This window comes from Pseudophaeobacter sp. 1A09344 (assembly GCF_041008745.1).
Lineage (GTDB): Bacteria > Pseudomonadota > Alphaproteobacteria > Rhodobacterales > Rhodobacteraceae > Phycobacter > Phycobacter gallaeciensis_A.
This window is the reverse complement of sequence record NZ_JAXGFS010000002.1, coordinates 171,450-228,023: the sequence shown is the minus strand read 5'-3', so window position 1 is coordinate 228,023 and position 56,574 is coordinate 171,450. Positions and strand designations below refer to the sequence as shown.

The following is a 56,574-nucleotide window of genomic DNA, read 5'->3' as shown; positions in this document are numbered from 1 at the left end:
AGGGCACCTCTGATGGAGTTTTAGGAAAATGGAAGTCCAATGCTGCAGGAAAAAATCTGCAGAAAATCAGCATTTTCAGGGTATCCTATTTGCAACGATTCTTTTTGTTGTTCAATAGAGGGCCTGTTTCATGTTCCGTACCCCGATCAAGACCGCGCTTGCGGCGACCCTGTTTCTATCCGCCCCTTCTGGCCCCGTTGCTGCTGATAATCTTGGGGCCGCTCTTCTGGGCGGCATTGTCGGCGGCGCCATCGTCAATGAGGTGAACCGCAACAAGAAACGCCGCACCGTCAGCCAAGGCTATTCGGCCACGCGGGCGCACAACCGTGAAACGCAGGCTTCTCTCAACTACTTCGGCTTCCCGGCGGGTACGCCGGATGGCGTCATGGGGCGTCGGTCCCGGACTGCGATCAGCCAGTACCAGGTCCATATGGGTTTTCCGGCAACCGGTCAGCTGACCGCCTATGAACGGGATTTTCTGGTCTCATCTTATAATCGTGCCCAGATCGGTGGCCCGCAGGTAATCAAGGCGATGCAAGGCCCCAACGGCGTGCGCGGCTTGCTGCACACCTGGCGGGATGAGGCCGCAGGCGTGCGCAGCGCCAGCACCGGCTATGCCGGACTGCCGATCGAGGTCAGCGATGCTGTCGACGAAATCGCCGCCTCTGCCGAACCGAGCGCCGAACAACTGTTGCAGCGCTCCGGGTTCATGCAGCTGGCGGACATCAACGGCGACGGCAAGAACGATTATCTGATCGACACCTCCGTTTCGGGCAGCTCTTTCTGGTGCGGCGCCTCGCATTGTTCGGTCATGGTCTTTGCCTCGACCCCGCAAGGGTACCAGCGCAACGATTTCATGGCGCGCGGTGTCACGACGGCGAGCTTCTCCTGCCATCAGGGCGTGTGCCGCATGAATGATACGTTGCAGGCCTCGGGCCAGGGGGCAGGGCAGGCGGTACCCGCAGCCCCGGCGCCTGCAACACCTCCGGCTGCGTCGCAGCAGGGCGGCACGGTGATGGCATCGGCCGGCGGTCAGGCGCTCGGAGCGATCCCGACCTTCAACGCGCCTTCGCAGGCGGCACAGACGGCCTCTTTGGCCAGTCATTGCAGCAAGGTCAGCCTGCTGACCAATTCGAATGGCGGTTATATGACCGTGTCGACGATGACGGACCCTGACCTCGCGCTGGGCGAGCAGTTCTGCATCGCGCGCTCCTATGCGATGAATTCCGGCGAAGCCATCGTGGCGACCCTGACGAATGTGACTTCGGCGCAGGTCGACAGCCAGTGCGATTCCTTTGCCCCGGCGATCCAGCCTTTCCTGGCGCGACTGGACTCTGACAACAGTCAGGCCGTCATGGCAGATGTGCAAAAGTTCGTGCTGCAATCCAACATGTCGATTGATCAGCTGGCCAACACGGCGGCCGTCTGCATGTTCTCGGGCTATCGCCGGGACAAGCTGGATATCGCGATGGGATCGGCGCTGATCATGGTCGCCATCGGCAAACGCCCCTACGCCGAGCTGATCGGCCACCACATGTCGCAGGGGTTCGGTGCAGCCAAATCCGTTCCTGCGGCGCAGGATTGGTACGCCGTTGCTGTCACGGCTCTGGAAAATGGCGCCGAAGCGGTCTTCTCGCCCGGCCAGCCGGAGCGCGCTGGTCTGATCAAGGCGGCGGCTGCGCAACTTGGTGGTTCCGGCCAACTGCAACCCGTACCGGCCTCAGGCGCCGCGGCGGCCTTGCCAACATTCTCGAACAACTGATCTCCGATCCCATTGCGGAAAGGGGCAGTCAACCGGGCGATTGCGTACCAGTTGAAGTCTCGTTTCAGCGGTCACAAATTTTCGAAGAGGCAAGATGTCAATTTCGGCATTTTGCCTCTTCACATCACCAGGCGGCTCGTCTATACGCCCCTACACCAAGCCTAGGCAGTGCGGTCGTGGCGGAATTGGTAGACGCGCAGCGTTGAGGTCGCTGTTCCTTAACCGGAGTGGAAGTTCGAGTCTTCTCGACCGCACCAACTATCTTCCCTAAGTTGATTGATCTGAGCGTTCCCATGTCGAGGGACGTAATCGCAGCGGTTCGTTTCCTGCGTGCAAATCAACCGAGCGGGCTGTTCACCAAATGAGACGGGCGCGGGCGTTGGTTGGCATCTGTGCGCATGCATGGGGCTGGCAGCAATGCAGGCCATCTGATTGGCAGGGCCTTTGGGGTTGCGGAAATAAGCGCGCTGTCGGCTTTTCAGGCCTTCCGTCGGAATGTTGTTACACGGCACTGCTAGCCCGGTGAGCAATCGTAACCACTCTACGGAGACTCTCATGCGTTTCGCTCTTTCCGCGCTTGCCGCCGCCTTGTTGTCCACCTCTGCCATGGCCGCCGATGTGTCGGGCAAGCTGGTTGTCTATACCTCCCAGCCCAATGCCGACGCCCAGCAGACCGTCGATGCATTTCAGGCCAAGTACCCCGATGTCGAGGTCGAATGGATCCGCGACGGCACGACCAAGATCATGGCCAAACTGCGGGCCGAGTTCGCAGCCGATGCGCCGCAGCCCGATGTGCTGCTGATCGCAGATATGGTCACCATGGAAGGGCTGGAGGCTGAAGGACGCCTGATGGCCTACCCCGAGGCGGACACATCGGCCTATGACCCGGCGCTGATGGATCCCGAGGGGCATTATTTCTCGACCAAGCTGATCACCACCGGCATCGTCTACAACACCGGCGCCGAGATGGTGCCGACCTCCTATGCCGATCTTCTGAAGCCCGAAGCCAAGGACAAGCTGGCGATGCCCTCTCCGCTGACCAGCGGCGCGGCGACCATTCACATGGCCGCGATCACCAGCAACCCCGATCTTGGCTGGAACTTTTACGAAGGCCTCGCGGCACAGGGCGCCAACCCCAAGGGCGGCAATGGCGGCACCTACAAGGCCATCGCCGGTGGTGAGAAGCTTTATGGCTTCGTTGTCGATTTCCTGCCGATCCGCAACAAGCTGGCCGGTGCCCCGGTCGAGTTCGTCTTCCCCGAGGAGGGCGTGTCGGCCGTGACCGAACCGGCCGCGATCCTGTCGACTGCCAAGAACCCCGACGCGGCCAAGGCCTTTGTCGACTTCCTGATCTCCGAGGAAGGCCAGCAGATGGCATCGGACATGGGGTATCTGCCCGCGCATCCAGGCATCACCCCGCCGGAAGGGTTCCCGGCGCTGCCCGATATCAAGCTGCTCGAATTTGACCCGGCCAAGGCACTGGCTGAAGACACCGAGAGCAAGATGAAGTTCACCGAGATTTTCGGCGGCTAACCCTTGTCCCGATTGAATTATTTCCGCAGCGGAGAGGGGCTGGCCCTTGCCGCTGCGGTGCTTTTTGCCTTGTTGGTTCTGGTCTATCCCCTCAGCCTATTGGCGCGTGTCGGGATAACGCAGGACGGCATGCTCAGCCTTGCGCCGCTGCTGGAGGCCCTTGGGTCCCGCTCGGTCTTGCGCGCCTTCTTCCATTCTCTGGAAAGCGCCTTTTTGTCTTCTATCCTGTCATTGGTGGCTGGGGCGGGGATCGCGCTGGTCATGGGGCTGACCGATATCCGCTGGAAGGGGGCGTTCACCTTCCTGCTGCTTATCCCGATGATGGTGCCGCCGCATGTGACCGCGATTGCCTGGATACAAGCGATGGGGCCGTCCTCGCCGATCCTGCGCAGTCTGGGCATGGCGCCCGAACTGGGGGCGACCCATCCGCTTTATTCCAAGGGGGGGCTCGTCTTCCTTTTGGGCGTGCAGCATACGCCACTGGTTTTTTTGGTGGTGCTGGCGGCCCTGCGCAGCCTGCCGCGGGAAATGAGCGACGCCGCACGGATCGCCGGTGCCCGCGGTATGGGGCTGTTGCGGCGGATCATTCTGCCTTTGCTGGCGCCGACGCTGATCGCAGCCTTTGCGCTGGCTTTTGTGTCGTCGCTGGGCAATTTCGGCATTCAGGCGCTGCTGGGCATTCCGGCCCGCTATATCACACTGCCGGTGCTGATCTGGCAGAGGCTGGCCAGCTTCGGACCTTCGGTCCTGACCGATGTTGCGGTGATTGCTTCCCTTCTGGCGGTGCTGGCTGTGACGGTCATTCTCGTTCAGACGCTCTTGCTGCGCCGTACCCGCAACACGCTGATCGGGCCGCCGCAACCACCACTGCAGATTCGGCTCGGCCGGTTGCGGATCTGGACCGAAGGCGCGCTGGCGGGGCTGGTCTTTGCGACGCTGGTGCTGCCGGTTTCGGCGCTGCTGGCGACCGCTCTGGTGCGCACCTATGGGCTGCCGCTGAATGCAGAGACCATCACGCTGGACAATTTTATCGAGGTTCTGTTCCGGCAGGCCGTCACGGCGCGGGCGTTTCTGAATTCCTCCCTCAGCGCAGGTGTCGCCGCCGTTGTGATTTCCGTGGGCTGCATTTTCGTGGCGCGGTTCATGGCTTCCCGCAGGGGCGCCACGCGGCGTACCGGGATGGGCATCGCTACCCTGGCCGAGATGACCTATGCTATTCCGGGGTTAGTGATCTCGATCGCTTTCATCCTGGCCTTCCTGAAACCATTACCGGTTCTGAACATCGCGCTCTACAACACCCTCGGGATCATCTTTCTTGCGTATCTTTGCGCGTTCTTTTCCGTCGGGTTGAAGCCGGTCAGTGCCGCCTTCGTGCAGCTTGATCCGGCGCTGGAAGAGGCCGCCCGCATCGCTGGGGGCGGCTATATGTTCCGGATGCGCCGCATCTTTGTGCCGCTTATCGCACCGGCAGCGGCCTCAGGCGCGATCTTGGTGTTCCTGACGGCCTATAACGAAGTGACAGTCTCGGCTTTGCTGTGGTCCTCGGGCAATGAAACCATTGGCACCACGATCTACAATTACGAGGATGGCGGTTACACCACACTGGCGGCGGCTATGGCCAGCATCACGATTGTGGCCACGGTGCTTCTGATGGTGGCGCTGGACCGGCTCGGCAAGAACGCTCCGCGTGGCGTGGTGCCTTGGCGCATCTGACCGGACCCGGGGATCAATCGAGCAGCGGGGCGAATTCGGCGTCGATGGCTTCGAAAACCGGAAGGTAGGCTTCTGTAGTGTCCAGAATGGCCGCGTTGCCCGCGTGCCGGACCTGGATGTCGGCAATCCGCGCGGCAAGGCTGAGGCTTTCACCCCTTGGGCCGGAGCGGTTGTCGCAAAAGGTCAGCGCGCGGCTGAGCGCGGTTTCAGTCATGCGGCAGTCCGGGCCGTACATATGCATCAGACCTGGTCTGCTGCGGCTGGCCAGTCCGCGCGCGCCGGAATGATGCAGCACCGCGTCGACGATTTCGCCATCAAACCCGTCCTTGCGGCCAATCTCGGCGCCGTCGACGGGGTGGAACCCGGTTGTGGCCAGAGAGCGTGCATAACCGATGTCGTGATAGGCAGCAGCGGCGATCAGGCGACCGGCGAAGGAGCGCCGCGCCTCAATCGCCCGGGCTGTCCTGATCACCTGCTGGATATGGGCCAGCCGGTCGCTGTCCGGCGCGAAGTAATCTTCAGGCCGTCTCATCCAGCTCTCCACAGGTTTGCATTGGCGGCAGCACCCAGGCTTGATCGACGGCAAGTGACAGAGGCTGGCCGATCTGTAGCGCCGCGTTGTGTGTGAGCGACACCATCGCGCCCCCGGCGATCTCAACCTCCGCGTCCCAGATGCCGCCGCGGTAAAGGATGCTGCGGACCGTGCCGTGCACTCCACCCTCGGCCGCATCCGGCAGGATTCTGATGCCTTCGGGCCGCAACAAGGCCTGCGCCGGGCCACTGGGGTGGCAGGGCAGGGCGGTGGCAGGGAAGCGATGCCCGGCCAGTTCGGCAATCCCATCCTTGTAGGTGACGGGCACCACCGCGCCCTGACCGATGAAACGCGCCACCTCGGGGCAGGCCGGGCGGTCGTATATCTCTTGCGGTGTGCCGATCTGCAGGAAGCGCCCGTCCTGCATCACCGCCATCCTGTCGGCCAGCGCCATGGCTTCGCGCTGATCATGGGTGATGTAGATGGTGGTGGCCCCCGAAGAGCGGTGGAACCGCAGCAGTTCCTTCTCCATGGTGCCGCGCAGGTGCGGGTCCAGATTGGCAAGCGGTTCGTCCATAAGCACGGTTTTGGCGCCTCCGGCAAGGCAGCGCGCCAGCGCCACCCGCTGCCGTTGACCGCCGGACAGGGCTTCGGGTTTGCGATCTGCCAGCGCCTGCATGGAGACCGTTTCCAGGTGTGGTTCGGCCATCCGGGCCGCCTGTCTGCGGGACATGCCCGCGGCTTCCAGCGGAAAGGCAACATTGCCCCGCACCGTCATATGCGGCCAGAGCGCGTAGGACTGAAACACGAAACCCGTGCCGCGCTGTTCCGGTGGAACCATGGTCCCGTCCCCGGCAACTAGATCCCCGTGCAGCCGGATTTCGCCCTGATCCGGGGTTTCCAGTCCGGCGATCAGCCGCAGAAGCGTGCTTTTGCCGCAACCGGACTGCCCGACGATGACAAAGAATTCATGCTGGGCAATGTCGAAGGAGACGCCATCGACGGCGGGTTTGCCTGCATAGGTCTTGCCAATCGAATTGACCTGTATTCCGCCTGCCATCCGTCGCCTTTCGGGAATCAAGAGTTCACCTGTTCGGGCTACATGGTCGGCTGGGGTAACCGTTTTATGACAGGGCGCGTTTCCATGCCGGATGCGGGGCAGGGGCTCAGCCCTTCAGGATCTCTTTCAGGCTTCCGGTCGGCTTGGGCGTCTCGCTGAGGTCGAGCCCCGAAACGATATCCAGCAGATGGCTTTTCATCAGCTCTTCGGCGTCTTGACCGTCCCCCCGCCGGAAGGCATCGACCAACGCGTGATGGGCGTGCTTTTCACACAGGGCTCTTTGCCGTTTCCAGTAAAGCGCAATGATCAGCGAAGACCGCGCCACCAGCCGCTCGATAAAGCCCGCGATTGTGGATTGGTCGGCGATGCGCGAAATCTCGATATGGAAATGCCCCGACAGACGCAGGGCCTTGCCGACCTCGCCCTCGGCCAGGGCCTCGTGTTCGGCGGCGATATGCGCCTCCAGCCGGGCTACGTCCTCGGGCGTCATGCGCTCTGCAGCCGAATGGGCGGTGCGCGGTTCCAGAAGGGCGCGCGCCTCGAAAACTTCGCGCGCCTCGCGCACGGTTGGCTGCGAGACAAAGGCGCCGCGGTTGCGTTTCAATTCGACCAGTTCCACATGCGACAGCGCCTGAAGCGCGCTGCGCACCACGGTGCGCGAGACATTGTAGATCTCACTCAGCTCATCCTCGCCCAGTTTGGTGCCAGGCAGAAGGCGATGCTCATGTATCGCCTGGCTGAGAGAGGCCACGAGATGGGCCGAGGGGCCGTTCACAGCGGGTTGGATAAAATCGGGTTTGTCTACGAATCGCGTCATGGGGTGCTCCTGCCACAGACATGAGGGCTGGCGGATTCCATGACAAGATGAAGTCATATCGAATACGGCATATGAGATGATTGTATACAATATTGTGCGCAATATTTGACCAAAGCCCGCACAACAGCGGTCAGATTGCAGGCAATTGCGAGAATCGGCCCTTTCCGTGACCGGTAGGCTTTGCGCAATGCGTCCGGCTTCGGCCTTTCTGGCTGCAACTGAACGCTGGGGACGCAGATGACCGGACATGCTGATCTTGAACTTGTTGCGCTGACCAAACGCTACGGCGGAACCGTTGCGGTCGATGCCATCGCGCATCGTTTCAAGGCAGGGGTCTATGCCTGCCTTTTGGGGCCTTCGGGTTGTGGGAAATCCTCGACCCTGCGCATGATCGCCGGGCACGAAACGGTCAGCGATGGATCGATTGTGCTGGCGGGGCGGGATGTTTCACATCTGCCGCCGGCGCAGCGGGGCACGGCGATGATGTTCCAGAACTACGCCCTGTTTCCCCATCTCAGCGTGCGCGACAACGTTTCCTTCAGCCTGCGCATGGCTGGCATTGAGAAACCCACCCGGGACAAGCGCGCCGATGAAATGCTGGAGCTGGTCGAGATGACGGCGCTGGCAGACCGCAAGCCGGATCAGCTATCGGGCGGGCAACAGCAACGTGTCGCGCTGGCCCGTGCCCTGATCACCCGTCCACAGGTGCTGCTGCTGGACGAGCCACTCTCGGCACTGGATCCGTTCCTGCGCATCCGCATGCGGGCCGAGCTGAAGCGGCTGCAGCGTGAGCTGGGCATCAGTTTCATCCATGTCACCCACGGTCAGGACGAGGCGCTGGCGCTGGCCGATGAGATCATCGTGATGAACGATGCCCGTATCGAACAGGCAGGCCCGGCGCGCGATGTCTTCAACCGCCCCAAGACCGCCTTCGTGGCGCGCTTCATGGGCGGGCACAACGTGCTGAACCTGCCGCAGGGCAATATCGCGCTGCGCACGGATGAAATGACGGTCACCGCCGCGCAGGCAGGGCGCATCGACGGGCGGGTCACCGGGATCGAATACCAGGGAACCCATGTTGCGCTGACCGCCGAGGTCGCAGGCGGTCAGGATGTCACGGCGCTGATGCCGGACATGGATTTCCTGCAAACCCCAAAGGAACTGGGAGAGGTCATTGGCCTCGACTGGGAGGACCGGGTCGCGCACCCGCTCTCCGCATGAACACCACAACGCAAATAACGCAAAACGCATAACAGAGAGGGAAAGACCATGACGACGATTTCGAAAATTCGCTATAGCCGCCGGGCACTGCTGAAAACGGGTGGCGCGGCGCTCGCGGCCTCTGCGCTTCCGGCGCCGATGGTCTGGGGACAGGAGAGCAAGAACATCACCCTGCGCCAGTTCGGCACCGGCGTGTCCAACCTCAATGAAGTGGCGACCAAGGTCAAAGAGGACCTTGGCATCACACTGGAAATGACCGCGCTGGATACCGACAGCGTCACCCAGCGCGCTGCCACCCAGCCGGACAGTTTCGATATTGCCGATATCGAGTATTTCGTCTGCAAGAAAGTCTGGCCAACCGGCAACCTTCAAGCCATGGACGCCTCCAAGATCACCAATTACGACAAGATCGTTGGCATCTTCCGCGACGGCAAACTGACACCCGACAGCGAGATTGCGCAAGGCACCGCGCCGCATACTGTCGGTTTCGTTGATGGTCCGGGCGGCACCGATTTCGTCGATAGCGAATCCGGCTGGATGACGCTGATCCCAACGATCTACAACGCCGACACGCTGGGTATCCGTCCTGATCTGATCGGCCGTCCGATCGAAAGCTGGTCCGAGCTGCTGAACCCCGAGTTCAAGGGCAAGGCCTCGATCCTCGATATCTCCTCGATCGGCATCATGGATATGGCCATGGTCTGCGAGGCGATGGGCGAAATCAGCTATGGCGACAAGGGCAACATGACCCGCGAAGAGATCGACAAGACCATCGCGATCTTCACCGAAGCAAAGAAGAACGGCCAGTTCCGCGCCTTCTGGAAAACTTTCGACGAAAGCGTCAACCTGATGGCCTCGGGTGAGGTAGTGATCCAGTCGATGTGGTCGCCGGCCATCACTGCGGTTCGTTCGCGCGGGATCGACTGCGTCTATCAGCCCCTGAAAGAAGGCTATCGCAGCTGGGGCGGTGGCATCGGCCTGTCGGCCTCCCTGTCCGGCATGGAGCTGGATGCGGCCTATGAATACATCAACTGGTATCTCAGCGGCTGGGTCGGCGGCTTCCTGATGCGTCAGGGCTATTATTCGGCGGTGCCAGAGACCTCCAAGAGCTTCATGTCCGAAAACGAATGGGGCTACTGGTTCGAAGGCAAGGAAAGCACCGACATCATCACTTCGCCCTTCGGAGACAAGCTGGCCGGAGCAGGCGAAGTGCGCGACGGCGGCTCCTTCTATGACCGTATGGGCGCAGTGGCCTGCTGGAACTCCGTCATGGAGGAAAACCAGTACATGGTCCGCAAGTGGAACGAATTCATCGCCGCCTGACACAACACCTGCGGGGGCATCTCTGCCCCCGCAACCTCTTCCCGTATTTCATCAAGGACCGGACCCCGGATATGAGCAGACAGATCATCGCATGGATTCAGGCTGCGCCGATGGCGTTGGTACTGCTTGGGTTTCTGGTGGCGCCCATCATCATGATCGTGATCGTCAGCTTCTGGGGCGCGACGGAATATTCGATCTACCCGGCGTTCCAGTTCGACAATTACGAATTCCTGTTCGGATCGCCGGTCACCTACACGGTGTTTTTCAACACCTTCAAATACGCGTTTCTCACCTGGGCGCTGACGCTGTTGATCGGCTTTACCGTTGCCTATTTCCTCGCCTTCGAGGTGCGCAGCCTGAAATGGCAGATCGGGCTGTTCCTGCTCTGCACAATTCCGTTCTGGACCTCGAACATCATCCGGATGATCAGCTGGATTCCCTTCCTGGGCCGCAACGGGCTGGCCAACTCGGCGCTGATCAGCTGGGGCGTCATAGACGAGCCGTTGGAGTGGTTGCTGTTCAGTGATTTCAGCGTCGTTCTGGCCTTTGTGCACCTTTACACCCTGTTCATGGTGGTGCCGATCTTCAATTCGATGATGCGCATCGACCGCTCCCTGCTGGAGGCCGCCCGCGATTGCGGTGCCAGCGGTCTGCAGACCCTGTGGACGGTGATCGTGCCGCTGTGCAAACCCGGGATCATGATCGGGACGATCTTTGTCTCAACCCTGGTGATGGGAGACTTCATCACCGTGCGGTTCATGTCCGGATCGCAACGCGCCAACGTCGGGCGGCTGATCTCAAATGACATCAGCCTGCTGCAATACCCTTCGGCCTCGGCCACGGCGGTGGTGCTGCTGTGCACCGTTCTGATCGTGATCGCGCTGCTCTTGCGGCTGGTCGATATTCGCAAGGAGCTTTGATCGATGGAAACGCGCAGCCGGTCCTTTTACATCCTCGCCGCCTTTTTCAGTCTCTTCGTACTCTTCCTCTACGGGCCGATCCTGACCATCGGCATCCTCAGCTTTCAAGGGCCGCAGGGCGGGCTGACATTCCCGATGAACGGGGTGTCGCTCTATTGGTTCCGCGATCTGTTTCAGGAACAGGCCGTGGGTGATATCTGGGGCAGCTTCCGCCGTTCCTTTGCGCTGGGGCTGATGGTCATGGTGACAACCGTGGTGGTCTCGGTCCTGGGCGGCCTTGCCTTCCGCAAGCGTTTTGCAGGCTCCGGGCTGCTGTTCTACCTCGCCGTCACCTCGCTGGTGATCCCGTCGATCCTGGTATCCCTTGGGGTCGGGTTGATCTTCAACCAGTTGGGGCTGCCAGTGCATTGGGCGAGTTCTGGCTATGGCAGCCAGCTGACCTGGACGCTGCCCTTTGGCCTGTTGATCATGTTCGCCGTCTTCAACCGTTTTGACAAAAGCTATGAGGAAGCTGCCCGCGATCTCGGCGCCACTGCCTGGCAGACCTTTGCGCATGTGGTCCTGCCGATCATCGCGCCGTCCTTGCTGGGGGTGGCCTTGTTCGGCTTCACGCTCAGCTATGACGAGTTTGCCCGCACCCTGATGACGGCGGGCAGCTATAACACTCTGCCGCTGGAAATCTTCGGCATGACCACCAATGTGACCACGCCAGTGATCTTTGCCCTTGGCACCTTGACCACTGGGTTTTCGCTGGTGGTGATCGGGGTCTTTTTTCTGACCGTCTGGCTGATGGCACGCAAAAAGGATCGCGGATCCGATGCGGGCAAGGGGATGGTCTGAGCAATGCCGGTGATCGTGATCAATCCCAACAGCACCGAAGCCATGACCACCAGCATCCTGGCCGCCGCCCGCCGCACCGCGCCGGACATCCGGTTCGAAGGTTGGACCTCGGTCGATGGGCCGCCCGCCATCGAGGGGCCTGAGGATGGCGCGCGGGCAGTGCCGCCGCTGCTGGAGTTGGTCCGCAAGGCCTCGGATACGGGCGCGCGGGCCATCGTGATCGCCTGTTTCGATGATACCGGACTGGACGAAGCCCGGCAGCTTGCCACCTGTCCGGTGCTCGGGATCGGGCAGGCCAGCTATGTCATGGCCGAGCTGATCGGCGGGCCGACAGCGGTGATCACCACGGTGCAGGCTGCCGTGCCGGTGATCGAGGCCAATATCGGCGCGCAGGGGCATGCCTCGCATATCGACACGATCCGAGCCGCGAATGTTCCGGTGCTGCTGCTAGAAGATAGCCCCGCTGAAGCCGCAGCAGCTTTCACCGCTGCCGCCCATCAGCTTCCGCCCGACACCGTAAATGTAATCATCGGATGCGCCGGCGCGGTGTCGGTTACCGGCCATCTGGGCGATCTCCCGGGACTGACCGTTATTGACGGCGTGACTGCGGCAGCGAAGCTCAGCCGCGCGTTGGTCGGTTGAGCTGTGCGGTGCGGGCGGCTAGCCTTGAAAATCTATATAGCTTTCGCAGATGAGTTCAGTCGGTACATGGTTTGCCGCCTTTCTCTCTAAGCTCTGTATTCTGTCATCTGACCTGGGCCCCCAATTTCCTCCACCTCACGGAAAGCCATTGGGGTCGGTTTGATGGCCTCGTGCGGCCAGTGTATCTATCGTTCTTTTCTCAGAAAAACTCACACGGGGCGTACTGGACGCAATACTAACGGTAACCTATGAGCGCCAATATGTTCCATCATGTGGTGGGGGTGTGGAAGGAAACGTATTGAAAAACAGGCGCTTAGGTTAACTTCGAGTGACGATTGGTGCTATGCTGCGGCTATCTGCATTGGCAGGGCTGTGTTCGTTTCTGTTAATAGCTGGCGTGGTTGCCAAACTGAGATCTTGGCGAGTGGGGGGGCGCCCTAGCGCTCGGCATTATCGTGTGGTTTTCAGTTGCTTCGGTTCCTGTTTCAACATCCCTCGAGAAATTGCGATCTGAAGTTCTCAAAAAGGTAAGCAAGTCAGGAAAGATTCTGTCGCGTCTAAATTCCTCGGTACGCCGGGGGCTGGCCAACGGTTGACGCTCTCGCCTGGGCTGGAATTCACTGAAGTCGGCGGAGTTGATGCCTCGACTTTTTAAGGTCGGAAAGCTGCGGAAGATTTAGCGCGGAGGTTTCGTGTTCCGAACGGCTTTGTTGTTGGCATCACAGAAGGAGGGAGCATCCACCCCATCAACAAAATCCAGCGTCACTCTCAATCAGCTCGGACCATCGCTGGCTTCACAGCCCTTGATTTCAATTGGCATTCGCTTCGCGCAGTTCGCGATGCAACCGTGCCTCCTCCTCGGCCTTGGGGGTCGAGAACCGCGCCAGCAGCAAATAGGCCGCCGGGGTCAGAAAAAGCGTCGACAGGGTTGCGAGCCCCAAACCACCGACGATCACCCACCCCAAGGCTTCGCGCGCCTCGGCGCCCGCCCCGGTTGAAAAAATTAGCGGTATCCCCCCGAGAACCGTTGACGTCATGGTCATCATGACGGGACGCAGGCGTATAGTCGAGGCATCATAGATTGCTTGATGTACATCCGCACCGCGATCCCGCAACTGGTTCGCGAACTCGACGATCAGGATGCCGTTCTTGGCCATAATCCCGACCAACATGACAAGGCCGATCTGACTGTAAACGTTGAGGCTGAGCCCGGTCAGGGCAAGGGCAAAAGCAGCACAAGCCAGACCGAAGGGCACGGTCGACATGACGACGATGGCGGAAATGAAGCTTTCGAATTGCGCAGCAAGGACCAAAAGAACGACGATGATCGCAAAGCCGAAAATAATGCCAATCCCCGAGTTCGTCTGATCCAGCGTCGCGGCCTCGGCCAGCGGAACGACACTGTTGTTTTCGGTGATTAGATCCGCCGCCAGATCCTGCACCTGGACAAAGGCATCGCCCAGCGCAAGCTCCGGCGTCAGGCTGGCCGCGATCTCGACCGAGCGGTTCTTTCCTTCGCGGCTGAGTTCCGGAGCAACGGCGCGTTCCTCAAGCCGGACAAAGGACGACAGGGGAACCATCTGGCCATCGGACGCACGTACAAAGATGCTTTCGAGATCACCAGGATCATCAACCGGCATCGAGGTCGAGAGCATCTGGATATCATAGCTGGTGTCATCGATGAAAACCGACCCCACGCTTCGCCCGTCCAGAACGGCCCGCAAGGCATCCCCCAACCCGGAGATTTCGACGCCAAGGTCCGATGCCCGTGCGCGGTCGATTTCGATAAAGAGCTGTGGCTGCGTCGTTTCATACTCAAGCCGAACCCTGCCAAAGTCGGGATTTTGCTGCATCTGCTCGACCAGTTGCTCGGCCACGCCCGCCAGCTGGTCGTAGTTGTCGCCCGTGATCGCAAACGCCAAGCCGCGTCCGGCGCCGCGAATTCCCAAGGAATTGCGCTGGATTACGAAGACCCGAACTCCGATGATCGAAGACAGCCCCCGGTTAATATCGTTGACGATGTCCTGTTGACCGCGGCTGCGCGCCTCCCATGGTGCAAGCGTGGCAACCATGAACCCCCGATTGTCGGCGCTATAGCCCGTAATCGAGAAGACATTGCGCAGCTCGCCGGTTTCGCGAAGGGGAGACAGCGAGCGCTCGATCTCGTTCATTTTTGCCATGGTATAATCGAGCGACACCCCCTGAGGTGCCGTGATGGACATCAGCACAAGCGATCTGTCTTCAGGCGGGGTCAGCTCCTGTTTGATACCAGAGCCAACCATAAGCGCAGTTGCCGCGAACAGCAGCGACGCCAGAACCACAATGGCCGGAGCGCCCAAGGCCATCCGCAATGTGGCTCCGTAAAGCGCTGCAAGCCGGTTGCCCAGCCAGGTGATCGGTCCGCGCTCGCTGTTATTCAGCTGCACGCCATCCAGCAGGCGGCTGGCCATCACCGGGCACAGTGTCAGCGCCACAACGGATGACAGCGTCACGGACATCGCCAGTGTAAAGCCGAACTCGCGGAAAAGCCCCCCGGCCTGTCCGGGAAGGAACGACAGGGGCACGAAAACAGCCGCGAGGGTGGCCGTCGTGGTGATCACGGCAAAGAACACCTCCTGAACCCCCAGAACGGCAGCCGCGCGGGCGCCCATCCCCTCGGCGCGCCGCCGCACGATGTTTTCCAGAACCACGATGGCATCATCCACCACCATGCCCGTTGCCAGAACAAGCGCCAGAAGCGTCAGGATGTTGACTGAGAACCCGACCAGATAGATCCCGGCCAGCGTTCCGACCAATGCGACGGGAAGTGTCAGTGCAGGAATGAGGGTGGCACGGAAGCTGCGCAGGAAGAGAAAGATCACGGCAACAACAATTGCGATAGCCAGGCCCAGCGTCTTGAGCACCTCCTCGATCGAGCCATTGATGAACACCGCATCATCAGAGGTGATGAATATATCCACCCCTATCGGCAGGGTTTCATTCAATTCTGCAACCACCTGGTGCACGGCTGCCGAGATTTCCAGCGTATTGCTGGTTGCCTGACGGATCACCCCGATGCCAAGCCCTGTCTGGCCATTGGCGCGCAGGATGGTTTCATTCGGCGCGGGGCCAAGGGTAACGCGTGCCACATCCCCCAGTTTGACATTGTCGCGGATTTCCAAGGCTTCAAAGGCTTCAGGTGTCGAAACAGAAGCCGTTGTGCGGACATTGATCGACTGGCGCATACCGCTCAGATCGCCCGCCGGAGCATCATAGGCCACATCCGCAAGCGCACGGCGCAAATCCGCAAGGCTGAGCCCCCTGCTGGCAAGCTCCCACTGGTCGATATCAACCCGGAATATCGGATCACGATCCCCATAGATCTGCAAATCAGCAACGCCCGGTATCGAAATCAACCGGTCTTCCACCCGGTCATGCACGATTTGTGTCAGTTCCTGCGGCGAGCGGCTGTCCGAGGTCACCGCCACCCGGACCACAGGCTGCGCGTTGGCGTCGGCCTTTACGATGCCGGGGGTCTCGGCATCCTCTGGCAGGGTATTGGCGATCCGGCTGACCGCATCACGGGCATCCGTCGCGGCAACATCCAGATCTACACTATCCTCAAATTCCAGCGTGACCCGGCTGCGGCCATAGCGAGATTGCGACGAGATCGTCCTGATCCCCGAAACCCGCCCAACCGCGCCTTCAATCCGGCTTGTGACCTCCTGATCAACGGTTTCCGACGACGCGCCCGGGAAATAGGTGGTCACCGTCACGACAGGGCGGTCCACATCCGGCAATTCGCGGATCTCGGCCCCGAACAAGCCAGCCACACCGGCAATCACGATCAATGCGTTGAGCACAAAGGCCAGTACCGGCCGTTTGACGAACAAGACGGTGCCCGTCCCATGCTGCCCATGCAGAGTCTCGCCAAGTATACTCACGACGATACTCCCTTAACCGTTGGTCTCAGATGGTTCTGTGCCCTCGACAGCTTCAACCTCTGCCCCTGGCCGGATATTCTGAACGCCTTCGACGATGATGGCATCCCCGGCATTCAGCGCGCCTTCGACCAGGACAGAGCCACTGTTGCGCTGCAATATCTTCACAGCGACCCGTTGTGCCTTGCTGTCTTCGATCTTCCACAGGAAAGGCCCGTCCGAAGACCATTGCACCGATAGCGGATCCACTGCCAAGGCCATTTCGCCGGGAAACGAAAGCGCGACCGAGAACGCCATCCCAGCTCTGAGCGTATCGCCCTCGTTTTCAAGCTGCCCCTGAACCCGCAAGGTGCGGCTGTGCCGGTCGACGATATTGTCGATCGCGTTGATCTTCCCGACAAGCTGCTGATCTGGGTTCGCCAGGGGAACGACCTGCATCGGCATGCCAAGCGACAATTGGCTGATCGCCCGTTCAGGCACCCGGAAATCGATCAGGATATGCGAGCGGTCCGTGATCACCGTCAGGACATCCTGCACGGAAATGCGGTCGCCAACCTCGATCTCCGACAGACCAGCCCATCCCGAGATCGGCGCGACGATGGTTCGCTGTGCAAGGTCAAACCGGGCCTGCTCCAACGCCAGTTCCGCCGAGCGCAGTTCCAGTTCAGCCTCGCGGAAACGCACAGCTGTTACCGCGCCGGTTTTCTGCAACTGCTTGAGCCGGTCGACATCCTCCTTTGCAGCCTCCACCTGCAATCGCGCCCGTTCGACTGCGATCTTTTCGGCTGCGTCTTCAAGGTGGTAAAGCTCATCCCCCTTGCTCACATATCCGCCGGCCACAAACCCCGTCGACACGATGCGCCCCGTCGCTTCGGCGCGCACTGTAACGGATCGAATGGCCCGCCCGTCCCCAATCGCGCGCACCTGGTCATTCATCGGTTGTTGCGAAACCTCTCCCGCAACCACGCGAACCGGCCCGCGCGGACCACGTTTCGCAGCCGGTTCTGACGCTTCGTCCGAGGGAAGGGGCGCAACCTGTTCAATGATGTCCAGCACGCCCCAGCGTTCGAGCAAGGGGCGCGACGCAGGCACATAGGCAGCCCAGAAATACAACGCCCCGCATACAAGCAGCGCCGCCACAAAAAGTTGCTTGATGAGCTTCATGGAGTTTCCTGCGCTGGGTGAACCGGCGTGGTTGCCGCTGAAAATTGGGTTGTGTGTATCATTGTGAAAAACTGCCTACAAAAAACATGCAACCGCAAGCAAATTCTAGCCGTCCCGAAGCCTACCGGTGTCGAGATGTTGCTTGTTTTTGCACAACAAAATGCACACCTCAGTATCATACTGAAAATGCACAAACTATGCAGCTCATCAGGCTGAGTTCGTCGGTTCTGCTTCGAACAGACTTAGCGTGGAGAATTACTTTTCAAGAGCTAACGCGGATAGCGATCAAACACCGGGCCAGGGCGCGCTGAGGGGTTTGCCAGATCCGGCTCGAAGCGGTCATTTGCCAGGACCAGCATCAACATCGGCTATGAACGCTCATGCCTCCCTGTGTGCCCTGCAGGTCAAACTTTTTAAAGACGGTTTTTGCGCCTAACAAACCCGGGCGCAGTGAACACTTCCTTGAGTTGTGCCGTGCCCATTTCGTCACACTTTGCGCTTGGGGGTAATAGCTTTGCTCAGTCACACCGATCTCTCTGACCGCATCGATGCGTGGTATTCCTTGCCGAAACTTCACGAAAAATTCGTCAGGTTTCAGTTTCTTCGCACGTCTTGAAGTTGTTGGGCGATGGACTTGAGGGGGGGGGGGATCCAGTGCATTTTAAATTGGAGAACGGTGCCTTTCTCATTGCCACCTTCCTGTAACTGCCGTTTACAGCGATGGGCCAGAGCGAAGGATGAGGCCGTTACGTGAACGCCTTCCAAATTGAAGGAACCCCGGCCGGACATCGTGACTTTTTATGGGGCCTAGGCCGTGTTTTTCCAGACAAGGGGGGACTGGAGATCGCCGAGCGCAGATATCGGGCTTTGCCACGTCGGGTCCTGCAGAGAGTTAGGGCAGGAATGGCCGAACCAAACCGGCCACTTAGTTTCTCGCCTAATACTGCGTTGCAGCCCATCGGAGCTGCCATTCGTGCATCGTGCAGTATTTTCCTGGAGCGGGTGACGGTCGCGTGGTGTGTTTGCTGCGCGCCTTAGCCCAGTCCGCGCTCCAATAAAAATTGAAATTTCTGCGAAAAAATGGCACCATCGGCCATCATGCTCAGGTTCCTTACCGTTTTGCTGGTGGCAGGAGCAACATTCGCGTACCTCGCATCGGATCTCAGCGCTCCTTCTGCAAAGCCCACATATGTGACCGCCCCTGTGGAATTTGGACGGCTGGAGGAAACTGTGTCTTCGACCGGTACTGTGGATGCCCTTTTTACGGTGGATATCAGTTCTCAGGTGTCCGGGCGGATTACCAAAGTCACTGCAGATTTTAATGACAGCGTAGAGAGCGGCCAGCCGCTGGCGCAGATTGACCGTCAGGGATTCGAAGCGCGGGTCGCCGAGGCTGAAGCTGCTGTCAGCATTGCCTTGTCCGCAGTTGAGGTTCGCAAAGCGGCGTTGAGGCGGTCGAAAGTAGAAATCGACGCGATTGGATTGGAGCGGAGTGTTCATCAGGCTCGGGTGGATAAAGCCAAGGCAGAGTGGCTCTTGGCACAGTCCAATCTTGATCGAAAAGAAGGGTTGCACCGTTCTGGGACCGTTTCAGAGGCGGACATCGACAATGAACGCACATCAGTGCTGACTGCATCCGCAGCCCTGCGGGAGGCCGAAGCCCTGATGGCCGTCAACGAGCAGAGGATTGAGACCGCGCGCGCTGATTTTGCGAGAAACCAAGCCGAACTTGCGGGTGCGCGTGCAAATGTTCCACAGCGGCAGGCCGCGTTAAAGCTGGCTGAGGTTGAACTGGAGCGCACCACCATACGCGCGCCGATAGATGGGGTGATCATAAACCGCAGCATCGAGGAAGGGCAGACCGTTGCGGCGGCTCTGGAGGCGCCGACCCTGTTTACGATCGCCAAGGCTCTCCGGAATATGGTGGTCTATGTCAGCGTGGATGAAACCGATATTGGCCGTATCCGCATCGGACAGGCGGCTGGGTTCACTGTCGATGCTTTCCCGGATCGGATGTTTTCAGGTGTTGTGACCGAAATCAGAAAATCCGCCAAGGTGATCCAGAACATTGTGACCTATACCGTCGTCCTTGAGACTGAAAACCCCGAAGAATTGCTTCTTCCTGGGATGACAGCATTTGTCAAAATAACGATCAAAAGGTCTGAACCTGGGCTCAAAGTTCCGACCAACGTACTGAGTTACACCCCAAGCACCTATTCGGGAACACCCGAAACGACTGCGGTGATCTGGCGATTGGATGACCTCGGCAAGCCTGAGCCGATGGCGGTCGTGCCGTTGGACAGCGATGCAAGCCATACGCTTATTGCTTCGGAGGAGATCGAGGAAGGCGATCTTGTTATCGGGGCCGAAATTGAACAGCCGCATGAACGGTCGCTGTTTGGGAATTGGATCGGAGCGAGGCTGTGACCACGCTGATCAAAGCAGCGCATCTTGGGCGGAGCTATAGCAGCGGCGGAACATCTATCGATGCTTTGAAGAACTGTTCCATCTCGGTCACCGCGGGGGAATTCGTGGCCATCATGGGCCCGTCCGGATCCGGGAAAACCACCTTGATGAATCTGCTCGGTCTGCTTGACCGGCAAGACGCCGGGACGCTCGACATTCTGGGGCGCCGGGCCAGCGGTCTGACGGACGCACGCAGGGCTGAAATCAGGAACAGGATCTTTGGGTTTGTGTTTCAGTCGTACAACCTGCTGCCGCGTCATTCTGCGGTCGAGAATGTCGAACTGCCGATGATCTACGCCAGTATCCGGGCCGGGGAGCGCCGAAAGCGGGCAGTGAAGGCGCTGGAGGATGTGGGGTTGGCCAAACGGCAGGGCCACTATCCGCACCAGCTTTCTGGCGGAGAGCAGCAGCGCGTTGCCATTGCGCGGGCCCTGGTGAACCAACCGCGCCTGATCTTGGCTGATGAGCCAACGGGGGCCTTGGACAGTCAAAAGGGCCGACAGATCCTCGCCCTGTTCCAGACAATCAACCGTGCAGGTCACGCTGTTGTGGTTGTCACGCATGACGAACGGGTTGCCCGGCATGCGCAACGCATCCTGCGGATGGCAGATGGTGAGATCATCTCGGATGAAACCGTGCCAAACCGTCTTTGGGCTGCGGATGCTGCATCAGAGGTTCTGGTGCTGAGATGATCGTGCTGGAATGTTTCAAAGTGGCTCTGCGGGCGCTTCAGGCGAACCTGCTTCGCAGTTTCCTGACCATGCTTGGCGTCATTGTCGGTGTGGCTTCGGTTGTCTCTATGGTCGCATTTGCAGCCGGGGCGCAGCGACAGATTTCGGAGCAGATCAAAACGCTGGGCGCGAATGTTCTGATGATCGAACCGCCCAGAAACAGCCGTGGAGCGGGGCAGACCGGCCGCGGTGCGGTCTCGCGGCTGACAGAGGAGGACGCGGAGGCCATTGCGGCCAATATTGCACAGATCGCTTTGACCGCTCCTGCGCTTCGCGGCAACGTGCTTGCGGTTCATAAAAACCGGAACACCTGGACAACGGTGAACGGCACCACCTCCAGCTATTTCGCGATTCGTGAATGGCCCTTGAAACAGGGGCGCTATTTTTCCCAGCAAGAACAATCCGGAGCGGGAAAAGTTGCGGTGCTGGGGCAATTGACGGCCGAGCAGCTTTTTGGCGACACGGACCCGATAGGGCAGGTCATTCGCGTACTGTCGGTTCCCTTTGAAGTGATTGGTGTGCTGTCAGAAAAGGGCACCTCGGGTTGGGGGCGAGCGCAGGATCAGGTTGTTTTTGTACCTATCCGCACAGCAAAGCAAAGGCTGATCGGCAGCTCCAATGCGGTTCACCGGAATTCGGTTGAGTATATTCTCGCAAAAGCGGTCTCTTCCTCTGCGGTTCCGGTGGCAGAAAAGAGAATGACGGCTCTCCTGCGGCAAAGGCACAGGATTGGTTCGGGGGCGGCCAACGACTTTCTGGTTTCGGACCCGGCCTCAATGATGGCGGCTGAAAATGCCGTAAAGAGAGCGTTAGGCTGGCTGTTGTCGGGCATTGCATCGGTATCGCTGATCGTGGGGGGGATCGGCATCATGAATATCATGCTGGTGTCTGTGACAGAGCGCACCCGCGAAATCGGCTTGAGGATCGCAATAGGTGCCAGCCCAGGGCATGTGCAGCTGCAATTTCTGATGGAGGCTGTCTTGCTCTGTGTCTTCGGCGGGGCGATTGGATTGGCGATCGGTGCATCTGCTGCAGTATTGGTGGGGCAATTGGCTGGCTGGCCGGTCTTTTTGAGCCCTCTATCCGTCATTGGCGGGGTGGCGGTTTCAGCAGTGGTCGGTTTGATATTTGGTTATTTTCCGGCGCGCAAAGCATCCAAAATGGATCCGGTCGCAGCCTTGAAATTTGAGTAGGCACCAAACTACGCAGGGTGGGCGCGCTGCATGGAGCAACGGGAGCGGCCGAAGGCAACCCAGCCGCCGGATACAGCAAGAGCCCCCAAAGGGGCTCTTGTTCAAAAGGCTCAAACGTAAATGTCAGCTGGGTTGGCCCACATTGCACTGATCACCGACTTCGGTGCCTGGAGTTTTGCCGTTGCCAAACGGATCGTTGTTGGGACCCGGGTCTTTGGCTGTGGTCCGGAAAACGGATCCTGGCGGAACGCACAAAGCTTTACGGCCATTGGTTTTGGTTCCGTCAGGATAGGCGTTTGCATTGGGTTGGCCGCCGGTATCTGCAAATGCCATGCTTGAGGTGCCAAGTGCCAGTGCCCCGGCCGCAATAAGTGTGACAAGTTTCATGATAACCTCCCAGTTTTGTGAATACAGGCCGCAAGATTTGCATAATTCCGGGAGGCCAACATCGCTCACCCGAGTGAGTATCCGCGGCATTTTTCTAACTCGAATGGGGTATGCGTTCTCGTCAGACGCAGGCCGCGGTAGCCGCCGCAGTATCTGACTGGCAGGCACATCTGGGTTTCAAGGCTAGAGGTTACTGCTCTGCTCGGCCAAATTATTCCGGCGATCCGAACGCGTTAGTAATCGGCATGGGCTAACAATGCCACCAGTTCTGCCTGTCGGTGGGTGTTGGTTTTCTGGAAGATAGAGCGTAGATGGCTGCGTGCAGTCCAAATCGATATATTCAGCTGTTTGGATGCTGCTCTCAGGCTTGCACCCGCTGCAAGCCGGATTGTGACCGAGGCTTCGGCAGGCGTCAGGTGATACTCCTGCTGCAGGAACTCTTTGAAAAAGTCAGAGGCGTGCGCGACTTCCCGGATATAGAGCAACGCATGCGCCCCATTTAGCTGTTCGCGCAACTGAATGGGCACCGGCACAGCATCAATGTAAAGGACGCGGCCCGTCTCTGTTTCCAGCTTGACCGGGGGCGGCAAAGGGGTACTCCCCTGCTCACCGAAATCCAGGGAGGCTTGAACAAGCCGCGAGAGTTTTGCTTTCTGGTGTGGGTCACAGAGATGGATATTCCGCCAATTCAGCATCACTTGCCACAGCGGCTCTTCGGCGCAAGCCTCATCAAATGACACCGCGTCACCATTTTCATTCAGAAAAATGATACAGTGGCTTTTGTCACCCAAAAGCGTAATCCACTGGGATAACGAAATAAAACTCATGTCGCATGTCCCAAGCCTGGAGTGTTTCATCCAGCTCGACCCAGCCTCATCTCGAGCGTGCAATCTGGTTTTTACCCACTGCTCACAGTGTGATTGCATCAGGCCAGCCAGTATCCGCTACCGCCTGCGATTGGAGGCGGACGAGAAACGAGGGGGCCGAGATGTATTGTGATATCTTAACGATAAATCAAGCCGCGATTCGTGTAAACTGACCCAGCCTTCTGCCAAGTTTCCCTATGGCGGCACGAGTGGCGGACCCAAGGGGGCCGGGCAATAGGGGCAGGGCCGGAGCCGCCAGAGACATGTCGGCTGCGACCTTTGCTACTCGACGAGCTACCCATACGCTTTTTCAGAAGACGCAGCTCCGGTGCCTGCTCGGCAACGACCTCTTCCAGATCACCCGCCTCCCTTCGCAGATCCGTGGTCTCACTCTACATCGCCGCCCGCGCCGCGTCGCCCGCCAGGCGTTTCTTCCCAGCCTCGAGGAATTCATTGCACCAACTGTAGTAGAGGCTCAGAGCAATGCCCTCCGGGCAGCACATTTCAGCAATGCTGCGTGTAGACTTGTCGCGTTTCTGCGCCGCCCCAAGTGCTCGTTTTCCTCTCTGGACCTGTCGCGGACTGTGCCACTCCTTTGGGTGTCGGAACGTGGGGAGAATTCTACAATCGGATAGGCTGATGCCCGGCATCTTCCGCCGCGCGCGGAAGATTGATGAAACCGAGACACGTGCGAAGATTGTTGACCGAATGATGGAACAGGGCCGGAAGCTGTTCAGTCGTTCCGATTTGCCCCAGAAGGTCGAACAGGAGGAGCTCGATATTGAGAGAGCGCGGGAATGATAGAAAACTTCCGTTCCCCACAGGCCTGGATTTTACGCCCCCGAAACCTCGTGGCCTGCTCCCGGTACAGGGACAGCTGTAGGAAAGTTCAAGCTGACCGGCGCGCCAGGCTGATCAGGCGAAGAATCCGGCGGTGCTCAGTCGTTTTCGAAGAGCTTCTGAAGCGTAGGCTCGGTACTCGACCCGCTTTCAGGGAACCTCCCAAGATCATCTTGCGACGATGAGCCTGTAAGTCGGCGTGCAGCGAAAGCGAGGTAGGTGAAGAGCCAGAAATAGGGGCTTGTCGAGGGGCCGAATGAATCGCTCGACATGTTCGCCGCGATATAGACCAGGGTGCTGAGCGACAATCCGATGCAGATCATCCGGGCCGATGTCGTGCCCCGTGTCGCGCGTAGCATTCCGACGATTGACCACAGGCAGAGGGTCACCACCGCGCCGATCATGATCGCGACGCTCAGCAAGCCCGGCGCGCCAAGGGTGCGCATGTAGTCCAGAAACAGGTTGTGACTGTGGGAAACGTCGGCTTGACGGTAAAAAATATCGATGCGCTGGCTCGCTCCCTGGCCGAGGAACGGATCGGCGAGAAACTGGTCGATACTGTAGCGCCACAGGAACCCCCGGGTCATCAGGGATTCCAGCTCTTCCTGACTGTAGAGGAACTGGGACAGAAGCCCCAATGCGCGCGGGTTGAGAACGTTGAGCGCGAGAATGCCAAGCCCCGTCATCACAAGGGTGACGACAAGGTATAGAGCCATCATGCCGATCCGTCTGACGCCGGAATATGCAACGATGGCATAGGCCAAGAGCATCGTCAGGATCGACGCCCAGGCCAGCATCAGATTGGTCTTGGAGCCCGACGCCAGCAACCCAAGCAAAATCAAGAACAGGCAGAGTATCCGGAACGGGCGCCGCCGCCGCACGGACATAAGCAGCGCCATGAGGGCCGGGATCGTGGTGGAGATCGCCATGCCGAACTGATTTGGGTTCTTGAACATCCCTGCGGCGCGGTCGGTTCCCTTGAAAACCATCTGGTGCAGCGGCGCGATGTCATAAGCGATCAGGCTCAACAGCGCGGTCGCCGCCAGCGCAGCTGCAATGATGTCAATGTAACGCAGGATTTGCTGCCGGGTGACCGTGCTACGGACAAGGAGATAGATTGCAAAGCCGGAAACGAGGGTGGACAGATAACGGCTCGCCCGTAAGGGTTGGGTGGCCCCGAAGGTCGACAGCAGCGACCAGACGATGAGAAACCCGGCACAGGCAAGAACAATGGCAATGGTGCGCGTGGCCGCGACATCGAACGGCGTGCGCCGCGCCCGGGCGGCCTCGAACCAGACCGGTAGCCCGACCAGCATCACCCCAAGGGCCAGCGGCGCCCCGGCGGGAAGGCTGACAAGCGCCGGGGCGGCAAGCAGCGCGACATAAAGATACGCCACATAGGCAGGGAGAGGGGCTGCGCTCGATCGGCGCGCCAGTGCGAGGGGCCGCCCTGCCGGAAAGGGCCCTGCGCCGCTGCCTGACGGCCAATCAGACCCGCGCACGTTCATTGCGCTTCCATTCGGAAATCCCCGCGAGACCCACTCCCACGAAGATACTCAGGGTAAGAGAGATCGCCAGCACCACCATCTTGTTCGGCGAACTGGGCAGGGTTGGAGCTACGGCATCGGCGACGATGCGCAGGTCGGAATGACTCTGCGGGGCGTAGCGGGTGGTCTCGAGCTGGCTCAGGTATTCCTGATAGGCGCCGTCATAAAATATTTTGTCACGCCGCGCCGCCTGAAGCGCGGACCAGGTCTCGCTTGCGACATAGGCGTTCAGCTGACGGATCTGGTCGCTGACGCTTTCCTGTTCGGCCACCGTGGTTTCAAGCTCCACTTCAATCGCGCTGGCGGCGAGGCGAACCTCCTGTCTGAGACTGGCTTCGAGTGTCTTGATGCTGTCGGTGATGGCAGACACGGATTGCGGCTGGGAGCCGGGCTGCTGCTGAATCCCGGCAAGCCGGTCCCTGGCTTGTGCGAGCTCGGTAAGCAGCTGTCGGCTAGCCGGGCTGTCAAGGGTGATGACCGATGTATCGCCCGTGCGTTCGTAGGCCGCGATCAGCGACAGCTTGGTCTTCAGCGCTGCCGCCTTGGCCTCGAGCATCGAGAGTTGCTGGCGCAGGGCGAAGGTTTGCTGTTGGATCTGCTGTGGGTCGGCGGCCACCCTGCCGGTTCCGCGCAGGAGAGACCGGACATTGCCGTCGGCCTCGGCCGCCTTCTGCCGCGCGCGTGCCGCAAGGGTTTCCAGCTGGGCGATCCGTTGCGCCTTTGCCTCTTCGTCGCGGGCTAGTGCCCCGGCCAGGTGGGCGCGCGCAAACGCATTGGCGATATCCGCCGAAAGCGCCGACGAGACCGAGCTGTAACGCAGTTCGATGAGCCGCGTATTCCCCTTGCGAGAGACACTCAGACCCTTCCTGACCTTGCCGATTACCATCGGCATCGGATCAGCGGGTTCGTCTGGGCTGGCGCGTCCGGCCCATTGCCTCAGCGTGTCGACCACCGCCGCAAGGGTGCTGGCCTCAGGTGCGAATTCCGGCAGCGTCGCAAGATCGAGTTCGCGGATCACGGCAGCGGTGGTTTCGTCTGAGCGGATCAGTTCGGCGTTGGTGTCGAGGTCGATCGCCGTTCCCAATTCGGAGCGCAGATCGCCCCCGGTGGCGGACCCGAGATAGAGCGAAACACGCGCTGCATACATCGGCGTGGAGAAGACGATAATCGCCAGCGCCAGAAAAATACCGGCAGCGAGGCAGATCAACAGTGTCTTCGCTTGCCGTCGAACCGCCGCCAGAAAGGATGCGATGGTCGGCGGAGTTGCCTGCCATTCGAATTCGAGAGGATCGTCTGGTAAGTCGGAGCCATCCATTGCTTCCCTGCCTTCAGTTTTTTGTTCTCCGTCCCCGCGCACCCTTCGCACCAGCCTGATGAAAGATTCGGCGGTGGGCGCCTCGTAGAGCCAGTAGTTGTCGAGCGGATCTTCGGTTTGTTGTGACCCTTTCATTGCGTTTCTATCCCCTGCTTTCCGGGCTCCACGGCCATGCCGGGGGGCAGGACGTGAAGTTCGACGATATCCCCTGGCATCAGGGCCATCGCAGGCTTGGTCTGAGCCCGGGCGAGCGTCACGCCGTTTCGGGTCACCGTGGCCGTTGGTTTGATCCCGTAAAGCTGCCGCAGCGGGTCTCCGGCACTTGCCGTCAGGGTCGCCAGGTTGGCCTGCCGCTGTTGGGCGCTGGCCACGGCTTCGCCTAGGTCCTTCCAGGCGGTGATGCGCGCATCGCTGTCGATGGCGCTGATTTCAGCTGAGAGCTTCGCCGCCTCGGCGCGGGCTTCTTCCAGGGTGACGTCGATCTGCAACGCCCGGCTCGCCGTGACCAGAGCGGCGCGGCGCACCTCGGAAACGCGCGACATCGGCGCCAGTCCCTTTTCCTGCAGCGCGCGGATGTCTTCGAGATCCTTCTCGTCCATCGCCGCGCCGTTGTCCTCGTTCTGCTTTTGCTCACTCAGGACGCCGATGCGCTTGCGAACCCTTTCGATTTCGTCCTGCAAGTGTTGTTTCTGCGTCTCGATGGCCACGCGGGTTTCTTCGAGGATAGACCGCTCGACGCTGACGATGCTGTTGATCGCGGGGATATGGGCCACAAAGATGCGTTGGTAATCCTGAGGCGTGTCGGTCCCGAGGAAGGTTTTCAGGCGCCATATCCGGGCGTATTCATTGGCCAGCGCGGTCACGGCGGCCGCAATTTCGTCGCTGGAGGCCGGTCGCTGGGTATCGCGTGGCGGTCCGCTGCTTGCCAGCGTCATCACGTGGTGCAGGGTCATGCCGCCGCGGAACGGGATTTCATGCGCGCCACCGGCATCTCCCGAGACATAGATCGGCCGGTAAGAAGCCACAGTAACAAGAACCTGATTGGTTTCGATGATCTGGGGCAACCCGCCACCAGGAGCGACTCGTCGGGTCAGGCTCATCTCGGCATAGGCATCGGCGGTCTTACGGCGGACGTCGTCAAGCGTTCCCCCGCCTACAGCGATCGGTCCCACCAGCGGGAACCAGGCCGCGCCACTCATTTCGATCGGCACGTCGACATTCAGTTCCGGCGCTCCCACGACAAGCAGGCGCAGCACGTCACCCGGGGCCAGCCGATAGTCATCGGCCGCGATCGGGAGTGCCGTCAGCAACAGCGCCATGAGGGAGAGGACAGCTGCAAGCCATGTTCGGGTCTGGGGCTGCGACCGTGTTTCGGCAGGGCGGTTTGGTGCGGTATGCATCACAGGACCTTCCAGATCACGCGGCGGACGGATCGAACAACTTCGTCAAGAGGCTGGTCGGCATCGATTTCCGCCACCAGCGTTTCGTCGGGAAAACGAAGGGCGCGGACCACGTCGATCCGGTTTTCGATTTCCTCAGCGCTCATCTCGGGGCGGCGGGACAATGCCACCTCGGGCGAGGCGATGAGCTTGATCACGACGTCAGGTGGGTAAAGCCGAGCGTCGGCATAGGCGCGGGCTTCCCACCGTGCCAGCGCCTGGGCAAGGCGGGAGGACGAGCTTGCAAAGCGGCCAAGCAGGCAGCCATCGTTGAAGCCTTGGAACTGGTCTTGCGGGTAGCGATCGCAGATGACCACCAGACCACGGTTCCGGGCGCGGATCATCCGCCGCAGCTTCGCGCGTTTCTCAAGGCTGAGGCTGAGCGCCCAGGGGATCAGCGCGACGGCCCTGAGACGCCCACGCAAACCGCTGCGGCGCTGGCTTGGCGTGCCGCTCGCGGCGCGTCGGTCGACAAGGCGCCGGGCGATCTGCAGTGGCAGTCGCAGCAGCGAACCGGGACCGTCGCCGCTTCCGAAATAGATCGGAACCACGTCGAGTTTCTGCCCAAGCCAGGACATCGTGTCGGCGCGCATCGTCGACTTGCCCGCTCCGTCGGAGCCGAGAAAGGCGACAACAATACCGCCCCGTGGCGATGTGCGGCGCAGCGGGATCGCCCAGTGAAACCGCCTGCGGCTTAATCCGCCGAGAATCCAGAAGATCTCCCGCACCTTCATGAACAGCGCTGCCGAGATGGCGCCGTAGGTCCGATGCGGGCGCAGCGCGGCACGCACCACCTTGGCGAAGGCCGCACGGTCGGAATGTCGGGCCCCGTCTGCAAGGATACGGCGCAGTGGCGCTTCGGTCTTCGGTCCTATCAGCCTGGCAGCGAGCGAGACAACCGCATCAGCTTCAGCGCGCTCGACCAGCCAGGCGAACTCGCGTTCGAAATCATCGTTCCCGCCTTTGACACGGATCCATGCGGCAACGGTTGTTCTGATCCGCCGCTTGAGGGCGTCGCGGACGAGAAGCAGCAAAAGCTCCATTTCGGGGGCGGTGACATAGGCGCCGTGAATGGGGTCAAACCTGCGCGTCGCGAGGGCCTGCGCTTCCCAAGGCAGGCGGTAGCCTTTGAGGTGCTTCTGGCCAAGCGTGAGGCGGTGATGCAGGTGAAGGTGAACCAGCGTTCCGGTCGCGTCGTCAACGGCGAGATAATCCTCGACCGCCGGATAGGCGGTAAGCGCGGTCGCCTGGAACCGGCGGAAACCGCTTTCGCCGAGGATGCGCTGCAAATCGTCGCCGCGCCACGGTTCCACCAGAACGTCCAGATCCGTGAGGCCCCGCATCCCGGCACCCAGGTGTTCATTGCTTTTCCAGTGGCAGTACTGCAGGTCGGCAGCATGCAGGCGGTCAAGAAGCCGCTGCACTACCGCGAGGCCGATTTCGGGTACCGGCGCGCCGCCCCAGGTCGCGCGTTGCAGCAGGTTTTCACGATCATCTTTCATCACGATACCCGCCTTTGAAGCAGTGCGATGCCGCGCCGCATGCGCATGGGGCCGACATTGGCGAGGGCGAGCAGCAGGCGCTCTCGATCCGGCCCGAGAAAGAGCTGCGGGCGCATCCAGATCAGAAGCGGCACCAGCAGCGCGGCAACCAAGACCGTGCCGCCGACGACCGGAACTGATCCCGCGCCGGTGCCCCGCAGGCCGGTTGCGATGGTGAAGCTGCTCCCGCCGAGGATCAACGCGAGAAGCGCGCCAGGCAGATGCGCCTGCCCGAAGGTTCGCCAGCTCATGGCGGACAGGCGCAGGCTAAGCTGCGCCATCATCAGGAAATTGAGGGCGAGGGCGCATAGGACACCGATCGCTACGCCGATCAGCCCCCACTGCTGCCCGGACAGCGCGCCGACAAAGACCGCCATGGCGAACACACCCTGGCGCCAGGCCCGGGCATATACGGCGCCGGTGGCGCGCACGATGGAGTCGCTGATCTTGGAACTGGTGCGGAACAGCATCCCGAGGGCAAGGAAGCGCAGCGGCACCGCCGCGCTCGCCCAGTTCGGCCCCAGCAGGATGTGCACGATTTCGGGGGCGAGGATGGCAATGACGACACCGGCAGGCAGCATCACCGTCGCACAGGCGAAAATACCGCCACGATAGGCTCGGGCCAGACGTTCGGGCTGGCTCTGGACGCTGGCCATGGTCGGGAACAGCACCCGGTCGAGAGCCTGCCCCACCAAGATCGCGGGCGCGGCCATAAGTTGATAGGCATGACCGTAGAGCCCAAGAGCCACCGGCCCAAGCCAGCGCCCGACGACCATGTTGTCGGCCTGGGACGCGAAGTAGTTACAAAACTTGGCGATGGTGAAGCCCGTGCCGAAATAGAGAAGCTCACCGACGGCACGCGATTCCAGCATGAGCCGGTTTTCATGCGGTTGGCCGAAAAGCAGTATCAGTGTCCGGGCGATATTCTGCGTCAGGTAGGCGCCGACCAGCGCATAGACCCCGAAGTCCATCAGCGTGAGTACCGGTGCCACCACGATGAAGCCGAGCCCAAAAGCCCCCGCCTCGACCAGTGCGAGCCAGCGAAAGCGAAAGGTGCGAAGGGCTAGCGCCTCAGCCACCGTCGCGAGGCCGCGTAGTGGGAAACCGAGTGCCATGATCCGCACCACTCCCGCCAGTTCGGGCATCTGAAAGAAACTGGCGATCGCATCCGCCAGGAGATAGGCGACCAGCCCCACGACCAGCCCCATCGCCACCGACAGCGTGAACCCTGTGCGGATATGCCGGGGCTCAAGCGCGGAGCGCTGAACGATGGCTGGGCTGACCCCGAGTTCGGAAATGATCGCGCAGAAGCCGCCGACGACCATCGCCGCCGCGAAGAGGCCGAACTGTTCAGGCGCCAGCAGCCGCGCCAGGAAAATAATCGCGATCACCTGCAGCAGCGCCCGCGCGCCGACCGCCAGCGAGGTCCAGCCGAAGCCGGAAATCGTCGTTTCGGTGAGTTTTCGTCCGCCCGTCATCGCGTCACGCTCCAAAAACACGGGGGATATCGGCTTTGGTGCCAGTTACCCGCTGGCCAGTCACCTGTTTCTCCGTCACCCGCTGGCCTGTCATGCAATGGCCCAATCGCTGTGCAGGTTGATTTCAAACAGGCGCCCGTCCGGTTCCTGGTCGTAGCCGTAATCGACGGCATAAAGCGACATCTTGTCCCCGTCATTCGGGTCGCTGCTCGGCGCGAGTTCGAGCCCCTTCAGCTTTGGCTTGCCGCCAGTGATCGGGCTTCTGTAATCGTTCAGCAGGTCGGTCGAGGCGAGAATGTTGTACTCGCGGTCCACTTCAAAGATGGTGCCGCGCGTGCTGCCGCTTGAGATATAAAAGACATCCTGCGCTGCATCGTAGGCCAACCCCTCGGCATCTTCGATTTCGCTTGGCAGAACAGTCCGTTCGACCAGGTCACCAGTTGCGGATAGTTCGCTAAGTTCCCGGCTCGACCCGTTGAGCAAAAAGATGTGGCCCGTCGCAGGATCAATCACCGGATCTTCAGCGTCTTTGATATCGAGCGCGCCCACGTCAATCTGGCCGAGCAGGACCGTCGGGTCATTCGGATCGGTGATAAAGATTTTATTGGCGTCGTCGTCGGTGATGTAGAGAAGGCTGTTGAACGGATTATAGGCCACTCCCGTCGGCTCATCGCTGTAGCTGATCAGCGAGAAGGCGTCGACATAGGTTCCGTCGAGCCGGGTCGCGAACAGGTTCACGGGGCTGTAATACGGGCTTTCGTTATGCTCGGAATCCACGATGAACAGCAGGTCGAGTTCGGGCACATAGGCAATGCCGGAAGGATCACCTGATCCATAGCCCGAGGGGTCGCCGGGGAAATAGTCGGTCGTGTTATGGATTGCGACGACGGCGGGGGAAAGGGGCTGCACCACGGCGTCGTTGTCGATCACCGAAACCGAAACGCTGGACGTCCTGCCATCATAGGCGGTGTCGGGGCTTGAGGTCGTCAGGATCAGGGTGAAATTCTCTGTCCCTTCGGTAATCGTGTCGTCGATCGCGCTGAGCAGGATCGTTTGCGATGTCTGCCAGTTTTCGGAGGTGAAGGTCAGGGTTTGGGGCGTGAACCCGATATCATCCGGCCCCGAGGTCGAGATTGTGATCGTCACGTCCGCAGTTGGCGCAGTTTGCAGCGAAACCGACAGGCTGTCTCCTTCTCCGTCCTCGGTGACGATCGTCGATCCATCGCTTTCGGTGACCGTGATACCCGGCACAGGATCGGTCGGGATAGAGTAGGTCACCGACAGGGTCGGGGCGGTGCCGCTCTCGGATGATCCGAAGCGCAGACCGTTGTCGCCGCCGACAGTCATCAGCCAGCCGTTGTTGGCCAACCCATCGGACCACGCTTGCAGGCTATGCGTCACATCAATCAGCTCGGTCCCCTTGTCGAGGCGGCTGAGCGCAACATCGGGGGTCGAAAATGCCTCCACGTCATCCGTCTGAATGCCGTTGCCGAAACCGCTCCAGGTCATTTCCGGCTGGCTGGTCCAATCTTCCGCCATGAGGTGGAACGCCACCGAATCCCTGGTGCCGTTGGACAGCACCAGCGTCAGGGTCGCCGAGGTGATCGTCGCGCCAAGTGGAATCTGCCCTGGCCCGTTTCCGAAGATCTCCGAGAACTGGATGAGCCCCTGCATCTCGCCGCCTGCCTTGTCGGCGCCATCGACATAGACAACGGGCTTGGTGTCATAGCTTCTGTCCGCGCGGCTTTCCCGGATGTAGGTGTCGATCGTCCCCAAATACCCCCCGACATTCTGCTGGAAGCTGGTTGTCACCTCTGCGGCATTCTCAGCCGTAGGAACATAAGCCGCGGCGGCTTGGTCGATCATCGTATAGGTTGGGGTAACGTCATCCTCATGCAATTGGACGCTCCGGTCGGTGCTGCCATTGCTGCCGAACAGCCAGCCGAAACTCTCAATGCCATAAGACCAGCTTTGCAGGCTCCGCATCACCTCAATGACACCGGTGCCGGAGAAAAGACCGCCGGAGGAGCGGTGCGCGCTGCTGTTATCCGTCAGACTGCAAACGCCGGTGGTGTCCCAGTTCCAGTTTGCCAGGCCGGTCCAAATAGAGGAAATTATCGGTCCGAACGGGATTTGGTCTTCACCGTCCCCGAATGCATTCGAGAAGTTGACGAAGCCCAGTGTTTCGCCCGGAAAATTGTGGAAACCGTCGACGTGGACATCGGGGGTGGAATCATAACGGTCATCCGACGCATTTTTCCAAATAAAGGCGTCTATCGGGTCATCAAAGTCATATAGATATTTCTTATTTGCAGTTGTCGACATTTTTTCACCTATTTAACAAGCAACATTTCCCCGAACCCAAAGGCAAAAGTAAAAGGCTATACAATTGCAATGTTTCCGAGAATCTGAGAAGGATTTTGCATCAGGGCGCTTTTCGAGAGCCCGATGAATGGGGTTTTTGGGGTCAAGGGATGAGGAATTGTGCGTCGTGTTGCGCCAATTATTGTTATGCATGCAGCCCCCTTTCTTCCATGCGCCGACGTGGCACCCGTCGGGTCCCGTCTGCCAGCAATTGCGTCACGATCTGGTGCGCTGTCTCGTCTGGCCTTGCGGTGCCGTCGACGGTGATGATCCGGGGCGCGATGCCGCGCGCGTGGCCGACGGCCGTTAGGGTGTTGAGAAGAGACCGGCGCAGGAATTCCGCTTTCTCCCACGTGCGTTCGGCGTCGGTGGCGTCTCGGATTTGCAGCCGCGAATGCTTCGAGTGCCGGGCAGCAAGGCGGTCGGCGCAAATCGTTGCTGGGGTTGCGACCGATACGTAGATGCGGCTGTTGGTGACCGCACCAGATAACCCGTCACCCATCAGCGACTGGGTGTCGCCATTCAGGGCGCGCAGTTGGACCGACCAGAGCGCTTGCAGCAACCCCTGATCGAGGACCGCGCTCATGCCGTGGCGTTCGAGCCGAGCATAGAACGCCATGATCGTGGCAACAGTGGAGACGGCGCGGAGCTTGTCTCGCAAATGCGGCTGCTGGATCGCCAGAGTCTGTCTTACTGCGTTGCGGCTGCCGCCGTCATGGCCAAGGTTGGATAGGATCAAACGCAGCTTCGCGGCCGCACGGGTTGTTTTGCCTGCTTCGTCCCTGAAAAAATCGGGGGCGAAGATCAGGTCAGGGTGTCTGCGTGCCAGTGCCGCGTGAACTTCGCGCGCAACAGTCGTCTTTCCCGACCCGGGCAAGCCGAAAAACTCGACCTTCAGCCCACGCATCAGCCCGTGTCCCGGCGCGGTGGCAATCCTTGATCGCTGCGAGTGAGGCAATTGGTTCATGCAGGGGCCTCCCTGAGCAGGCTGCGCGGCAGCAGCTCTTCGTAAATTTCAAGCGTCCGCCTCGCCATGAAATCGGCATCCCAACGGTCCAGCGGCGTGGCGCGGGCTTCGGCAGCCATCGCCGCCCGCCGCTCGGGAGACGAGACAAGCTGTCCGAGCCTTTCACGGAAACCCTCCCAGTCTTCCTGGGGGACAATGAAACCGTTCACGCCATGGGTAATGATCTCTTCGATGCCGGGCAGATCGAACAGGACAACCGGCCGCCCCACTGTCAGGGTTTGCAGCACCGTTCGCGGCAATCCTTCGCGCTCGGCGGTGTGGATGCAGATATCGGCCATGGCGATGATCCGTTCGGGATCGGTGCGGTATCCAAGCAGCGTGACCTGGTTTTCAAGGTCGAGGTCCCTGATCGTGTCCTCAATCGCTGACCGAAGGTGCCCATCCCCTGCAAAGACGAGGTGCAGCTCCGGTAACTGTTTGAGAAAAATCGCGATTTCCCGCAGGAGTTCGAGGTGCCGTTTGCGCGGTTCAAGCACGGCAAGCATGGCGATGACGACCGGGCGAGGGGCGTCTGAGCCGAGCCCGAGAAGATCGCGCCAGCCCTCTGGTGGCACGGCCTGCCGAAACCGCGAGAGCTCGAAGCCGGAGGGGACGACAAAGTGCTGTCGGCTTGCGCCGACTTTGTGGTCTTGGCAGGCGCGCCGCATCCCCTCGCTGACATGGATGAAGCCATCGGTCATCCGCGCCGTGGCCCGTTCGAGCCCGAGATAGACGGCCTTTTGGGCTGGTCCGACGCCGAGAAATGGCAGGATATGGACGCCATGCACGACAAGCGGAACACGGGCCGATGCTGCGGCGAACCTGCCGATGATGCCGGCCTTTGACTGATGCGTATGCACCACGTCGGGCTGGATTTCCCTCAGCAGACGACGGATTTCGAGGAAAGCAGCCGGGTCCTGAACCGGGCTGAGGTTTCGTACCAGGTTGGGCACCGCTACAAGCTCTGCTCCCGGGGCGAGCGCCCGTGCGAATTCGGGCAGTACGTCACGGCCATGCATAAGGATCACCTCATGCCCGGCGGTGACATGGCGGGCGGCTGTCAGCAGCGTGTTTTCCTCGGATCCGGCGCGAAGAAGGCGGGTAAGGATATGGACGATCTTCATTCCACCGCCCCGCTCTTGTGTGTCTCAAGCGTTTTCAAGGTCAGGCCCCCGTCATCCGGAGAGCCGCCGGCAAGGTCATGAACAGGATCCTGAGATCCTCAAGAAGCGACAGGTTTTTAGAATAGAGATGGTCGAGTTCGACCCGTTCTTCGTAGCTGATATCGTTCCGACCCGAAATCTGCCACAAGCCAGTCATGCCGGGACGTACGCTTATGTAGCTGTCGATGACATGCCGGTAGAGCGGCAGTTCATCCTTGGTCACCGGGCGTGGCCCGACGAGGCTCATATCCCCGCGAATGACGTTCCAGATCTGCGGCAGCTCGTCGAGGCTCGTCTTCCGCAATATCCGGCCCAAGCGCGTGATCCGCGGGTCTTTGCGCAGTTTGAAATCCCTGTTCCATTCGGCTGCTGCTGCCGGATCTTCGCGCAAAAGCTTCTTGAGGCGGGCCTCCGAGTCAGCGACCATTGTGCGGATTTTGAAGCAAGGGAAGGCGCGGCCATTCCTGCCGACGCGGCGGTGTGAGTAGATCGGCTTGCTTCCGTCGATGGCGACGAAGGCCGCCAGAATCACGATGAGGGGTAGAGCTAGTGGCAGGAGCAGGAAAGCGCCGACGATGTCGAAGCACCTTTTGCCCCACAGCGCATAGAGATGGGTCGGCGTCGTTCGACCGAGTTTTCCGATAGGATTGGTGCCTACGGCGGGGGCATAACTCGTATTCGAATAGCTGAAATAGTTCTTGTCTTTGGGTGCGCGAAACATAATACATCTCCCCTTGGCGAGGAATTGTACTTCCAACGCCAACTAAAAGCGTTCAACGCCAAATAAAGGCGTTCCCGCGATACGCGAAGTGTCGCATGCATTTTAGATTTGGAGTGATTGCAGTCGGATCCGAAGATTGATCCGTAATCTCTTCTTGTACTTTTTAATTCACCGTAAACGCTCGGCAAAAGAAGGGCCGAGATAGTTTCTTCGATTTACGGGATTGCGCCTGTATTATTATTATACGGAAAGGCTCAAGAAAATTAGTGAGCCCCGCAATCCTCCGTAGAATTAGTCACAGTTTCTAAACGGTGACAGACTTCCCAGAATGAGTCAATCATTTAGTCATAAATTTGACACGTATCTGACATATTCCTGTCGCAATCTATTTGCGTGGGATGTCCGGGTAAGGATATGTGGGTGCAAACCGAAGCATAGACGTGCGCAAGGAGTGTCAAGGGGGAGACATCGTGTTCGGTGCGTGTCGAGCGTCCCGCTGACAGCCACTGATTGAGCCGATTGGACGAGGTTCAGGATGCATTGAGTTGCAGAAGTATGTGACGGTTGCGGCCAGGGCGATTGGCGAGAAAAAGACATTCGGGCAACGGTCATAGTTATTTGTGACACGCCGCCAGTCCTTCAGTCTTCCGAACGTGATCTCTATGTGGTTGCGCTGTTTGTGGCGGCGCTTTTCGTATCTTGCTGTAGTCTGTTGTTGCTTCCTGCCTGGGGGGCAGGTGCGGATCCCGTTATCTTGCAACGCTTCTCTGAATCAATCGGCGTTGTGCCCGCGATCACCAAGACGCCAATCCAAATTTGATGAGCCCGGCACGCTGTCACGAACAGGTTCAGTGGGTGTCCTTTGCTGTCGCAAACTGCGTGCAGTTTCGTGTTCGTGTCGCCCTTGGTGCGTCTGATCAGGCGGCCACGCCTCTTGTTGTTTCGACGCCTAGATATCCGCTTTGAACCAATCTGAGGCTTATCCATGACATTGATCCAGAGGAACAGCCATATAGGCGACAATTTAGTCTGGCCGTGTGTGAGCGGCGGCAAGGAGCGGAAAGCGGTCAGTGCTCAGATGGGCAGGAAACGCATGGCGCCTTGTTTGCAGAAATTCCGTAAGGCGCAATGCCAATAGGATGATTCTCAGATCGAAGCTTCGACGTGCTGCCAGATCGTCGGCTACGTTTGATGATCACGTTTTGTTGATCGAATTGATCCGCTCACCGAGAGTGGCCGTAACCAAGGGTGCATAACCAAAGCGGACACGTTTTGCCGAAACTGCTTATCTCGTGGCACTATCACCGCAATGGCTACCGCCTTGACCGAAGTCGCCGAAGAGTGCTCGGAGCCGAGGGGGCGTGGCCTTGCAGACTGCGAGTGTCACCACCGCCGACATCAGGACTGGAAAGGCGTCATAAGCGAGATCGAAGAGGTGCTCCCGCCGAAGTTAGCGATAACGAGCTCTAGGGCTGACAGGAGGCATGCTGGCCTTCTGTGCGTCTGAGTAAATGGGAGAGAGAGACCATGACGACCATTGCAGGAATCGCATCAAGCGATACAACCTTCAGCATTCTTGTCTCAGTGATCGAGTTCATCGATGCTGAGAAAGGGACTGCCTATATCGACACCCTCAACAACGCGGCTGCAGATCTCACCGTGTTCGCGCCGACGAATGCGGCCTTTGGTCAACTGGCCACCGATCTTGGCTTCGCAGGGGATACGACCGACGCCGTCGCGGTGACTGAATTCCTTAGCACGCTGGGTGCGGACACGCTCGAAGCTGTGGTGACCTACCATGTTTCGGTTGGGTCACTGTCCTCCGGCGATATTGCTGCGGCCGGATCCGTGACGACGTTGCAAGGCGGCATTATTGATGCCTCCGAATTGCCGACGCTAGGCGACAACGAACCGGATCTGATTGATCCCTCGCTGATTGCAACGGACATCATGGCGGACAATGGCGTGGTGCATGTGATCGACAGGGTACTCTTGCCTATTGATTTGCCCGACAATGATGCCCCGACCGTTACCGGTCTCGTGCTCGAAACGAGTGGTGCGGAGGGCTTTGACGGCAACGGCGCAGACTTCGACATTCTGCGCGATTCCGTGATTGCCGCCGATCTTGCAGGGGTTCTGGACGACGACACCCAGGATTTCACAGTGTTCGCACCGACTGACTCCGCGTTTGTCGGTCTGTCCCAGACCCTCGGGTATGAGGGAAGTGACGAAGCAGGCGCTTTTGGTTACTTGGTCGATGCCCTGCGCTTGCTGAATGAAGGCAATGACCCCATCGAGCTGTTGTCCACCGTTCTGACCTACCACGTAGCGGGCCAGAGCCTGCAAGCCAGCCAGGTGATTGCCACTGGAGAGGTGGAGACGCTGCAAGGCGGGACACTTACGCTCGATGGCCTCAGTCTTGTCGATGCCGATCCGGATCTTTCGAACCCCAACCTGATCGCGACCGATCTTCAGGCTTCTAACGGTGTCGTTCACGTCCTGGACGGCGTTCTTCTGCCTGTCGACCTGTTGCCAACTGATGGGGCGAACGACGTTGACTTCGTGATTGCTGATGATGGACGCGATTTTTTCCGCACGGGGCGGGACAATGACCTGATCGATGCAAAGGGCGGCAAGGACATCGTCTTTGCCGGGGCGGGTGACGATCTGGTGTTGGCCGGTGCACAGCGTGACAAGGTTTTCGGTGGCAGCGGCAACGATACGTTGAAGGGCGAAGCTGGCAGCGACTTCATAAAGGGCGGCCGAGGGAATGACCTGATCGACGGAGGAAAGGGCAATGATTATCTCTTTGGCGGCAGGGGAGCGGACACCTTCGTCTTCGCGGAGGACGACGGTCACGACCTGATTGTTGGTTTCCGCTCAGGCAAGGACAAGATCGACCTCAGCGCGTATGGCTTCGAAAGCTTCGATGAGATCGAAGGGGCCATCAGCGAGCGGGGTTTCCGTACCGAGATTGACCTCGGTGACACGGAGATTACGCTCCTCGGCCTTCGCGGGCATTCGTTGGACGAAGGCGATTTTATACTCTGAAGGGGCAAGACAACCATGGTCCCCGGCCGGATGCCTATCCGGGCGGGGGATGTAGCGGTTCTGGATGTCCGGACTGTTCAGCGGCTTTGTTGATGGCATGGATGCCGCCTCACGGCGGCATCACAATGTGCCAAGGTGATATTGGCGAAAGACATCGCGGAAGGAGAGACCTTCCCTTGCCATGGTACAGAACAGCGCGACCGGGGCTGTCTGAAACCGCCACCTTGGGAGAGAAGCTTGCCCATCAAGCTGCTCCAGCGGGGGAATTCGACGAAATGCTCAAACCGTCCATGGATTTATTGGCAAGCTTTTGGAAGATTTTGGAAAAAGGTTCTTGCGAACTCAAGAGAATGGTATTGTGAATGGCCTTTACAGACCCCACCAGTGTATCACGCGAAATCGGACTTCGAACTGCATAACCACCATGCCGTTCAAGACGTTACGTTTTCTGTCTACCTCCGAAAGTCAAATGGTGCGGGCGGTGGGACTCGAACCCACACGGGCATACGCCCTTCAGATTTTAAGTCTGATATGTCTACCATTCCATCACGCCCGCATCCGGCGCCGAGTGTGAAGCGGGCTTTGGGGCCTGAACAGAGCGACCCCCAGACCAACCTCAAACAGCGCGTTTCAACACCATGTTTCGTATGCAGATTTTCACGCATGCACAAGCGTTTTTGGGACCGCATTGCGCACAGAGGTGCGCCGGAGCGCGGCATCGATCTGTTTTTATGCGCGCATTCCCGGCACTGCACTGGCTGCGTCCGGTGCAGTGGCCGAAGGTCTCATCGTCAGTGTGGACGGGGCGCCCTATAACAGGGCAGACTACGCTGGGAGTGGCTGTAAAACGCTGCCCGGATAAACCTGCCACAAAGAGCCAGATCGGTTGAGATGACCCAATCCGCAGCTACGTCCGATGAACTTGCCAGCGCGATCCGGTCCATCGGAACGCCGGATTTCCTGCCCGCGTTGTTGGATTTCATGCGCACAGCAACGCCGTTTCGCGGGGCCTTTGTCAGTCGGCTCAGCCCCAGCAGGCTGCCCGAGCATATTTATGACAATGTTCGGCAGGAGCGGCGTTCGGTCGTGGTGGACCGCTGGCTGGACCGGGCCTGGCTGCTGGATCCCTTTGTGGTGAGTTATATCAGCGGCAAATATGACCCGGTCATGGTGCTGGATCATGTGGCGCCGGACCGGTTTTCCCAGACCGATTATTTCAGCATCTATTACCGATCCGTGCGGTTGAAAGACGAGATGGCGGTGTTTGTCACCCTGCCGGAGAGCACCCTGTTTCTGTCCCTCGGGCGGCTGACGGGGGAGATGCGGTTTTCCAAGCGGGATCTGGCACGGCTGCGCAATATACATCCGGTGATCTCGGCCTTGTGCGAGCAGCATTTTCACCGGCGTCCGCAGAGCAGCGGCGAGGCGGCGAGCGGCAGCGTCAGCCTTGAGAGCATGATCGAGCAGGTCTGCGAAGGATTGACCTGCCGCGAAATTGAGATCGTACAGCATCTGCTGCGCGGGCATTCCAGCCAGTCGATTGCGTTGCTGCTGGATCTGTCACCCGCAACGGTGAAGGTGCACCGCAAGAACATCTACCGAAAATTGGGGATTTCCTCGCAATCGGCGTTGTTTTCGATCTTTCTGCAATCGGTGACCTGATGAGCGCCTACCCCTTTGGGGGTAGGGCCGACACCCCCTCCTGGAGGTATTTCCCCATTGCCCTTGGGGCTTTAGTCTGACCGGACAGACTGCCAACAGGAACGTGCCGGAACAGATTATGATCAACGTGAGAGAAGTGACAAAACGGTTCGGCATCGGCGCCTCTGCTGTGACGGCACTTGAAACCGTGTCGCTGGATGTGCCGGAGGGCAGCTTTTTCACCCTGCTGGGGCCATCGGGCTGCGGCAAGACCACGCTGCTGCGGTTGATTGCCGGGTTTGAACTGCCCAGCGAAGGCGCGATCGCACTGGACGGGCAGGAGATCGGCCATCTGCCGCCTCACAAGCGTCCGGTGAACACCGTGTTCCAGAATTACGCCTTGTTTCCGCATATGACTGTGGCCCGCAATATCGGGTTCGGGTTGGAAATGCTGAACCGCCCGAAGGCGGAAATCGCTGCCGCCATCGATGACATGCTGAATCTGGTGCAAATGGGCGAGTTCGCCGCACGCCGGGTGGACCAGCTGTCTGGCGGGCAGCAGCAGCGAGTGGCGCTGGCGCGCGCGCTCGCGCCGCGTCCCAAGGTGCTGTTGCTGGATGAACCGCTGTCGGCGCTGGATCTGAAACTGCGCAAGGGCATGCAGAGCGAGCTGAAACGCCTGCAAAGCGAAACCGGCATCACCTTTGTCTTTGTCACCCATGATCAGGGCGAAGCGCTGGCGATGTCCGATCAGATCGCGGTCATGTCCGCAGGACGCGTGCAGCAGGTGGGCACCCCGCAGCAGATCTACACCGCGCCGCAAAGCCGGTTCGTCGCGGATTTCATCGGCGACACCAATATCGTGGCGACGGACCTCCTTGGCTATGACGGGGCGCAGGCGCGGATCAGCTTTTTCGGCGGGGAGCCTGTACTTGCCAATGCGGCCAGCGATGGCTTGCCTCCTGGGGTAGTCTATGTGGCGCTGCGCCCCGAGACCCTTACCGTTTGCGCGGCGTCCGATGCGGCGGCTGTGCTGCGCGGAACCGTGCTCGACAGCAGCTATTTCGGAGCCGGTTCGCAAATGCGGGTGCGGCTTCAGAACGGCACCGAGATTCAGGTGCAGGTGGCAGAGCCCAGCCCGGCGGGCAGCGAGATCGGGCTGATCCCAGAGACCTCCATGCTGCATGTGCTGGCAGACTGATGGGGCAGGGGATGCAACAAACTTCGCCCACGGCGCAGAATTTGCAGCAGGCCGTTGCGGCTCGTAGCAGGACGGTCCGGCGGGTCCGGTTGTTCCTGCTCTTGCCTGCGCTCGTGATCATCGGCGTGTTTGGTCTGGCGCCGCTGTCGATCGCGCTGGTCTATTCCTTGCTGGAGCCGGGAACCTATGGCGGCGTCGAATGGGTGTTCTCGACCGATGCCTATGTACAGTTCCTGTTCGAGCGCGACATTTTTGATGACACTCTGAGTTTCAACAGCGCTTATCTGCAGATCTTTGGCCGCTCTTTCGGGCTGGCGCTATGCGCGATGATCGGCACTTTGATCCTCGGCTTTCCGGTGGCCTATTTCATCGCGGCCCGCCCTCCCGAACAGCGCAACCTCTGGCTTTTTGCCATTACCCTGCCGTTCTGGACCAACCTTCTGATCCGTACCTATTCCATGCTGCTGATCGTGCGCGACGAAGGGTTTTTGAACCTTGCGCTGATGAAACTGGGGCTGATCAGCGCGCCCATCGAGATGCTTTATACCGATGGGGCGGTCTTGGCCGGGTTGGTCTACAGCTATCTGCCCTTCATGATCCTGCCGATCTATGCCTCACTGGAAAAGTTCGACTTTTCCCTGCTGGAGGCGGGACACGACCTTTATGCCTCCCGCGTGCAGGTGTTCCGCCATATCGTCATTCCGATCAGCCGCCCGGGTATTGTGGCCGGATGCGCGCTGGTGCTGATCCCCGCGCTGGGCGCCTATATCACGCCCGAGCTGTTGGGCGGTGGTAAGAAGCTGATGATCGGCAACCTGATTGCCATGCAGTTCGGATCCGGGCGCAACTGGCCCTTCGGCTCGGCGGCGGCGCTGATCCTGATGTCGGTAGTGCTGATCGCGCTTCTGGTATCGCTCCGGGCAGGCGCCGAGAAGGAGAAGGCCCATGGATGATCTGCCCCGCAAGAGGCTTGGCATGCTGTGGCGCAACAGCGAGACGCGTGAGTTGCGGCGTCAGCCCCTGTTCACGGCGCTTTCGTGGCTGGTTCTGCTGCTGCTTTATGCGCCGATCGCCGTGCTGATCCTGTTCTCTTTCAACGACAACCGCTCGGTCGTCGTCTGGACCGAGGCGAGCCTCAAGTGGTACGCCAAGGCGCTGGAGAATGACGACATCCGCAACGCGGCCTGGATTTCGATCCGGGTAGCTCTGACTGCCACAGTCATCTCTACCGTCATCGCGACAATGGCGGCGTTGGCGACAACGCGGGGCGGGAGTTATCGCGGGCGCGCGGCAGCGATTGCCCTGATCAATCAGCCGCTGATGATCCCGGAAATCGTCACCGCCATTGCCACCCTGTCGTTCTTTTCGATCCTGCGACAGTTGACAGGGATCACCGGGCTGGGCTGGCTCATTCTGGCGCATACGGTGTTCTGCATCCCCTTTGCCTTTATCCCGGTGCGCGCCCGTCTTGCCGACATGTCCGAAACGTTCGAGACCGCCGCCGCCGATCTTTATGCCACGCCCTGGCAGACCTTCCGCCATGTCACCCTGCCGCTGCTGATGCCGGGCATTCTGGCGGGCGCAATGCTGGCCTTCGTGGTCTCGCTGGATGACGTGATCATCACCCTGCTGATTGCCGGTCCCGGGGAAACCACCCTGCCGATCTACATCCTGGGCCAGATCCGGCGCGGGGTGACGCCCGAGGTCAACGCGGTCTCCACCATTCTGATCCTGCTGACCGTGGCCATGGTCGCGCTGACCTTCGCCCTGCAACGCAAACGAAAATAACCAGAAGCCCGCACCAGACGGGACCCACCAACCAACAAGAGGAAGATCCATGAAACTGACGATCCTTAAGGCGGGGCTTACCTCCGTCATCGCCCTCAGTGCGGCTGCAGCTAACGCCGAAGGCACGCTGAACATCTACAACTGGGGCAATTACACCAACCCCGAGATGATCGAGAAATTCGAAAAGCAGTATGACATCGAGGTCACGCTGGATGGCTATGACAGCAACGAAACCATGCTGGCCAAGGTCAAGGAAGGCGGCAGCGGATACGACATCGTGGTCCCGGGCGATTATATGGTCGCCATCATGGTGGGCGAGGGGCTGCTGGCCGAAATCAACGCCTCCGAGATGGAGAACTTCAAGAACCTCGATCCGAACTGGGTCGATGTCTACTGGGATCCGGGCCGCAAATACTCAGTACCCTATCAGTGGGGTACCACCAGTTTTACCGTCGACAGTGCGGTCTACGGCGGAGTCATCGACACGCTTGAGGTCGTGTTCAACCCACCCGAAGAGCTGAAGGGCCGCATCAATATGCTCAACGACATGAACGATGTGATCAACGCCGGACTGCGCTATCTCGATTATCCGCGCTGCAATTCCGACCCGGCCCAGATGAAAGAGCTGCTGGCGCTGCTGCTCAAGGCCAAGGAAGACTGGCGCACCATGGATTACGCGGTGATCGAGAAGCTGACCTCGAAGGATGTCGACCTGTCGCAAAGCTGGAACGGCGCCGCGATGCGCGCCCGAGCCGATCGCCCGACGCTGAAATACGCCTATCCCAAGGAAGGTTTCACCGGCTGGATGGATAACGTCGCGGTGCTGGCGGATGCCCCCAACATGGAGAACGCCAAGCTGTTCGTGAATTTCATGATGGAGCCTGAAAACGCGGCGATGACCTCCAACTTTGCCCGCTATGCCAACGGCGTCATCGGCTCCGAGGAATTCATGGACGCCGAAATGCTGGAGGCGCCGGAGATCGTGATGCCTGAAGGCGCCCCGGTGCCGGACTTCGTCAAACCCTGCGATCAGGATGTCGTGGCGATGTACAACAAGGTCTGGACCCGCCTGAAGCAGTAACTCAGCCAAACAGAAGGGTGGTGGCCCATGGGGCCATCACCGGAATTTTTGACCGCAGTCCAGGCGCTGGGCTGCCATGCGGGAGCGTGCCCAATGCACCGGACAGCAGACAGTCTGAAGCCGAAAACGGCGCGGGAAATCGGCATCATGCAGGGATTTCCGCCGCCGCCGGAAAAACGGCCGACGCTGGACAACTGGGATCTGGCCCCCTTCAATCGCTGGTCCTTCCAGAACATGCGGTGCCTGTTTCCCACGGCGGATGTGCGCAGCGGTCCCGCTGCGGCTGCGCCGCTGCCAGTTGCGCTGCAGGAGCTGTCAGAGGTCTGTTTTGCCACCGGCGCAGGCACCCGCCAGTGGGTCGGCGATTGGCTGTGGCAAAGCTACACCGACGGGTTTTTGGTGCTGCACGGTGGCACCATCGTCACCGAGTTCTACGCCAATGATTTTCATGCCGAGGCGGCGCATCTGGGGCAGTCGGTCTCCAAATCCGTGATCGGCATCCTCGCCGGGATCTTACACGGCGAGGGGCTGCTGGATCTGGCTGCCCCGCTGGAGGAGATCGTGCCGGAACTGGCGGGCACCGGCTATGCGGGTTGCACGGTGGATCAAGCGCTGGACATGCTGTCCGGTGCGCGGTTCTCTGAGGATTATGGGCTGCCGGGCAGCGACATGACCCGGGTCGATATCGCCTCGGGTTGGCGCCCGGTGCGGGACGGGGAGATCAAGCCGACCATACGCGACGTGATCCTCTCCCTACCGCAGGAGCGGGCGCATGGGCTCGGCTTCTCCTATCGGTCGATTGAAACCGATGTCATTGCCTGGGCGCTGGAGCGGGTAAGCGGTACGGATCTGTCTGCACTGCTGTCCGACCGGATCTGGCGTAGGCTTGGCTGTGAACAGGATGGGTTCTTTACCGTCGATGATGCGGGCACGGCGCTGGCCGATGGGGGGTTCAATGCGAGTCTGCGGGACTATGCCCGGTTCGGACATATGGTGCTGAATGGCGGCCGGGTTGGCGATGACCAGATCGTGCCCGAGGCCTGGATCGATGGTATCTGCACCGGCGCGGATCCATCGAAATTCGGCGCGCCCTATGACGTGCTGTCACCGCAAGGCGCCTATCGGCGGTTCTGGTGGGTGCACGATCCCGGGCGCGGCGTGTTCATGGCCCGGGGTGTGTTCGGTCAGCTAATCTTTATCGATCGCAGCGCCGATGTTGTGATCGTAAAGCTGTCGAGCTGGCCTGACTATCTGATCCCGGCCTTTGGTCTGGATGCCGTGCAGGCCTGCGAGGCCATCGTCAGCGCGCTGGGCTAGGGCGGGGGTTACCGTCGTGCGGGGCGGCGCAGGATGTAGATATCCATGATCCAGCCATGCTCCGCGCGCGCCTTCGCGCGGACCTTGATGATCTCATCTGCGGCTTCGTGCAGCGCGCCGGATAGGGAGATTTCATTCTCCATCCCGGCATAAGCCGCCCACCAGATCTGAACACCTTCGGGGTCGATGGACTGAAAACTACAGTCGCCGTCTAGCATGATGACCAGCGTGTCGGCACTCTCCGGCCAACCCGCCTCGCGCAGCTGGCGGCCGGTGGTGATGGTGACGGGATCACCGATCTCATTGAGGGGGATGGCATGGCTCGCCGTCAGCGCCTGGATCGAGGTGATGCCGGGAATGACGCGAATGGAAACCTCGGTCCGGGCCTGAAGCCGCGCGGCAATGCGCATGGTGCTGTCGTAAAGGGATGGATCGCCCCAGACCAGAAAGCCGACCTTGCCGCCCCGGGGCAGGTGCTGATCGATGGTCTCTTGCCAGATCTCGGCAATGGCATCGTGCCAGTTATCCACGCGCTTGCGATAGCTGGCGGTCGCGGGATCGCGTTGTGGCAGGTCGAATTCGACGATCTCTGGCCCCGGCGATTTGATCATCCGGTTGCAGATGTCGCGGCGCAGACCGGCCAGATCGTCCTTACCGGCGCCCTTGTTGGGGATGAGGATCAGATCCAGCCCGTTCAGGGCTTCGACCGCCTGCAGGGTCAGGTGCTGGGGATTGCCGGTGCCAATGCCAACAAGGGTGAGATCAATCATGTCAGGTGCCTTTGGAAAAGAAACACGGCCCCGAAACGGGGCCGCGCTATGTGACACATCAGATGTCGGCGACGGGCTTACGCAGCCGCATAAAGGCGGGGCGTGACCAGCCCGCTGCGCTCCAGACCGCGCAGGCTCTTGGCTGCCGCGAGGACGGCCAGATCGGCGAGCGGCTCGATCAGGATGACGGTCATGTAAGCTGCACCAAAGGTAAAGACCGAGGCCATGGTTTCGGCACCGATGCCCTGACCGTAGAAGGCCCAGAAAGCGACCCAGCCGACAACGCCTGCCTGATAGGCGGTCGACAGCGCCAGCGCCTGAGAATACTTCAGATCAACATAGGCAGTGTTCGGAGCGATGATCCGCTTGGCCAGTTCCTTCATCGCGAACAGCGGGACCAGCAGCGTGGTCAGGTTGATGAAATACTGCGGCAGATCGATCGGGGCAAAGAACACGCCCTGGATCAGAAGTCCCATCGCCAGACCGAAGGCAGCAGGTGCAGCGCCCAGCAGCAGGAACAGGGTCGAGCCGAGGATGAAGTGAACCTCGGAAACGCCCACAGGGAAATGCGGCAGCACTTCGAAGAAGGTGAAGACGCCGACAGTCGCAATGGCCGAACGCGCCGCAAAGGATGCGATGCCGGAGGTGGCCAGATCTTCCATCGTCTTTTTCGCAGCAAAGCCCATGGCGCCAGCGGCGGTGGCATAGGACAGGGCGATTTTGACGCCGTTTACGATTCCGGGTTCGATATGCATGTTCTGTCTCCTTGCCGCCTCACCCGGCGGCATTACATAGGTTATGGTTGGGCCATCTTGGCCACGTCTTCCAACGGCAGGTCTCCTGACTCGCGGGTCGATGCCGGTCCGGGGCCTTCCCAGTCCTGATAGGGACCAGTGGCGATGCCCGGTGGCTCTCCGCTCACAGTTGCGGGGGCAGTCACGGATTTGGCGCCTGATGGCTACACCTCACCGTGTTCCCTTTTCATCCTTGGGTCTTGGACCCGTCGGAACCTTTGGTCTTTCAGAGATGACACAGCGCTTACAAAGCTGTCAACGTGTCTGGCGCGTCATCCGTGTTTCAATTGCGGCATATGGGCGATCAGCGGGGCAGGTCCTCATCGGCCAGGGGACCATAGAGGATCAGCACCGGTGCCTTGGTCTCCATCGCGCGCAGGACCTCGGGGAGTTCCCCCACCGTGTGGCAGGACAGCGACTGATCCGGGGTCGAAACACCCAGCGCGATCAGCGCGTGCGTCTCGGGCGGCAGCCCGGCCACCAGCAACCGTTCGGCGAGCGCTGCAAAGGTGCGTTTCCCCATGTAGACAACGGTCGTGGCTTCGGGATCGGCGAGGGCGGTCATATTCAGCCCTTCGGGCAGGCCGCCAGTTACGTCATGGCCGGTGATGAACTGCAGTCGTCGCGCGGTCAGCCGCCGGGTCAGCGGGATATTGGCGGCCGCAGCAGCTGCCGAGGCCGCAGTGACACCGGGCACAATCTCGAAACCGATACCTGCCTGCCGCAGCGCGGAGATTTCCTCTTCCAGACGGCCAAAGACGCCGGAATCGCCGGATTTCAGCCGCACTACATGCGCCCCGGTCGCGGCGTATTCGACCAAGAGCTGGCTGACGTGGTCCTGCCGGGGTGAGGGGCGCCCTGCACGTTTGCCCACTCCGACGAGATCGGCGTCCTTGCGCGCATGGGTCAGGATCGGCCCCGATGAAAGGTCATCGAACAGAACCGCATCGGCTGCCCCCAGCCGTTTCACCGCCTTGACGGTCAACAGTTCAGGATCGCCGGGGCCGGAGGAGACGAAACTGACAAAACCGCTCATGATTGCTCTCCGGTGATCAGGTGGAAGAAGGTGCCGGTCACATGGCCGCGTATCGATCCGGTTTCCGGCACCGGGTTGCCATCCGCGTCCATCACCCGGGCCAGCGGGGCATCGGGGTCGTCCAGTATGGTCGAATAGTGGAACTCATGCCCGCGCAAGGCACCGCCTGCGGCAAAGCCCGGCATCGGCGCCTCCAGAACGGCGCGGCGGTAGCCGAGGTGGAATTTCCGTTTTTCATATGAGGTGACGAGCCCCAGCAACCCGGCCATGCGGTGACGGTTGCCGTCCTTGTCGATCAGCGCCTCGCCCAGTGCCATGTAGCCGCCGCATTCGCCATGGACTGGCCGGGTTTCGGCGTGTTTGCACAGGGCGGCGCGGAAGGTCCCGGCAGCGGCCAGCCTGCCGCCGTGCAGCTCGGGGTAGCCCCCCGGCAGCCAGATCAGATCAGCATCCGGGGCCGGAGCTTCATCGGCGAGAGGGGAGAACGGCAGGATCTCGGCCCCGGCGGCGCGCCAGCCCTCCAGCAGGTGCGGGTAGGTGAAGGAAAACGCCGCATCCCGCGCCAGTGCGATGCGCTGCGCAGGAGGTTTCGGCAGCGGGGCCGAGGCGGGCGCAGCTCCGGCGCGGGCGGCGGATTTGATCGCCTCCAGATCCACGTTTTCACGCAGGAAGGCGGCATAGCCCGCAATCGCGGCCTCAAGATCCGGGTGCTCCACCGCTTGGATCAGGCCGAGGTGGCGCTCGGGCAGGGTCAGATCGCCACGCCGGGGCAGGGCGCCAAGGACGGGAATGCCCGCGCGCTCCATCCCGAGGCGGGTCAGCCTTTCGTGGCGCGGGCTGGCAACGCGGTTGAGGATCACCCCAGCAAAAGGGAGATCGGGATCATAGGCGCGAAACCCCAGCGCCGTGGCGGCCGCGGATTGTGCCTGCCCCCCGACATCAACCACCAGCACCACCGGCCAGCCCATGCGTTTTGCGGTTTCCGCTGAAGAGCCAAAGCCGCTTTGGCCGCGCGTGGCAACGCCATCATAAAGCCCCATGGAGCCTTCCCCGATGCAGATCTGCGCGCCGTTTGCCTGCCCCGCAACGGCATCCAGAAGGCCGCCATCCATCGCCCAGGTGTCTAGGTTAAAAGAGGCCTGCCCCGCAGCGGCCAGATGAAAGGCCGGATCGATATAATCCGGTCCGCTTTTGAAGGGCTGCACGGCAAGACCATCCTCGGCCAGTGCGCGCAACAGGCCCAGCATCACAGTGGTCTTGCCCGTGCCCGAGGCGGGCGCCGAAATCATCAGACCCGGCGGATAGGATCCGGTCTTGCCCGTTTCAGTCATCGCCTTCGCTCCAATCCGCCCATTGGCTGTCGGCGCTTTGCGGGCGGTAGCGCCGGTCATAGTCCTGCGCGTAAAGGCAGCTTTCGTCGAAGTGCTCGGCACCAAGGGCACGGCCCACGAGGATCAGCGCAGTGCGCCCGCGCGCGCCTTCGGTTGCCTCGATCAATGTGCCTAGGGTGGCCTTGATGATCTTCTGATCCGGCCATGTCGCCCGCCAAACCACTGCGACCGGGCAGTCGTCGCCATAGGCCGGAGAGAGCCGCGCCACCACATCGTCCAGCACATGCACCGACAAGTGAATGGCCAGCGTCGCGCCGGTGCGGGCGAAATTCTCCAGCGTTTCGCCCGCAGGCATCGAGGAGGCCCGCCCCGAGGTGCGCGTCAGCACCAGCGATTGCGCAACGCCCGGCAGGGTTAGCTCGGCGCCAAGCGCAGCGGCGCCTGCGGCAAAGGCGGGCACGCCGGGGGTTACGTCATATGGAATACCCAGATCGCGCAGACGGCGCAGTTGCTCGCCCATGGCGGACCAGACCGACAGATCGCCGGAGTGCAGCCGGGCCACATCCTGCCCCGCCTCATGTGCGGCCTCGATTTCGGCCACAATCTCATCCAGCGACAGGGACGCCGTGTTGATGATCTTGGCGCCCTCCGGGCAGTGCTGCAGCAGCGCCTCGGGCACCAGCGAGCCGGCATAGAGGCAGACGGGGCAGGCGGCGATCAGGTCGCGGCCACGCAGGGTGATCAGGTCGGCAGCACCGGGGCCGGCGCCAATGAAGTGAACGGTCATGAGGTCAGTCTTTCTGCAATGGCCGCAGTGGCAAGGCCATCTGCGGTGACAACGCGGGGAACGAGAAGGCGGGCGGTTGCTGTGGTGCGGCCGTGGCATGCGCCGCAGAGGGCAGCCGCTTCGGCTAGCGATCCGGTTGCGAACCGGGTTTTGATACGGGGCGACATGGTCGGCGTTTCGAGGCCCGCAATCGCCTCTTCCGACAGGGCGATCATCGGCAGGTTCAACTCGGCGGCAAGGGCTTGAAAGGCGGGGCTTTCCACCTTTGCTGCGAGTGAGGCGAGCGCATCGGGCTGATGCCCGGTCAGCGCTAAGGCGGCGCGCAGGTCGGCGACGGTCGCCGCTTTGCGAAATCCCAGACCCGCGACCTTCATCGCGTGACGCTCCACTGGATGACAGGACGCGCGCGCTCCCAGCCGCGCATCGAACCAAGCGGCCCGGCTTCGGCCAGTTCCACCTTCATCAGATGCCCGCCGCGTGTGGCATGGGCCTGCATCAGCAGGGTCTCGGTCTCTAGTGTCACGCCATTGGCGACGATCCGCGTGCCCTCGGGCAACACTTGCCACAGATGATCCAGCAACGCCTGTGAGCCACCGCCGCCGATGAAAACGCAATCGGGTATTTTCTGTCCATCCAACACATCCGGCGCGCGGCCCAGAACCGGTTTCATGCGGTGTTCAATCCCGAACCGTTCGGCATTGGTGTGGATGTTGATGAGGCGGTCAGCGCGCGGCTCGAAGGTGATGGCGCGGGCACCCGGGGCCGCAAGACACCATTCCACCGAAACCGAACCGGATCCGCCACCAATATCCCACAGCAGTTCGCCTGCGCGGGGCGAAAGGGCCGATAATGTCAGGGCACGGATCGGGCGTTTGGTGATCTGCCCGTCGCTCTTGAACAGATCGTCGGGCAAGCCGCTGGCGCGGGGCAGGCCCGTGCTGCCCGCCACCTGAAGCGCGGCCACCACGGGGGCGGCGATGCCGGTCAAATCAAAGGTTTCTGCGCGACTGCTGCGCACTTGGGCGCGGGGCCCGCCCAGCGCCTCCATCACCTTCAGCGTTGTTGCGCCGAATCCCTGCGTGGTAAGCCAATCGGCCAGCGCGGCAGGACTATTGCCATCCCGAAGCGTGCAGATGATCCGGGCTCCGGCTGCCAGCACAGGGGTCAGCCGAGCGAAGGGGGCAGCATGAAGGCCAAGGCAAAGTGTCTCCTCCAGTTTCCAACCCAAGGTATTTGCCGCCAGAGCAAAGCAGGAGGGGGCGGGGTGCGATACCCATTCATCCGGGCTGAGATGCGCCACCAGCGATCCACCCGCGCCGTGCCAGAAGGGATCGCCCGAGGCCAGCACCACGGCGCGTTGACCGCGCCCCGCAAGCACCGGATCGATGGAAAACGGAACCGGCCAGGGCTGGCCGCGATTACCTGCCTGCACCAGATCCAGATGGCGGGGGCCGCCAAAAATCACCGCGGCCTCGTCCAGCGCCTTCCGGCTTGCATTCGCCAGCCCAGCCGGTCCATCGTCGCCGAGGCCAACAATGGTCAGCCATTGTTTTACAAGAGGATCAGACATGACGCGCATCCTGCTTCTGGGAGGCACCACCGAAGCCTCGCGCCTTGCCGAGGCACTGGCCGAGGCCGGGATGGATGCGGTGTTCTCCTATGCGGGCCGCACGGCGCGTCCCGTCACCCAGCCGCTGCCACTGCGCGTCGGGGGCTTTGGCGGGGGCGAGGGCTTGGCGGCTTTCCTTCAGGCCGAAGGAATCACCCATGTGATCGATGCAACGCACCCCTTTGCCGCGCAGATGAGTGCCAATGCGGTCTATGCCTGTGAACTGGCGAATGTGGCGCTTTGTGCATTGGAGCGCCCCGCATGGCAGGCGCAGTTGAGCGACGACTGGCGCCATGTGGAGAACTTGGCCGAGGCGGTTGAGGCGTTGCCGGAAGTGGGGGCGCGAGTCTTCCTGGCGATCGGCAAACAGAACCTCGCTGCCTTTGCTGGCAAACCCGGAAACCACTATCTGTTGCGGCTGGTGGACCCGCCCGAAGGCCAGATTCCCCTGCCGGACAAGACCGTTGAAATCGCGCGTGGCCCGTTTGATGTGGCGGGGGATCGGGCACTGATGCAGGCCCATGGTATTACCCATATTGTTTCCAAGAACGCTGGTGGTTCCGGTGCCGAAGCCAAGCTGCAGGCGGCGCGCGATTTGGGGCTGCCGGTGATCATGATCGCCCGCCCGAAGGTGCCGCAGCGCCTGACCTTTGGAGCCGTGCCTGCGGTCATGGCGTGGTTGTCTGGCCGCCCGGATCACGGGGCCGAACCTTCTGCGTAGCGGGGCGTGTAGACGTGCCGCCCGATGGCCCGCGTATCGCGGTTGCCAACGATCACCATGGTGCGCATGTCCGCCATTTCCGGCCGTGCGTCCTTCAGCGCGACGGTGGTGATCTCCTGCGTCGGCTTGGTGACGTCCCGGGCAAAGCTGATCAGGGTGTTCTCTCCGCAGGCCGCGCGCAGGATCTCAAGCGCGCGGGCGAACTGGTGAGGGCGGGACTTGGAGCGTGGATTGTAAAAGGCCATGGCAAAGCCCGCTTCACCCGCCGCGCGCAGGCGGGTTTCGATCAGCGACCAGGGTTTCAGATTGTCGGAAAGGTTGATCGCCGCGAAATCGTGCCCGAGCGGCGCACCGATCTGGGCGGCGGCAGCTAGCATGGCGGTAATGCCGGGCAAGACACGGATATCAAGCTCCAGCCAGTCATTCGGCCCAGCCTCAAGCGCCTCGAACACGGCGGAGGCCATGGCAAAGACACCGGGATCGCCAGAGGACACAACGACAACCCGGCGTCCCGCAGCGGCCATCTCAAGCGCATGGGTGGCGCGGTCGACCTCGACCCGGTTATCCGAGGCATGAAGCACCAGCCCGTCGCGCGGCGCGATGCGTTTCACGTAAGGGATATAGCCGACGATATCTGTTGCGGCGTCGATGGCATCGCGCACCTCTTGGGTCACCAGCGCCTCTTCGCCGGGACCTAGGCCCGCGACGACCAGCCATCCGCTTTCTGTCACTTGCGTCATGGCCGACGTCCCTGTCCATGCACCAGCACGATCGAGAAATAAGGCACCTCGCCAACTACTTCGGTCAGCTTTTGCACGCTCTGTGTCGGCATGGTGCCGCGTTCCACCAGCCAAGCATCGTCGAGCTTGCCCGCCGCCTGCAGCGCGCGGCGCAGTTTGGGCAGGTTGCGGCCGATCTTCATCACCACCAGCGCGTCGGTTCCGCGTGCGCGCTCGGTCAGCTCATCCTCGCTGAGCGTGGCCATGGCGACGGTCAGCACATCGTCGCCCCAGGTGATCGGCTGATCGGTGGCGGTCCAGCAGCCGGACATGCCGGTGATGCCGGGAATGATGTCCACCTCGGCGCGGGCCTGAAGGCGGCTGTGCAGATGCATGAAGGAGCCGTAAAGGAAGGGATCGCCTTCGCAGAGGACAACGACGTCGTCGGTCCGGGCGATCTCCTCCAACCGGTTGGCCCATCGATCGTAGAAGTCCGACAGCAGGCGATTGTATTCGGGATCGGAGAAATGGATCTCCGTTGTTACCGGATATTCCATCGCATGTTCCTGCACCGTGTCTGGCAGCAGATGTTCGACGATGGTGCGGGCCTGACCCCTGCGGCCTGCTTTGCGGAAATAGGCGATGTGGCGCGCGCCGGTGATGGCGCGGTGCGACTTCACACTCATCAGGTCCGGATCGCCGGGGCCGAGGCCTGCACAGATAACTTTGCCCATGGTTATTCTTTCCAGCTGGCCAGCGCGTTGACGGCTGCTACGGTGATGGCCGATCCGCCAAGGCGGCCCTTCACGATCATCGACGGCACGGGAAGGTCCTGCATCAGCGCCTCCTTGGATTCCATGGCGCCCACAAAACCCACCGGGCAGCCGATGATGGCCGCGGGGCGGGGGCAGGCGGGATCCTTCAGCATATTAAGAAGATGAAACAGTGCGGTCGGGGCATTGCCGATGGCGACCACGGCATCGTCGAGTTTTGGGCGCCACAGCTCCAGTGCGGCGGCGGAGCGGGTGTTGCCCATCTCCTTGGCCATGTTCTGCACCTTCGGATCGCGCAGGGTGCAGATCACTTCGTTGTTCGCGGGAAGGCGCGGGCGGGTGATGCCTTCGCTGACCATATAGGCATCGCAGAGGATCGGCGCCCCCGCCGCCAGCACCGCGCGGGCGGTTTCGGCCATGCCGGGGGAAAAGCGGATATGCTCCTCGAGCCCCACCATTCCGGCGGCATGGATCATGCGTACGGCGACGCTTTCCTCATCGCGGGTGAAACGGCCCAAATCGGCCTCGGCGCGGATGGTGGCAAAGCTTTCGGCGTAGATCCTGGCGCCATCGGTTTCATAGGTGTGGAGCATGTCAGCTGCCCTCTGTCAGAAGTTCGGGAGCGGCGCGCAGGGCGCGGGCGCTCAGGCTGTGTTTGATCGGCTGATCGGCGGCAGAGCCGTTGCGGATCAGGGTGAAGGTGTCATTGGCAGTGGCGGTCAGGGTCAGCTGTGCGGCGCCAGGATGGGCGCAGCCCTTGGCGCAGCCGGAGACATGCAGATGGGCGTCTTCCGGCACATGCGGCGCCAGATCGCGGGCCAGATCGCGGGTCGCTGAAAGCGCCTGCAGGCAGCCGGGGGCCCCGGTGCAGGCGTTCACCCGCAGGCGCGGATCCGCTGCGTCCAGGATCAGGCCGGGCAAGGGAGCGATATTGCTGGCACCTTCGATCAACAGCATCCGCCAGGGCGTGAGGCGCAGGGCGCCGTGATCGGCAAGTGATGTGAGCGTGTCCGCTAACATTTGGCCAAATTCCAGCGCAACCAACTGGCCTGCGCCCGTTTGGCCCGGCCTGGCAGCCGTAGCAGCCACGGTGGCGACCAAGCTATAGCCTGATGGAAGTGGTGTGCCTTTGGCTAGGTGCTGCCTCATCCGCCCGCGCCCATCGGGTGCACCACCAGTGTCGAGGAACCATCGGGCGAGGTTCAGTGCCTCGGGGACGGCGGTTTCCCGTGTCACGGACAGGCCAAGCTCGGCGCCATCGGGGCGCAGGATCAGGCCCGATGCATCGCGCTCGATACGGATATCTGCGGCAGAGTCTTGCAGAACGGGCGCTGTGCCACAGTCCACCGCGAAACCGAATTTTCCCGGCAAGCTCAGATCCGTGGCCGCTTTCAGGGTCGCCGCCAAATTACGGGCAATCACTGCGTTGTCGTCGCCTTCTGTCCAGAAGG

The 56,574-nt window shown here is 60.9% G+C and carries 48 protein-coding genes, 2 tRNA genes, 2 pseudogenes and 1 riboswitch (1 of these 53 cut by a window edge); of the genes and pseudogenes, 22 read left to right on the top strand and 30 right to left on the bottom strand.

The annotated features are described in order from the left end of the window. The first annotated feature begins 130 nt into the window (after positions 1-130). From SM765_RS04220 to SM765_RS04205, 4 genes are all read left to right on the top strand, one after another. Positions 131-1,762 (top strand): peptidoglycan-binding domain-containing protein, encoded by a 1,632-nt coding sequence (locus SM765_RS04220; protein WP_274837384.1) that lies wholly within the window; start codon positions 131-133, stop codon positions 1,760-1,762. Between the two features lie 170 nt (positions 1,763-1,932). After that, positions 1,933-2,019: transfer RNA gene (locus SM765_RS04215), tRNA-Leu, on the top strand. Between the two features lie 298 nt (positions 2,020-2,317). Next, positions 2,318-3,295, top strand: coding sequence for an ABC transporter substrate-binding protein (locus SM765_RS04210; protein ID WP_274837385.1), 978 nt, complete (start codon positions 2,318-2,320; stop codon positions 3,293-3,295). 3 nt (positions 3,296-3,298) lie between these two features. Then, positions 3,299-5,008, top strand: a complete 1,710-nt coding sequence (locus SM765_RS04205; protein ID WP_274837386.1) for an ABC transporter permease — start codon at positions 3,299-3,301, stop codon at positions 5,006-5,008. 13 nt (positions 5,009-5,021) lie between these two features. Here the strand turns inward: SM765_RS04205 and SM765_RS04200 are convergent, their stop codons facing one another. The 3 genes from SM765_RS04200 to SM765_RS04190 form a co-directional block, all read right to left on the bottom strand. Then, the gene (locus SM765_RS04200; RefSeq protein ID WP_274837387.1) at positions 5,022-5,540 is read right to left on the bottom strand and encodes an HD domain-containing protein; all 519 of its coding nucleotides are present in this window, start codon (positions 5,538-5,540) and stop codon (positions 5,022-5,024) included. After that, entirely contained in the window at positions 5,527-6,600 is a 1,074-nt protein-coding gene (locus tag SM765_RS04195) for an ABC transporter ATP-binding protein (RefSeq protein WP_274837388.1), read from the bottom strand. Before SM765_RS04195 ends, SM765_RS04200 begins: the two co-directional genes overlap by 14 nt. A 106-nt stretch (positions 6,601-6,706) precedes the next feature. Continuing rightward, the gene (locus SM765_RS04190) at positions 6,707-7,417 is read right to left on the bottom strand and encodes a GntR family transcriptional regulator (protein WP_274837389.1); all 711 of its coding nucleotides are present in this window, start codon (positions 7,415-7,417) and stop codon (positions 6,707-6,709) included. Between the two features lie 237 nt (positions 7,418-7,654). Between SM765_RS04190 and SM765_RS04185 the strand changes: the two genes are divergently transcribed. The 5 genes from SM765_RS04185 (at position 7,655) to SM765_RS04165 (ending at position 12,363) form a co-directional block, all read left to right on the top strand. Next, complete coding sequence (locus SM765_RS04185) at positions 7,655-8,638, top strand: ABC transporter ATP-binding protein (RefSeq protein ID WP_274834802.1); 984 nt, start codon at positions 7,655-7,657, stop codon at positions 8,636-8,638. A 57-nt stretch (positions 8,639-8,695) separates the two neighbouring features. Beyond that, complete coding sequence (locus SM765_RS04180; RefSeq protein ID WP_274834953.1) at positions 8,696-9,961, top strand: ABC transporter substrate-binding protein; 1,266 nt, start codon at positions 8,696-8,698, stop codon at positions 9,959-9,961. A 71-nt stretch (positions 9,962-10,032) separates the two neighbouring features. Next, the gene (locus SM765_RS04175; RefSeq protein ID WP_274834801.1) at positions 10,033-10,881 is read left to right on the top strand and encodes an ABC transporter permease; all 849 of its coding nucleotides are present in this window, start codon (positions 10,033-10,035) and stop codon (positions 10,879-10,881) included. A gap of 3 nt (positions 10,882-10,884) precedes the next feature. Continuing rightward, positions 10,885-11,721 (top strand): ABC transporter permease, encoded by an 837-nt coding sequence (locus tag SM765_RS04170; protein ID WP_274834800.1) that lies wholly within the window; start codon positions 10,885-10,887, stop codon positions 11,719-11,721. Positions 11,722-11,724: 3 nt separating this feature from the next. After that, on the top strand, positions 11,725-12,363 hold the full coding sequence (locus SM765_RS04165; protein ID WP_274837391.1) for an aspartate/glutamate racemase family protein: 639 nt from the start codon (positions 11,725-11,727) through the stop codon (positions 12,361-12,363). 809 nt (positions 12,364-13,172) lie between these two features. On the opposite strand, the gene SM765_RS04160 is transcribed toward SM765_RS04165, so the two are convergent. After that, positions 13,173-16,286 (bottom strand): efflux RND transporter permease subunit, encoded by a 3,114-nt coding sequence (locus SM765_RS04160; protein WP_274837392.1) that lies wholly within the window; start codon positions 16,284-16,286, stop codon positions 13,173-13,175. 12 nt (positions 16,287-16,298) lie between these two features. Further along, complete coding sequence (locus SM765_RS04155; RefSeq protein ID WP_274837393.1) at positions 16,299-17,447, bottom strand: efflux RND transporter periplasmic adaptor subunit; 1,149 nt, start codon at positions 17,445-17,447, stop codon at positions 16,299-16,301. A gap of 1,080 nt (positions 17,448-18,527) precedes the next feature. Here SM765_RS04155 and SM765_RS04150 point away from each other — a divergent pair. From SM765_RS04150 to SM765_RS04140, 3 genes are read left to right on the top strand one after another with little or no spacing between them, the layout of a single operon-like run. Next, positions 18,528-19,874, top strand: coding sequence for an efflux RND transporter periplasmic adaptor subunit (locus SM765_RS04150; protein ID WP_368981416.1), 1,347 nt, complete (start codon positions 18,528-18,530; stop codon positions 19,872-19,874). Then, positions 19,871-20,605 carry an ABC transporter ATP-binding protein gene (locus tag SM765_RS04145; protein ID WP_274837395.1) on the top strand — a complete coding sequence of 245 codons (735 nt, stop codon included), beginning with the start codon at positions 19,871-19,873 and terminating at the stop codon, positions 20,603-20,605. The genes SM765_RS04150 and SM765_RS04145 overlap by 4 nt, the downstream gene beginning before the upstream one ends. Next, on the top strand, positions 20,602-21,837 hold the full coding sequence (locus tag SM765_RS04140) for an ABC transporter permease (RefSeq protein ID WP_274832758.1): 1,236 nt from the start codon (positions 20,602-20,604) through the stop codon (positions 21,835-21,837). The genes SM765_RS04145 and SM765_RS04140 overlap by 4 nt, the downstream gene beginning before the upstream one ends. A gap of 123 nt (positions 21,838-21,960) precedes the next feature. Here SM765_RS04140 and SM765_RS04135 read toward each other — a convergent pair whose 3' ends face one another. From SM765_RS04135 to SM765_RS04125, 3 genes and pseudogenes are all read right to left on the bottom strand, one after another. Continuing rightward, positions 21,961-22,224 carry a hypothetical protein gene (locus SM765_RS04135; protein WP_065271174.1) on the bottom strand — a complete coding sequence of 88 codons (264 nt, stop codon included), beginning with the start codon at positions 22,222-22,224 and terminating at the stop codon, positions 21,961-21,963. Between the two features lie 233 nt (positions 22,225-22,457). Further along, positions 22,458-23,051 carry a helix-turn-helix transcriptional regulator gene (locus tag SM765_RS04130; protein ID WP_274837396.1) on the bottom strand — a complete coding sequence of 198 codons (594 nt, stop codon included), beginning with the start codon at positions 23,049-23,051 and terminating at the stop codon, positions 22,458-22,460. 341 nt (positions 23,052-23,392) lie between these two features. Then, a pseudogene (locus tag SM765_RS04125) lies at positions 23,393-23,605 on the bottom strand (transposase); the annotation flags it as partial. Positions 23,606-23,729: 124 nt separating this feature from the next. Between SM765_RS04125 and SM765_RS04120 the strand changes: the two are divergent. Continuing rightward, a complete protein-coding gene (locus tag SM765_RS04120; RefSeq protein WP_274837397.1) occupies positions 23,730-23,891 on the top strand; it encodes a hypothetical protein in 162 nt (53 codons plus the stop codon). Positions 23,892-24,028: 137 nt separating this feature from the next. Here SM765_RS04120 and SM765_RS04115 read toward each other — a convergent pair whose 3' ends face one another. The 10 genes and pseudogenes from SM765_RS04115 to SM765_RS04070 form a co-directional block, all read right to left on the bottom strand. Further along, entirely contained in the window at positions 24,029-25,246 is a 1,218-nt protein-coding gene (locus SM765_RS04115) for an O-antigen ligase family protein (protein WP_274841267.1), read from the bottom strand. 172 nt (positions 25,247-25,418) lie between these two features. Next, positions 25,419-26,927, bottom strand: a complete 1,509-nt coding sequence (locus tag SM765_RS04110; protein ID WP_274837399.1) for a GumC family protein — start codon at positions 26,925-26,927, stop codon at positions 25,419-25,421. Further along, the gene (locus SM765_RS04105) at positions 26,924-28,111 is read right to left on the bottom strand and encodes a polysaccharide biosynthesis/export family protein (protein WP_274837400.1); all 1,188 of its coding nucleotides are present in this window, start codon (positions 28,109-28,111) and stop codon (positions 26,924-26,926) included. The genes SM765_RS04110 and SM765_RS04105 overlap by 4 nt, the downstream gene beginning before the upstream one ends. Before the next feature lie 80 nt (positions 28,112-28,191). Next, positions 28,192-29,733 carry a nucleoside/nucleotide kinase family protein gene (locus SM765_RS04100; protein ID WP_274837401.1) on the bottom strand — a complete coding sequence of 514 codons (1,542 nt, stop codon included), beginning with the start codon at positions 29,731-29,733 and terminating at the stop codon, positions 28,192-28,194. Then, positions 29,733-31,250 (bottom strand): lipopolysaccharide biosynthesis protein, encoded by a 1,518-nt coding sequence (locus tag SM765_RS04095; protein WP_274837402.1) that lies wholly within the window; start codon positions 31,248-31,250, stop codon positions 29,733-29,735. Before SM765_RS04095 ends, SM765_RS04100 begins: the two co-directional genes overlap by 1 nt. 90 nt (positions 31,251-31,340) lie before the next feature. After that, positions 31,341-33,575 (bottom strand): DNRLRE domain-containing protein, encoded by a 2,235-nt coding sequence (locus SM765_RS04090; RefSeq protein ID WP_368981415.1) that lies wholly within the window; start codon positions 33,573-33,575, stop codon positions 31,341-31,343. 184 nt (positions 33,576-33,759) lie between these two features. Next, positions 33,760-34,581 (bottom strand): AAA family ATPase, encoded by an 822-nt coding sequence (locus tag SM765_RS04085; RefSeq protein ID WP_274837404.1) that lies wholly within the window; start codon positions 34,579-34,581, stop codon positions 33,760-33,762. Further along, the gene (locus tag SM765_RS04080) at positions 34,578-35,744 is read right to left on the bottom strand and encodes a glycosyltransferase (RefSeq protein WP_274837405.1); all 1,167 of its coding nucleotides are present in this window, start codon (positions 35,742-35,744) and stop codon (positions 34,578-34,580) included. The genes SM765_RS04085 and SM765_RS04080 overlap by 4 nt, the downstream gene beginning before the upstream one ends. Before the next feature lie 40 nt (positions 35,745-35,784). Further along, complete coding sequence (locus SM765_RS04075; RefSeq protein ID WP_274837406.1) at positions 35,785-36,504, bottom strand: sugar transferase; 720 nt, start codon at positions 36,502-36,504, stop codon at positions 35,785-35,787. Positions 36,505-37,054: 550 nt separating this feature from the next. Next, a pseudogene (locus SM765_RS04070) lies at positions 37,055-37,434 on the bottom strand (transposase); the annotation flags it as partial. 597 nt (positions 37,435-38,031) lie between these two features. On the opposite strand from SM765_RS04070, the gene SM765_RS04065 reads away from it, so the two are divergent. Together SM765_RS04065 and SM765_RS04060 are read left to right on the top strand one after the other, a co-directional pair. Beyond that, on the top strand, positions 38,032-39,555 hold the full coding sequence (locus tag SM765_RS04065) for a fasciclin domain-containing protein (protein ID WP_274837407.1): 1,524 nt from the start codon (positions 38,032-38,034) through the stop codon (positions 39,553-39,555). Positions 39,556-39,647: 92 nt separating this feature from the next. Beyond that, positions 39,648-39,917, top strand: a complete 270-nt coding sequence (locus SM765_RS04060) for a hypothetical protein (RefSeq protein WP_274834783.1) — start codon at positions 39,648-39,650, stop codon at positions 39,915-39,917. Between the two features lie 108 nt (positions 39,918-40,025). On the opposite strand, the gene SM765_RS04055 is transcribed toward SM765_RS04060, so the two are convergent. Beyond that, positions 40,026-40,111 (bottom strand) — tRNA-Leu (locus tag SM765_RS04055). A gap of 335 nt (positions 40,112-40,446) precedes the next feature. On the opposite strand from SM765_RS04055, the gene SM765_RS04050 reads away from it, so the two are divergent. The 6 genes from SM765_RS04050 to SM765_RS04025 all read left to right on the top strand — a co-directional run bounded on the left by SM765_RS04050 (position 40,447) and on the right by SM765_RS04025 (position 46,583). Beyond that, positions 40,447-41,217 carry a helix-turn-helix transcriptional regulator gene (locus tag SM765_RS04050; protein WP_274837409.1) on the top strand — a complete coding sequence of 257 codons (771 nt, stop codon included), beginning with the start codon at positions 40,447-40,449 and terminating at the stop codon, positions 41,215-41,217. 118 nt (positions 41,218-41,335) lie between these two features. After that, a complete protein-coding gene (locus tag SM765_RS04045; RefSeq protein ID WP_274837410.1) occupies positions 41,336-42,397 on the top strand; it encodes an ABC transporter ATP-binding protein in 1,062 nt (353 codons plus the stop codon). Between the two features lie 11 nt (positions 42,398-42,408). After that, positions 42,409-43,350: an ABC transporter permease gene (locus SM765_RS04040; protein WP_274829588.1), complete on the top strand. Its 942-nt coding sequence runs from the start codon at positions 42,409-42,411 to the stop codon at positions 43,348-43,350. 22 nt (positions 43,351-43,372) lie between these two features. Next, a complete protein-coding gene (locus SM765_RS04035; protein WP_274837493.1) occupies positions 43,373-44,185 on the top strand; it encodes an ABC transporter permease in 813 nt (270 codons plus the stop codon). 49 nt (positions 44,186-44,234) lie between these two features. Next, on the top strand, positions 44,235-45,266 hold the full coding sequence (locus SM765_RS04030) for an extracellular solute-binding protein (RefSeq protein ID WP_368981414.1): 1,032 nt from the start codon (positions 44,235-44,237) through the stop codon (positions 45,264-45,266). 93 nt (positions 45,267-45,359) lie between these two features. Next, entirely contained in the window at positions 45,360-46,583 is a 1,224-nt protein-coding gene (locus SM765_RS04025) for a serine hydrolase domain-containing protein (protein ID WP_274837412.1), read from the top strand. Positions 46,584-46,591: 8 nt separating this feature from the next. Here SM765_RS04025 and cobF read toward each other — a convergent pair whose 3' ends face one another. The 7 genes from cobF to cbiE form a co-directional block, all read right to left on the bottom strand. Further along, positions 46,592-47,353, bottom strand: coding sequence for a precorrin-6A synthase (deacetylating) (gene cobF / locus SM765_RS04020; RefSeq protein WP_274832775.1), 762 nt, complete (start codon positions 47,351-47,353; stop codon positions 46,592-46,594). 77 nt (positions 47,354-47,430) lie between these two features. After that, positions 47,431-48,108: an energy-coupling factor ABC transporter permease gene (locus SM765_RS04015; RefSeq protein ID WP_274837413.1), complete on the bottom strand. Its 678-nt coding sequence runs from the start codon at positions 48,106-48,108 to the stop codon at positions 47,431-47,433. A gap of 58 nt (positions 48,109-48,166) precedes the next feature. After that, positions 48,167-48,382, bottom strand: a riboswitch (cobalamin riboswitch). Between the two features lie 69 nt (positions 48,383-48,451). Beyond that, on the bottom strand, positions 48,452-49,183 hold the full coding sequence (gene cobA, locus SM765_RS04010; protein ID WP_274837414.1) for a uroporphyrinogen-III C-methyltransferase: 732 nt from the start codon (positions 49,181-49,183) through the stop codon (positions 48,452-48,454). After that, complete coding sequence (locus tag SM765_RS04005; protein WP_274834778.1) at positions 49,180-50,514, bottom strand: cobyrinic acid a,c-diamide synthase CobB; 1,335 nt, start codon at positions 50,512-50,514, stop codon at positions 49,180-49,182. The genes cobA and SM765_RS04005 overlap by 4 nt, the downstream gene beginning before the upstream one ends. After that, positions 50,507-51,301 carry a precorrin-4 C(11)-methyltransferase gene (gene cobM / locus SM765_RS04000; RefSeq protein ID WP_274837415.1) on the bottom strand — a complete coding sequence of 265 codons (795 nt, stop codon included), beginning with the start codon at positions 51,299-51,301 and terminating at the stop codon, positions 50,507-50,509. Before cobM ends, SM765_RS04005 begins: the two co-directional genes overlap by 8 nt. Beyond that, on the bottom strand, positions 51,298-51,675 hold the full coding sequence (locus SM765_RS03995) for a cobalamin biosynthesis protein (protein ID WP_274832780.1): 378 nt from the start codon (positions 51,673-51,675) through the stop codon (positions 51,298-51,300). The genes cobM and SM765_RS03995 overlap by 4 nt, the downstream gene beginning before the upstream one ends. Further along, entirely contained in the window at positions 51,672-52,871 is a 1,200-nt protein-coding gene (gene cbiE, locus SM765_RS03990; RefSeq protein ID WP_274837416.1) for a precorrin-6y C5,15-methyltransferase (decarboxylating) subunit CbiE, read from the bottom strand. The genes SM765_RS03995 and cbiE overlap by 4 nt, the downstream gene beginning before the upstream one ends. Here cbiE and SM765_RS03985 point away from each other — a divergent pair. Further along, entirely contained in the window at positions 52,870-53,631 is a 762-nt protein-coding gene (locus SM765_RS03985) for a cobalt-precorrin-6A reductase (protein ID WP_274837417.1), read from the top strand. The genes cbiE and SM765_RS03985 overlap by 2 nt on opposite strands. On the opposite strand, the gene cobJ is transcribed toward SM765_RS03985, so the two are convergent. The 4 genes in view from cobJ to cobG are tightly spaced (at most 2 nt apart) and all read right to left on the bottom strand, a layout consistent with a single transcriptional unit that may run on beyond the window. After that, positions 53,607-54,371 carry a precorrin-3B C(17)-methyltransferase gene (gene cobJ / locus SM765_RS03980; RefSeq protein ID WP_274837418.1) on the bottom strand — a complete coding sequence of 255 codons (765 nt, stop codon included), beginning with the start codon at positions 54,369-54,371 and terminating at the stop codon, positions 53,607-53,609. The two genes, SM765_RS03985 and cobJ, sit on opposite strands and share 25 nt — an antisense overlap. After that, positions 54,368-55,084 (bottom strand): precorrin-2 C(20)-methyltransferase, encoded by a 717-nt coding sequence (gene cobI, locus SM765_RS03975; protein ID WP_274837419.1) that lies wholly within the window; start codon positions 55,082-55,084, stop codon positions 54,368-54,370. The genes cobJ and cobI overlap by 4 nt, the downstream gene beginning before the upstream one ends. Before the next feature lie 2 nt (positions 55,085-55,086). After that, positions 55,087-55,716: a precorrin-8X methylmutase gene (locus SM765_RS03970; protein ID WP_274834771.1), complete on the bottom strand. Its 630-nt coding sequence runs from the start codon at positions 55,714-55,716 to the stop codon at positions 55,087-55,089. Position 55,717: 1 nt separating this feature from the next. Next, on the bottom strand, positions 55,718-56,574 hold the 3' portion of the coding sequence (cobG, locus tag SM765_RS03965; RefSeq protein ID WP_274837420.1) for a precorrin-3B synthase. It continues 304 nt past the right edge of the window; the window shows 857 of its 1,161 coding nt (coding positions 305-1,161); the start codon falls outside the window, past its right edge; its stop codon occupies positions 55,718-55,720.

What these genes read in the sequence shown, in the direction of transcription:
- SM765_RS04220 (WP_274837384.1), top strand. Translation starts at nt 131, where the DNA reads ATGTTCCGTACCCCGATCAAGACCGCGCTTGCGGCGACCCTGTTTCTA.
- SM765_RS04210 (WP_274837385.1), top strand. Translation starts at nt 2,318, where the DNA reads ATGCGTTTCGCTCTTTCCGCGCTTGCCGCCGCCTTGTTGTCCACCTCT.
- SM765_RS04200 (WP_274837387.1), bottom strand. Translation starts at nt 5,540, where the DNA reads ATGAGACGGCCTGAAGATTACTTCGCGCCGGACAGCGACCGGCTGGCC.
- SM765_RS04195 (WP_274837388.1), bottom strand. Translation starts at nt 6,600, where the DNA reads ATGGCAGGCGGAATACAGGTCAATTCGATTGGCAAGACCTATGCAGGC.
- SM765_RS04190 (WP_274837389.1), bottom strand. Translation starts at nt 7,417, where the DNA reads ATGACGCGATTCGTAGACAAACCCGATTTTATCCAACCCGCTGTGAAC.
- SM765_RS04185 (WP_274834802.1), top strand. Translation starts at nt 7,655, where the DNA reads ATGACCGGACATGCTGATCTTGAACTTGTTGCGCTGACCAAACGCTAC.
- SM765_RS04175 (WP_274834801.1), top strand. Translation starts at nt 10,033, where the DNA reads ATGAGCAGACAGATCATCGCATGGATTCAGGCTGCGCCGATGGCGTTG.
- SM765_RS04170 (WP_274834800.1), top strand. Translation starts at nt 10,885, where the DNA reads ATGGAAACGCGCAGCCGGTCCTTTTACATCCTCGCCGCCTTTTTCAGT.
- SM765_RS04165 (WP_274837391.1), top strand. Translation starts at nt 11,725, where the DNA reads ATGCCGGTGATCGTGATCAATCCCAACAGCACCGAAGCCATGACCACC.
- SM765_RS04155 (WP_274837393.1), bottom strand. Translation starts at nt 17,447, where the DNA reads ATGAAGCTCATCAAGCAACTTTTTGTGGCGGCGCTGCTTGTATGCGGG.
- SM765_RS04150 (WP_368981416.1), top strand. Translation starts at nt 18,528, where the DNA reads ATGGCACCATCGGCCATCATGCTCAGGTTCCTTACCGTTTTGCTGGTG.
- SM765_RS04140 (WP_274832758.1), top strand. Translation starts at nt 20,602, where the DNA reads ATGATCGTGCTGGAATGTTTCAAAGTGGCTCTGCGGGCGCTTCAGGCG.
- SM765_RS04135 (WP_065271174.1), bottom strand. Translation starts at nt 22,224, where the DNA reads ATGAAACTTGTCACACTTATTGCGGCCGGGGCACTGGCACTTGGCACC.
- SM765_RS04130 (WP_274837396.1), bottom strand. Translation starts at nt 23,051, where the DNA reads ATGAGTTTTATTTCGTTATCCCAGTGGATTACGCTTTTGGGTGACAAA.
- SM765_RS04120 (WP_274837397.1), top strand. Translation starts at nt 23,730, where the DNA reads ATGCCCGGCATCTTCCGCCGCGCGCGGAAGATTGATGAAACCGAGACA.
- SM765_RS04115 (WP_274841267.1), bottom strand. Translation starts at nt 25,246, where the DNA reads ATGCTGGTCGGGCTACCGGTCTGGTTCGAGGCCGCCCGGGCGCGGCGC.
- SM765_RS04110 (WP_274837399.1), bottom strand. Translation starts at nt 26,927, where the DNA reads ATGAAAGGGTCACAACAAACCGAAGATCCGCTCGACAACTACTGGCTC.
- SM765_RS04105 (WP_274837400.1), bottom strand. Translation starts at nt 28,111, where the DNA reads ATGGCGCTGTTGCTGACGGCACTCCCGATCGCGGCCGATGACTATCGG.
- SM765_RS04100 (WP_274837401.1), bottom strand. Translation starts at nt 29,733, where the DNA reads ATGAAAGATGATCGTGAAAACCTGCTGCAACGCGCGACCTGGGGCGGC.
- SM765_RS04095 (WP_274837402.1), bottom strand. Translation starts at nt 31,250, where the DNA reads ATGACGGGCGGACGAAAACTCACCGAAACGACGATTTCCGGCTTCGGC.
- SM765_RS04090 (WP_368981415.1), bottom strand. Translation starts at nt 33,575, where the DNA reads ATGTCGACAACTGCAAATAAGAAATATCTATATGACTTTGATGACCCG.
- SM765_RS04085 (WP_274837404.1), bottom strand. Translation starts at nt 34,581, where the DNA reads ATGAACCAATTGCCTCACTCGCAGCGATCAAGGATTGCCACCGCGCCG.
- SM765_RS04080 (WP_274837405.1), bottom strand. Translation starts at nt 35,744, where the DNA reads ATGAAGATCGTCCATATCCTTACCCGCCTTCTTCGCGCCGGATCCGAG.
- SM765_RS04075 (WP_274837406.1), bottom strand. Translation starts at nt 36,504, where the DNA reads ATGTTTCGCGCACCCAAAGACAAGAACTATTTCAGCTATTCGAATACG.
- SM765_RS04065 (WP_274837407.1), top strand. Translation starts at nt 38,032, where the DNA reads ATGACGACCATTGCAGGAATCGCATCAAGCGATACAACCTTCAGCATT.
- SM765_RS04060 (WP_274834783.1), top strand. Translation starts at nt 39,648, where the DNA reads ATGGCATGGATGCCGCCTCACGGCGGCATCACAATGTGCCAAGGTGAT.
- SM765_RS04050 (WP_274837409.1), top strand. Translation starts at nt 40,447, where the DNA reads ATGACCCAATCCGCAGCTACGTCCGATGAACTTGCCAGCGCGATCCGG.
- SM765_RS04045 (WP_274837410.1), top strand. Translation starts at nt 41,336, where the DNA reads ATGATCAACGTGAGAGAAGTGACAAAACGGTTCGGCATCGGCGCCTCT.
- SM765_RS04040 (WP_274829588.1), top strand. Translation starts at nt 42,409, where the DNA reads ATGCAACAAACTTCGCCCACGGCGCAGAATTTGCAGCAGGCCGTTGCG.
- SM765_RS04035 (WP_274837493.1), top strand. Translation starts at nt 43,373, where the DNA reads ATGCTGTGGCGCAACAGCGAGACGCGTGAGTTGCGGCGTCAGCCCCTG.
- SM765_RS04030 (WP_368981414.1), top strand. Translation starts at nt 44,235, where the DNA reads ATGAAACTGACGATCCTTAAGGCGGGGCTTACCTCCGTCATCGCCCTC.
- SM765_RS04025 (WP_274837412.1), top strand. Translation starts at nt 45,360, where the DNA reads ATGCACCGGACAGCAGACAGTCTGAAGCCGAAAACGGCGCGGGAAATC.
- cobF (WP_274832775.1), bottom strand. Translation starts at nt 47,353, where the DNA reads ATGATTGATCTCACCCTTGTTGGCATTGGCACCGGCAATCCCCAGCAC.
- SM765_RS04015 (WP_274837413.1), bottom strand. Translation starts at nt 48,108, where the DNA reads ATGCATATCGAACCCGGAATCGTAAACGGCGTCAAAATCGCCCTGTCC.
- cobA (WP_274837414.1), bottom strand. Translation starts at nt 49,183, where the DNA reads ATGAGCGGTTTTGTCAGTTTCGTCTCCTCCGGCCCCGGCGATCCTGAA.
- SM765_RS04005 (WP_274834778.1), bottom strand. Translation starts at nt 50,514, where the DNA reads ATGACTGAAACGGGCAAGACCGGATCCTATCCGCCGGGTCTGATGATT.
- cobM (WP_274837415.1), bottom strand. Translation starts at nt 51,301, where the DNA reads ATGACCGTTCACTTCATTGGCGCCGGCCCCGGTGCTGCCGACCTGATC.
- SM765_RS03995 (WP_274832780.1), bottom strand. Translation starts at nt 51,675, where the DNA reads ATGAAGGTCGCGGGTCTGGGATTTCGCAAAGCGGCGACCGTCGCCGAC.
- SM765_RS03985 (WP_274837417.1), top strand. Translation starts at nt 52,870, where the DNA reads ATGACGCGCATCCTGCTTCTGGGAGGCACCACCGAAGCCTCGCGCCTT.
- cbiE (WP_274837416.1), bottom strand. Translation starts at nt 52,871, where the DNA reads ATGTCTGATCCTCTTGTAAAACAATGGCTGACCATTGTTGGCCTCGGC.
- cobJ (WP_274837418.1), bottom strand. Translation starts at nt 54,371, where the DNA reads ATGACGCAAGTGACAGAAAGCGGATGGCTGGTCGTCGCGGGCCTAGGT.
- cobI (WP_274837419.1), bottom strand. Translation starts at nt 55,084, where the DNA reads ATGGGCAAAGTTATCTGTGCAGGCCTCGGCCCCGGCGATCCGGACCTG.
- SM765_RS03970 (WP_274834771.1), bottom strand. Translation starts at nt 55,716, where the DNA reads ATGCTCCACACCTATGAAACCGATGGCGCCAGGATCTACGCCGAAAGC.